Annotated in this window: 51 protein-coding genes and 1 tRNA gene (1 of these 52 only partly in view); 32 read left to right on the top strand and 20 right to left on the bottom strand. The window is 72.0% G+C overall.

From position 1 onward, the window contains the following. On the bottom strand, window positions 1-266 hold the 5' portion of the coding sequence (locus tag ACZ64A_RS30780; protein ID WP_469815035.1) for a B3/B4 domain-containing protein. 442 nt of this gene lie to the left of the window's left edge; 266 of the gene's 708 nt are visible here — the first part of the coding sequence; it begins with the start codon at window positions 264-266; its stop codon lies beyond the left edge, outside the window. An 83-nt stretch (window positions 267-349) separates the two neighbouring features. After that, a complete protein-coding gene (locus ACZ64A_RS30775) occupies window positions 350-1,186 on the bottom strand; it encodes an EamA family transporter (protein WP_469815033.1) in 837 nt (278 codons plus the stop codon). 113 nt (window positions 1,187-1,299) lie between these two features. Here ACZ64A_RS30775 and ACZ64A_RS30770 point away from each other — a divergent pair, with 113 nt between their 5' ends. The 3 genes from ACZ64A_RS30770 (at window position 1,300) to ACZ64A_RS30760 (ending at window position 3,756) form a co-directional block, all read left to right on the top strand. Continuing rightward, window positions 1,300-1,896, top strand: coding sequence for a helix-turn-helix domain-containing protein (locus ACZ64A_RS30770; RefSeq protein WP_469815032.1), 597 nt, complete (start codon window positions 1,300-1,302; stop codon window positions 1,894-1,896). A gap of 115 nt (window positions 1,897-2,011) precedes the next feature. After that, complete coding sequence (locus ACZ64A_RS30765; protein WP_469815031.1) at window positions 2,012-2,971, top strand: ATP-binding cassette domain-containing protein; 960 nt, start codon at window positions 2,012-2,014, stop codon at window positions 2,969-2,971. Continuing rightward, on the top strand, window positions 2,968-3,756 hold the full coding sequence (locus ACZ64A_RS30760) for an ABC transporter permease (protein WP_469815030.1): 789 nt from the start codon (window positions 2,968-2,970) through the stop codon (window positions 3,754-3,756). The genes ACZ64A_RS30765 and ACZ64A_RS30760 overlap by 4 nt, the downstream gene beginning before the upstream one ends. Before the next feature lie 55 nt (window positions 3,757-3,811). Here ACZ64A_RS30760 and ACZ64A_RS30755 read toward each other — a convergent pair whose 3' ends face one another. Both ACZ64A_RS30755 and ACZ64A_RS30750 read right to left on the bottom strand, forming a co-directional pair. After that, window positions 3,812-6,934 (bottom strand): ATP-binding protein, encoded by a 3,123-nt coding sequence (locus ACZ64A_RS30755; RefSeq protein ID WP_469815029.1) that lies wholly within the window; start codon window positions 6,932-6,934, stop codon window positions 3,812-3,814. A gap of 111 nt (window positions 6,935-7,045) precedes the next feature. Continuing rightward, on the bottom strand, window positions 7,046-9,979 hold the full coding sequence (locus ACZ64A_RS30750) for a S53 family peptidase (RefSeq protein WP_469815027.1): 2,934 nt from the start codon (window positions 9,977-9,979) through the stop codon (window positions 7,046-7,048). 475 nt (window positions 9,980-10,454) lie between these two features. On the opposite strand from ACZ64A_RS30750, the gene ACZ64A_RS30745 reads away from it, so the two are divergent. Beyond that, complete coding sequence (locus ACZ64A_RS30745; protein ID WP_469815026.1) at window positions 10,455-13,853, top strand: hypothetical protein; 3,399 nt, start codon at window positions 10,455-10,457, stop codon at window positions 13,851-13,853. A 216-nt stretch (window positions 13,854-14,069) separates the two neighbouring features. Here the strand turns inward: ACZ64A_RS30745 and ACZ64A_RS30740 are convergent, their stop codons facing one another. The 3 genes from ACZ64A_RS30740 to ACZ64A_RS30730 form a co-directional block, all read right to left on the bottom strand. Continuing rightward, window positions 14,070-14,405 (bottom strand): SCO5918 family protein, encoded by a 336-nt coding sequence (locus tag ACZ64A_RS30740; protein ID WP_469815024.1) that lies wholly within the window; start codon window positions 14,403-14,405, stop codon window positions 14,070-14,072. Window positions 14,406-14,471: 66 nt separating this feature from the next. Beyond that, window positions 14,472-15,968, bottom strand: a complete 1,497-nt coding sequence (locus ACZ64A_RS30735; RefSeq protein WP_469815023.1) for a DEAD/DEAH box helicase — start codon at window positions 15,966-15,968, stop codon at window positions 14,472-14,474. A 204-nt stretch (window positions 15,969-16,172) separates the two neighbouring features. Further along, window positions 16,173-16,376 carry a cold-shock protein gene (locus ACZ64A_RS30730; RefSeq protein ID WP_469815022.1) on the bottom strand — a complete coding sequence of 68 codons (204 nt, stop codon included), beginning with the start codon at window positions 16,374-16,376 and terminating at the stop codon, window positions 16,173-16,175. 445 nt (window positions 16,377-16,821) lie between these two features. On the opposite strand from ACZ64A_RS30730, the gene ACZ64A_RS30725 reads away from it, so the two are divergent. Both ACZ64A_RS30725 and infA read left to right on the top strand, forming a co-directional pair. Next, a complete protein-coding gene (locus ACZ64A_RS30725; protein WP_469815021.1) occupies window positions 16,822-17,586 on the top strand; it encodes a GNAT family N-acetyltransferase in 765 nt (254 codons plus the stop codon). After that, window positions 17,583-17,804: a translation initiation factor IF-1 gene (gene infA / locus ACZ64A_RS30720; protein WP_469815020.1), complete on the top strand. Its 222-nt coding sequence runs from the start codon at window positions 17,583-17,585 to the stop codon at window positions 17,802-17,804. Before ACZ64A_RS30725 ends, infA begins: the two co-directional genes overlap by 4 nt. A gap of 30 nt (window positions 17,805-17,834) precedes the next feature. Here infA and ACZ64A_RS30715 read toward each other — a convergent pair whose 3' ends face one another. From ACZ64A_RS30715 to ACZ64A_RS30705, 3 genes are all read right to left on the bottom strand, one after another. Beyond that, a complete protein-coding gene (locus tag ACZ64A_RS30715; RefSeq protein WP_469815019.1) occupies window positions 17,835-18,179 on the bottom strand; it encodes a MerR family transcriptional regulator in 345 nt (114 codons plus the stop codon). A gap of 410 nt (window positions 18,180-18,589) precedes the next feature. Then, window positions 18,590-18,796, bottom strand: coding sequence for a cold-shock protein (locus ACZ64A_RS30710; RefSeq protein WP_469815017.1), 207 nt, complete (start codon window positions 18,794-18,796; stop codon window positions 18,590-18,592). A gap of 214 nt (window positions 18,797-19,010) precedes the next feature. Then, window positions 19,011-19,463 carry a hypothetical protein gene (locus ACZ64A_RS30705; RefSeq protein ID WP_469815016.1) on the bottom strand — a complete coding sequence of 151 codons (453 nt, stop codon included), beginning with the start codon at window positions 19,461-19,463 and terminating at the stop codon, window positions 19,011-19,013. A gap of 170 nt (window positions 19,464-19,633) precedes the next feature. Between ACZ64A_RS30705 and ACZ64A_RS30700 the strand changes: the two genes are divergently transcribed. Both ACZ64A_RS30700 and ACZ64A_RS30695 read left to right on the top strand, forming a co-directional pair. Continuing rightward, window positions 19,634-20,884 carry a sensor histidine kinase gene (locus tag ACZ64A_RS30700; protein WP_469815015.1) on the top strand — a complete coding sequence of 417 codons (1,251 nt, stop codon included), beginning with the start codon at window positions 19,634-19,636 and terminating at the stop codon, window positions 20,882-20,884. After that, entirely contained in the window at window positions 20,872-21,516 is a 645-nt protein-coding gene (locus ACZ64A_RS30695; protein ID WP_469815013.1) for a response regulator transcription factor, read from the top strand. The genes ACZ64A_RS30700 and ACZ64A_RS30695 overlap by 13 nt, the downstream gene beginning before the upstream one ends. A 339-nt stretch (window positions 21,517-21,855) precedes the next feature. Here the strand turns inward: ACZ64A_RS30695 and ACZ64A_RS30690 are convergent, their stop codons facing one another. Continuing rightward, window positions 21,856-22,266 carry a TerD family protein gene (locus tag ACZ64A_RS30690; protein ID WP_469815011.1) on the bottom strand — a complete coding sequence of 137 codons (411 nt, stop codon included), beginning with the start codon at window positions 22,264-22,266 and terminating at the stop codon, window positions 21,856-21,858. Between the two features lie 669 nt (window positions 22,267-22,935). After that, entirely contained in the window at window positions 22,936-23,244 is a 309-nt protein-coding gene (locus ACZ64A_RS30685; protein ID WP_469815009.1) for a hypothetical protein, read from the bottom strand. Between the two features lie 360 nt (window positions 23,245-23,604). On the opposite strand from ACZ64A_RS30685, the gene ACZ64A_RS30680 reads away from it, so the two are divergent. Further along, the gene (locus tag ACZ64A_RS30680) at window positions 23,605-23,871 is read left to right on the top strand and encodes a ribbon-helix-helix domain-containing protein (protein ID WP_030734427.1); all 267 of its coding nucleotides are present in this window, start codon (window positions 23,605-23,607) and stop codon (window positions 23,869-23,871) included. Continuing rightward, entirely contained in the window at window positions 23,868-24,311 is a 444-nt protein-coding gene (locus tag ACZ64A_RS30675; protein ID WP_450827575.1) for a PIN domain-containing protein, read from the top strand. The genes ACZ64A_RS30680 and ACZ64A_RS30675 overlap by 4 nt, the downstream gene beginning before the upstream one ends. Window positions 24,312-24,421: 110 nt before the next feature. Here ACZ64A_RS30675 and ACZ64A_RS30670 read toward each other — a convergent pair. Continuing rightward, window positions 24,422-24,495 (bottom strand) — tRNA-Gly (locus ACZ64A_RS30670). Between the two features lie 563 nt (window positions 24,496-25,058). Between ACZ64A_RS30670 and dcd the strand changes: the two genes are divergently transcribed. Together dcd and ACZ64A_RS30660 are read left to right on the top strand one after the other, a co-directional pair. Next, window positions 25,059-25,634 carry a dCTP deaminase gene (gene dcd, locus ACZ64A_RS30665; protein ID WP_469815007.1) on the top strand — a complete coding sequence of 192 codons (576 nt, stop codon included), beginning with the start codon at window positions 25,059-25,061 and terminating at the stop codon, window positions 25,632-25,634. Window positions 25,635-25,642: 8 nt separating this feature from the next. After that, window positions 25,643-26,140 carry a phosphoribosyltransferase gene (locus ACZ64A_RS30660; RefSeq protein WP_469815005.1) on the top strand — a complete coding sequence of 166 codons (498 nt, stop codon included), beginning with the start codon at window positions 25,643-25,645 and terminating at the stop codon, window positions 26,138-26,140. A 95-nt stretch (window positions 26,141-26,235) separates the two neighbouring features. Here the strand turns inward: ACZ64A_RS30660 and ACZ64A_RS30655 are convergent, their stop codons facing one another. Next, window positions 26,236-27,228 (bottom strand): Yip1 family protein, encoded by a 993-nt coding sequence (locus tag ACZ64A_RS30655; protein ID WP_469815003.1) that lies wholly within the window; start codon window positions 27,226-27,228, stop codon window positions 26,236-26,238. Window positions 27,229-27,307: 79 nt separating this feature from the next. Beyond that, complete coding sequence (locus ACZ64A_RS30650) at window positions 27,308-28,588, bottom strand: FG-GAP repeat domain-containing protein (protein WP_469815002.1); 1,281 nt, start codon at window positions 28,586-28,588, stop codon at window positions 27,308-27,310. 152 nt (window positions 28,589-28,740) lie between these two features. On the opposite strand from ACZ64A_RS30650, the gene ACZ64A_RS30645 reads away from it, so the two are divergent. Next, a complete protein-coding gene (locus ACZ64A_RS30645; protein ID WP_469815001.1) occupies window positions 28,741-29,064 on the top strand; it encodes an antibiotic biosynthesis monooxygenase family protein in 324 nt (107 codons plus the stop codon). A gap of 74 nt (window positions 29,065-29,138) precedes the next feature. Here ACZ64A_RS30645 and ACZ64A_RS30640 read toward each other — a convergent pair whose 3' ends face one another. After that, window positions 29,139-31,421 carry a (Fe-S)-binding protein gene (locus tag ACZ64A_RS30640; protein ID WP_469814999.1) on the bottom strand — a complete coding sequence of 761 codons (2,283 nt, stop codon included), beginning with the start codon at window positions 31,419-31,421 and terminating at the stop codon, window positions 29,139-29,141. A gap of 234 nt (window positions 31,422-31,655) precedes the next feature. Here ACZ64A_RS30640 and ACZ64A_RS30635 point away from each other — a divergent pair, with 234 nt between their 5' ends. The 6 genes from ACZ64A_RS30635 (at window position 31,656) to ACZ64A_RS30610 (ending at window position 38,547) form a co-directional block, all read left to right on the top strand. After that, window positions 31,656-32,789: an MraY family glycosyltransferase gene (locus tag ACZ64A_RS30635; RefSeq protein ID WP_469814997.1), complete on the top strand. Its 1,134-nt coding sequence runs from the start codon at window positions 31,656-31,658 to the stop codon at window positions 32,787-32,789. A 93-nt stretch (window positions 32,790-32,882) separates the two neighbouring features. Further along, entirely contained in the window at window positions 32,883-34,733 is a 1,851-nt protein-coding gene (gene dnaK / locus ACZ64A_RS30630; protein WP_469814996.1) for a molecular chaperone DnaK, read from the top strand. Continuing rightward, on the top strand, window positions 34,733-35,386 hold the full coding sequence (gene grpE / locus ACZ64A_RS30625; RefSeq protein WP_469814994.1) for a nucleotide exchange factor GrpE: 654 nt from the start codon (window positions 34,733-34,735) through the stop codon (window positions 35,384-35,386). The genes dnaK and grpE overlap by 1 nt, the downstream gene beginning before the upstream one ends. A gap of 45 nt (window positions 35,387-35,431) precedes the next feature. Then, window positions 35,432-36,601, top strand: coding sequence for a molecular chaperone DnaJ (dnaJ, locus tag ACZ64A_RS30620; RefSeq protein WP_469814992.1), 1,170 nt, complete (start codon window positions 35,432-35,434; stop codon window positions 36,599-36,601). A 5-nt stretch (window positions 36,602-36,606) separates the two neighbouring features. After that, window positions 36,607-37,053 carry a heat shock protein transcriptional repressor HspR gene (locus ACZ64A_RS30615; protein ID WP_469814990.1) on the top strand — a complete coding sequence of 149 codons (447 nt, stop codon included), beginning with the start codon at window positions 36,607-36,609 and terminating at the stop codon, window positions 37,051-37,053. Between the two features lie 387 nt (window positions 37,054-37,440). Then, window positions 37,441-38,547 (top strand): sugar ABC transporter substrate-binding protein, encoded by a 1,107-nt coding sequence (locus ACZ64A_RS30610; protein WP_469814989.1) that lies wholly within the window; start codon window positions 37,441-37,443, stop codon window positions 38,545-38,547. A 106-nt stretch (window positions 38,548-38,653) separates the two neighbouring features. Here ACZ64A_RS30610 and ACZ64A_RS30605 read toward each other — a convergent pair whose 3' ends face one another. After that, a complete protein-coding gene (locus ACZ64A_RS30605) occupies window positions 38,654-39,238 on the bottom strand; it encodes a DUF4352 domain-containing protein (protein WP_469814988.1) in 585 nt (194 codons plus the stop codon). A gap of 203 nt (window positions 39,239-39,441) precedes the next feature. On the opposite strand from ACZ64A_RS30605, the gene ACZ64A_RS30600 reads away from it, so the two are divergent. After that, the gene (locus ACZ64A_RS30600; RefSeq protein ID WP_469814986.1) at window positions 39,442-40,470 is read left to right on the top strand and encodes a helix-turn-helix transcriptional regulator; all 1,029 of its coding nucleotides are present in this window, start codon (window positions 39,442-39,444) and stop codon (window positions 40,468-40,470) included. Window positions 40,471-40,490: 20 nt separating this feature from the next. Here the strand turns inward: ACZ64A_RS30600 and ACZ64A_RS30595 are convergent, their stop codons facing one another. Next, window positions 40,491-41,501: a helix-turn-helix transcriptional regulator gene (locus tag ACZ64A_RS30595; RefSeq protein WP_469814984.1), complete on the bottom strand. Its 1,011-nt coding sequence runs from the start codon at window positions 41,499-41,501 to the stop codon at window positions 40,491-40,493. Between the two features lie 280 nt (window positions 41,502-41,781). On the opposite strand from ACZ64A_RS30595, the gene ACZ64A_RS30590 reads away from it, so the two are divergent. After that, complete coding sequence (locus tag ACZ64A_RS30590) at window positions 41,782-42,117, top strand: hypothetical protein (protein ID WP_361634932.1); 336 nt, start codon at window positions 41,782-41,784, stop codon at window positions 42,115-42,117. Window positions 42,118-42,223: 106 nt separating this feature from the next. Here ACZ64A_RS30590 and ACZ64A_RS30585 read toward each other — a convergent pair whose 3' ends face one another. After that, the gene (locus ACZ64A_RS30585; protein WP_469814982.1) at window positions 42,224-42,637 is read right to left on the bottom strand and encodes a pyridoxamine 5'-phosphate oxidase family protein; all 414 of its coding nucleotides are present in this window, start codon (window positions 42,635-42,637) and stop codon (window positions 42,224-42,226) included. A gap of 151 nt (window positions 42,638-42,788) precedes the next feature. Here ACZ64A_RS30585 and clpB point away from each other — a divergent pair, with 151 nt between their 5' ends. The 4 genes from clpB (at window position 42,789) to ACZ64A_RS30565 (ending at window position 47,541) form a co-directional block, all read left to right on the top strand. Then, window positions 42,789-45,386 (top strand): ATP-dependent chaperone ClpB, encoded by a 2,598-nt coding sequence (gene clpB, locus ACZ64A_RS30580; RefSeq protein WP_469814980.1) that lies wholly within the window; start codon window positions 42,789-42,791, stop codon window positions 45,384-45,386. A gap of 540 nt (window positions 45,387-45,926) precedes the next feature. Continuing rightward, on the top strand, window positions 45,927-46,457 hold the full coding sequence (locus tag ACZ64A_RS30575; RefSeq protein ID WP_469814979.1) for a YbjN domain-containing protein: 531 nt from the start codon (window positions 45,927-45,929) through the stop codon (window positions 46,455-46,457). Window positions 46,458-46,768: 311 nt separating this feature from the next. After that, on the top strand, window positions 46,769-47,218 hold the full coding sequence (locus tag ACZ64A_RS30570) for a hypothetical protein (RefSeq protein WP_469814978.1): 450 nt from the start codon (window positions 46,769-46,771) through the stop codon (window positions 47,216-47,218). Continuing rightward, complete coding sequence (locus tag ACZ64A_RS30565) at window positions 47,215-47,541, top strand: winged helix-turn-helix domain-containing protein (RefSeq protein ID WP_469814976.1); 327 nt, start codon at window positions 47,215-47,217, stop codon at window positions 47,539-47,541. Before ACZ64A_RS30570 ends, ACZ64A_RS30565 begins: the two co-directional genes overlap by 4 nt. Before the next feature lie 64 nt (window positions 47,542-47,605). Here the strand turns inward: ACZ64A_RS30565 and ACZ64A_RS30560 are convergent, their stop codons facing one another. Further along, window positions 47,606-48,802, bottom strand: coding sequence for a pyridoxal phosphate-dependent aminotransferase (locus ACZ64A_RS30560; RefSeq protein ID WP_469814975.1), 1,197 nt, complete (start codon window positions 48,800-48,802; stop codon window positions 47,606-47,608). Between the two features lie 170 nt (window positions 48,803-48,972). Between ACZ64A_RS30560 and ACZ64A_RS30555 the strand changes: the two genes are divergently transcribed. From ACZ64A_RS30555 to fbaA, 7 genes are all read left to right on the top strand, one after another. After that, window positions 48,973-49,350, top strand: coding sequence for a hypothetical protein (locus ACZ64A_RS30555; RefSeq protein ID WP_469814973.1), 378 nt, complete (start codon window positions 48,973-48,975; stop codon window positions 49,348-49,350). Between the two features lie 365 nt (window positions 49,351-49,715). Then, a complete protein-coding gene (locus ACZ64A_RS30550; protein WP_469814971.1) occupies window positions 49,716-50,234 on the top strand; it encodes a DUF2617 family protein in 519 nt (172 codons plus the stop codon). Window positions 50,235-50,478: 244 nt separating this feature from the next. Continuing rightward, a complete protein-coding gene (locus ACZ64A_RS30545; protein WP_469814970.1) occupies window positions 50,479-52,125 on the top strand; it encodes a polyamine aminopropyltransferase in 1,647 nt (548 codons plus the stop codon). Between the two features lie 343 nt (window positions 52,126-52,468). Beyond that, the gene (locus tag ACZ64A_RS30540) at window positions 52,469-53,377 is read left to right on the top strand and encodes an SRPBCC family protein (protein ID WP_469814969.1); all 909 of its coding nucleotides are present in this window, start codon (window positions 52,469-52,471) and stop codon (window positions 53,375-53,377) included. A 392-nt stretch (window positions 53,378-53,769) separates the two neighbouring features. After that, entirely contained in the window at window positions 53,770-54,558 is a 789-nt protein-coding gene (locus tag ACZ64A_RS30535; protein WP_469814968.1) for an aldose epimerase family protein, read from the top strand. A 20-nt stretch (window positions 54,559-54,578) separates the two neighbouring features. After that, window positions 54,579-55,127 carry an orotate phosphoribosyltransferase gene (gene pyrE / locus ACZ64A_RS30530; protein WP_469814966.1) on the top strand — a complete coding sequence of 183 codons (549 nt, stop codon included), beginning with the start codon at window positions 54,579-54,581 and terminating at the stop codon, window positions 55,125-55,127. Between the two features lie 132 nt (window positions 55,128-55,259). Then, window positions 55,260-56,282: a class II fructose-bisphosphate aldolase gene (fbaA, locus tag ACZ64A_RS30525; protein ID WP_469814964.1), complete on the top strand. Its 1,023-nt coding sequence runs from the start codon at window positions 55,260-55,262 to the stop codon at window positions 56,280-56,282. Window positions 56,283-56,410 lie beyond the last annotated feature (128 nt).

Here is a 56,410-nt window from a genome sequence, read left to right as displayed (position 1 = left end):
CGGCGGCCGAGGGCGTCGACGCTGGGGCGGACGCGGCGCGGGTTGGTGCCGAAGGAACGGTAGGCGGTGTGCCAGGCCTCGATACGGGGGTCGCTCTCGTCGGCGGGGCGCCAGGTGCCGTGGGCGAGCTGTTGCTCCAGCTCGGTGAGGGCGGTGGCGGTGTGCGGCCAGGGCTCGTGGCCGCGCAGACCGGTGGCGGTGACCAGGGCGACGAGGGTGCCGGGGAAGGCGTCGGCGACGGCGGGGGCGATACGGAAGGCGGGCATGCGGTTCTTTCCGTTTCCTGGGCGGGGCAGTGGCGGCGGCCGTGTTCCCGGGCGGAGCCGGCTCGCGGGACGGGCCGCTTCGGTCAGGTCAGGGCGAGCAGGCCGACGGCGACGGCGGCGGTGCCGAGGCCGACGAGCTGGCCGCGGTGGACGCGTTCGGCGAGCACACCGCGGGCGAGCAGGACCGTGCCGGCCGGGTAGAGCGCGGTGATCACGGCGACGACGGTGAGGTCACCGCTGCGGGCGGCGAGCAGGAACAGCAGATTGGCCAGCGAGTCCAGGACGCCCGCGGCCGCCGACAGCGCGTACGCGGGCCGCTCCGGGCCCAGCCTGCGGCGCAGCACGGCCGCCGCGGCCAGGGTGACGGCCGAGGACACGGCCCGGCCGACGATCAGCGGGGCCACGCCGCTGCCGGACGGCGCCTGGTGCAGGAAGACCAGTTGCAGGGCGATGGCGGCGCCCGCGCCGAAGGCCAGCGTCAGCGCCGTACGGGAGGGGCGGGCCGCGCCCGCGCCGTGCCCGGCGCTGACCAGGACCACCGCCACCAGGGCGAGCGGCAGGCCGATCAGGCCGGCGGCGCCGAGGTGTTCGCCCTGGGCCAGTCCGACGGCGACCGGCAGCGCCGCGGAGACCAGGGCGGTCACCGGTGACAGCACGTTCATCGGGCCGATCGCGAGGGTCTGGTAGAGCAGGGCGAACGCGGCGGCCGAGGCGACTCCGGAGGCGGCACCCCAGCCGAGGGCCGAGGGCGAGAAGGCGGCGCCGAGCACGGGCCACAGCAGCAGTTCGACCGCGAGGCTGGCGGGGGCGGCGACCAGCACCGTCCGCAGCACGTGGGCCTTGCGGGCGCCGAGGCCGCCGAGGAAGTCGGCGCAGCCGTAGGCGAGTGAGCTGCCCAGGGCCAGCAGCAGAGCGAGCACAGCACATCCCTTACCATTTAACAGAACGACCGCACCGTACAACGAAACGACCGTCGTGTGTCAACCAAACGACCGGGCGGTCCATCGAAGTGGTCCAGCGAGGATGGTGATCCGTGGCCGAGACAGCCGCCGCCCTGCGGACGGTCGCCCACAACGTCAAGGCGGCCCGCGCCCGAGCGGGACTGTCCCTGGACGAGCTGAGCCGGCGCGCGCAGGTCAGCAAGGGCGCCCTGGTGGCGCTGGAGAAGGCGCAGGGCAACCCCAATCTGGCCACCCTGGTCCGGCTCGCCGACACCCTCGGCATCTCGGTGTCCGCGCTGATGCAGGGCCCGCCCCAGGGCCGGGTGCGCGTGGTGGACGCCGGTGCCGTCGCCCCGCTGTGGACCGGCGAGCACGGCGGCGAGGCCCGGCTGATGCTGACGACGTCGGGAGCGGCGCCGGTGGAGGTGTGGCGCTGGCGGCTGGAGCCGGGCGAGGAGTACCCGAGCCATCCGCACCAGGCCGGGGTCGTGGAGACGGTCAGCGTCACCTCCGGCCGTATGACCCTGGTCGTCGACGGCACCGAGCACGTCGTCGAGTCGGGCCAGACCGCCACCTTCGACGGCGACACGTCCCACACCTACCGCGGCGCGGGCACCGGGCCCTGCCACCTGATCATGACGGTCCACCTCCCGCCGGGCCCCGCCGACCCACGGCTCCCGGCCCGCTGACGGCGACCGCCTCGCCCTTTGCGGCCGGCCCCGGTTTCAGCCCCCGCCTCCCGGCCCCGGACGCTGAAACCGCGCTGAAGCCGTCCTGAATGCCGGCCCCCGCACGCTACGGGGCATGACGACGAGCGAGTACGAGCCGGCCATCGCGGCCAGGGGACTGCGCAAGGCCTACGGGGACAAGACCGTCCTCGACGGTGTGGACATCGAGGTGCCCGCGGGCACCGTCTTCTCCCTGCTCGGCCCGAACGGGGCCGGCAAGACCACGGTGGTCAGCATCCTGTCCACCCTCATCTCCGCCGACGCCGGCCAGGCCCGCATCGGCGGGCACGACCTGGCCGCCGAGGCGCAGGCGGTGCGGGCCGCCATCGGGGTCACCGGCCAGTTCTCCGCCGTGGACGGGCTGATCACCGGCGAGGAGAACATGCTCCTGATGGCCGACCTCCACCACCTGCCCCGCAAGGAGGGCCGGCGGGTCGCCGCGGAACTGCTGGAGCGGTTCGACCTCACCGAGGCCGCCGGGAAGCCCGCCTCCACCTACTCCGGCGGCATGAAGCGCCGCCTCGACATCGCCATGACCCTGGTCGGCAGCCCGCGGATCATCTTCCTCGACGAACCCACCACCGGCCTCGACCCGCGCTCCCGCCACACCATGTGGCAGATCGTGCGCGAACTGGTCTCCGACGGCACGACGGTCTTCCTCACCACGCAGTACCTCCAGGAGGCCGACCAGCTCGCCGACCGCATCGCGGTCCTCGACGGCGGCCGGATCGTCGCCGAAGGCAGCGCCGAGCAGCTCAAGCGCCTCGTGCCCGGCGGCCACGTACGCCTGCGCTTCGCCGACCCGCAGACCTACGAGCGCGCCGCCACCGCCCTGCGCGAGGCCCAGCGCGACGACGAGTCCCTCACCCTGCAGATCCCCAGCGACGGCAGCCAGCGCGAACTGCGCGCCATCCTCGACTGGCTGGACGGCGCCGGCGTCCAGGCCGACGAACTGTCCGTGCACACCCCCGACCTGGACGACGTGTTCTTCGCCCTCACCGCCCCCGCATCCTCCGAGAAGGAGACCGTCCGATGACGAGCACCGCCGTCCGCGACAACGTCACCATGCTGCGCCGCAGCCTCCTGCACGCCCGCCGCTACCCCTCCCTCACCCTGAACCTGCTGCTCACCCCGGTGATGCTGCTGCTGCTGTTCGTGTACGTCTTCGGCAACGTGATGAGCGCCGGCCTCGCCGGCGGCCACGCGGACCGCGCCGAGTACGTCGCCTATCTCGTCCCCGGCATCCTGCTGATGACCGTCGGCATGACCTCGCTCGGCACCGCGGTGTCCGTGGCCACCGACATGACCGAGGGCATCATCGCCAGGTTCCGCACCATGGCCATCTCCCGCGCCTCCGTGCTGACCGGCCATGTGATCGGCAGCGTCATCCAGACCCTGCTGGCGCTGGCGGTGATCCTCGGCCTCGGCGTGGCCATCGGCTTCCGCCCCGACGCGAGCCCGGTGGAGTGGCTCGCGGCGATCGGCCTGATGGCCCTGGTCAGCCTCGCCCTGACCTGGATCGCGGTCGGCATCGGCCTGGTCAGCCCCAACGCCGAGGGGGCCAGCAACCTCGGCATGCCGCTGACCATGCTGCCGCTGCTGTCCAGCGCGTTCGTACCGGTGGACGCGATGCCGGCCGGCTTCCGCTGGTTCGCCGAGTACCAGCCCTTCTCCCCGATCATCGAGACCCTGCGCGGCCTGCTGCTCGGCACCGGCATCGGCACGAAGAACGCGGTGCTGGCCCTTGGCTGGTGCGTGGCCCTCACCGTGCTGGGCCACCTGTGGTCCAAGGCGTCGTTCAACCGTGAGCCGCGGCGCTGACCTGCGGACCGCCGGCGCCCACCGATGGACCACGCACCCCGCGTCCGCCCGCGCGTCAAGCAAGCTCCCGCAGCGCCTGGACCCGCAAGTCCTCCCGCCCCAGGGCGGCGTACCGCGACCTCGCGTCGGTGTACGCCGCCCTGTCGGCTTTCTCGGCGGCCGCGTCGGCGCGCGCGGAGGACAGCGTCGGCAGGTCCCGGATCACCGGCATCCGTTCCGCCAGCGCCACCAGCCGGACCGCCGCCGTCTCGCCCGCCGCCAGACCGGCGTGCCCGAGCGCCAGCAACACCGTTCCGTACACCGGCAGTTCCACCGGCGCGGTGCCCCTCGGCGCGGCGGTCAGCATGCCCAGCAGCCGCTCCCGCAGTTGCCCGGCGAGCGCGGCCACCGGCTCCAGCCGGCCGTGCTGCGCGTGCGCGGCCAGCGCCGCCGACTGCACCTGGAGGGACCACGGGTCCACGAACGGGTCACCGGCGTGGCGCCGGCCGTCCTCCCGCACCTGTTCCACCGCCCGGCGCCACAGCCCGAGCCCGACCTCGGTCAGGCCCCGGGCCAGCGCGATCTCGGCGCGGGCCGGCAGATCGGGTGCGAAGACGCGGGCGGTCTCCGACTGCCGGTCCAGGGAGGTCAGTCCCAGCCAGTACTCCGCCTCGTCGACATCCCCGCGCTGCAGACAGGCCAGCACCAGCCCCCAGTACACGCCGATCGAGTCCGACCAGTCGCCGTACTCCTCGAGCGCGCCGAGCGCGGCCCGCAGATGCTCGTACGCCTCGGTGCCCCGCTCGGACTGCAGGCACAGTTCGCTGACCCGCCCGTGGCCGAGCAGCCGCATGGCCGGGTTGCCGAGCGGTCCGAGGGCGTCCAGGAGGCGCCGGGCGTGATGCAGCGCCCGCTCGGCGTCGTGCTCGGCCTCCCACACATAGCTGGCGATGCACGCGGCGACCCCGGCGAGCAGCGGCTCGGCGGCGTCGCACAGCTCCTGCAGCCGTGCGTAGTGCGGCGGCCGTATCTCCGGTACGTCGCACAGGACCTGGGCCAGCGCCCGCAGCAGTGTGTCCGGCGGCGCGGGCGGCAGCCGGCGCAGGACGACCAACTGACGCAGGGCGTGCGGGCCGTGGCCCATGAACAGGGCGCCCGTGATGACCGCGGCGGCGCTGCGGGTCGTCTCGACGTCGTCGGGGCCGGGCCGGAAGTGCGACAGCGGGCCCGCGGTGTCGGCGGCGAGCGCGGCGAGCCGGGTGTAGTGGGTGTCGATGGCCCACAGGGAGGCCAGTACGGCGGTGAGGGCGGCGGTGGCCGGGCCGTCGCCGCGGGCCAGCGCGTACCGCAGCGCCAGGACCAGGTTGTCCTGCTCGGCGCGCACCCGCACCAGGTCGCCCACCGGTCTGCCGCTGAACAGGGCGTCGTGACGTTCGCGGCCGAACTCCCGCGCCCAGCCGAGGAAACGGTCCGTCACCTGCTCTTCCTCGCCCGCCTCCGCGCGCCGGGCGGCGCTGAACTCCCGCAGTGTCTCCAGCATGTGGAAGCGCACCCCGGGCGGGCCGTCCCCGACCTTGACCAGGGACTGGCCGGCGAGCTGTTCCAGCACGGTCAGCGCGTCCACGTGGTCGCCGAGCACGTGCTGGGCGGCGTCCTCGGCGAAGCCGCCGGGGAACACCGACAGGGCCCGCAGCGCGGCCCGGCCGTCCTCCTCCAGCAGCTGCCAGCTCCACTCGACGACGGCCTGGAGCGTGCGGTGGCGTTCGGGTGCGTCGCGGGCGCCTCCGCGCAGCAGCCGGAAGCGGTCCCGCAGCCGCCGGTTGATGTCGGCCACGGACAGCACCCGCACCCGGGCCGCGGCGAGTTCGACGGCGAGCGGCAGCCCGTCGAGATGCCGGCAGATCTCGGTGACCTCGTCGGCGGGCAGCTCCGCGCCGGGCCGTACGGCCCGCGCCCGCTGGACGAACAGCTCCACGGACGTGTTCAGTGCCAGCTCCGGCAGGGCGTACACGGATTCCGAGGTCAGTCCCAGCGGGGCCCGGCTGGTGGCGAGCACCCGCAGCCGTCCGGAGCGGGTTATCAGCGCCTGCACCAGGTCGGCGACACCGCCGAGCACCTGCTCGCAGTTGTCCAGCACCAGCAGCGCCGGGCCGCCGCCCAGGGCGCCGAGGATGGCGCCGGTCTCGTCGGCGCCGCCGGCGAACGCCCGGCCGGCACCGGCGCCCACGGCCGCGGCGACCTCGGCGGCGACGTCGTCGTCGGCGACGACACCGGCGAGCGGCACGAAGTGCACGACGGCCTGCTCGGCGGCCCGGCTCACCGCGTGGGACAGCCGGGTCTTGCCCAGCCCGCCGGGGCCGACGACGGTGACGACCCGCGCCTCGCGCAGCAGCCGCCCCACGGCGGCCACGTCGGCGTCCCGGCCGAGCAGCGGGTTCGGCTCGTGCGGCACGCCGTGGCGGACCGGCGCGGCGCCCGAGGCGAGTAGCTCCTGGTACACGGCGGTCACGCCGCGGCCCGGGTCGGTGCCCAGCTCCTCGCGCAGGGCGCGCCGGTAGCCGTCGTACCGGGTGAGCGCCGCGGCCCGGCCGGCGGTGGCGGCCTCGCAGCGCAGCAGCTCCGCCAGCACCTCCTCGTCGCGGGGAAGGTCGCGGGCGAGGTCGAGGAGCGGTGCGAGGGCCTCCTGGCGGCGCTCCAGGCGGGCCAGGGCGAGCGCGCGGGAGCGCACCAGCGAGCGGTGCGCGGGCAGAAGGCCGGTGCGCAGGGCGGCCACCGGGTCGTGCAGGTCCTCGCCGGCCGCGGCGTCCACGCCGCCGTCCCACAGCGCGAGTCCCGCCTCGGCCTGCGCCAGCGCGGCCGCGTGGTCCCCGGCGCGGGCGCGTCCGGCGCTCGCCTCGGCGTGCCGGGACAGCGCGCAGGCGTCGACGCGGGACTCCTCCAGCGCCAGCCGGTATCCGGTCGGGGTGCTCACCACCAGGTCGGCGCCGAGCTGCGCACGCAGCCGGGACACGAGGACCTGGACGGCCTTCGCGGGCCGTTCGGGCAGCTCGTCGGGCCACAGCCCCTCCACCAGCCGGCCGGTGCTGCACCCGGCGCGCAGATCGCCGGCCAGGAGGGCGAGCAGACCGCGCAGCCGGGGCGCGGTGATCTCCCGCCCCCGGAAGGCGACGGTGGACAGGAGCGTCAACTCGGTGGTCACGCCTGCAGAGTAGTCAGTGAGCGGCCGCGCGGTGCCGGACACGGAAAGGGCCCTGCCCCCACCGCTCATGGCGGCGGGGGCAGGGCCCGTGTCCGTGAGGCGCTGGGCGCCTTACATGTAGTAGCCGAACAGGTCGGCGATCACGTGCACGCTGCCGGCGTTCGGACGGAAGTCGATCTTTCCGTTGACGACCGGCACGGTCACCAGGTTGGCCACGGTCTGGCCCTTGACCCAGTTGACGCTGGAGGCGTTGGGCAGGGTGGTCCCGTCGGGCCAGACGGTCAGGAAGCCGTTGGACGTCGGGGCGGTGACGGTGACGTTGAGGACCACGGCCTTGGCGTTCGCCAGGGTGTGGCCGTCGTTGACGTTCAGCACCAGCGTGGCGCCGCCGGGGACCGCGGTGTTGCGCGCGGTGCCGAGGGCGTAGCGGGTGTCGAGCAGGCGGCTCGGGCCGGCGGTGTGGAACGACGACCCGGTCGCGTCGGCCGTGAAGTAACCGGCGACGTCCGCGATGAAGTGCACGGTGCCGGTACCGGCGTTGTACAGGTTCACCTTGCCGTCGTTGCCGATCGGCAGGACGACCATGTTCGGACGGGTCTGGCCCGCGAGCCAGTTGATGTTCGACGACTCGGTGCGGGGCGCGCCGTTCGGGTAGGCGATGAGGTGACCGGTCGAGGTCGGCGCGGTGGCGGTGACGTTCATGACCACGGCGGTGGCGCCCGTGGCGGGCACCCCGCCGCGTCCGGCGACCTGCAGGGACACGGTGCCCTTGCCGGCGACCGGCGTCTTCGTGGTCACGCCGTTGGCGGCGCGGGTGTCGAGGATGCGGGACGGGCCGATGGGCAGGTAGGTGCTGCCGCCGGCCGCGGTGGTGTAGTAGCCGGCGACGTCCGCGACGAAGTGGACGGTGCCGCTGGAGGCGTTGAACAGGTTGACCGAGCCGTCCTGGCCGACCGGGACGGTCACCAGGTTCGGGATGATCTCGCCCTTGAGCCAGTTGCTGTTGGACGACTCCGGGCGGGTGGTGCCGCTCGGGTAGGCGATGAGGTGACCGGTCGCGGTGGGCGAGACGGCGGTGACGTTGATGACGACCGCCGTGACACCGGTGGCCGGGACGCCTCCGGCGCCCGCGACCTTCAGCTTGACCGTGCCGTTCGCGGCGACCGGGGAGGTACCCGGGCGGCCGGTGCCGTAGCGGGTGTCCAGGACGCGGGCCGGGGTCAGCGCGTTGAACGTGCCGGCCGGGGAGCGCGGGACGGAGGCGCACAGGCCCTTGACGATCTCGCGGCCGTTCGGGGTGCCCAGACCGGTGGCGAGGTCGTAACCGGCGGCGGCCTGGTACTGGCCGCTGTAGTTGCCGGAGCCGGTCAGGTTGTTGTTGCCGGTGGTGACGTCACGGAACGCGGCGGCCGGCAGGCGGTACAGCGCGTTGTGCGCGTAGCCGACGGTGCCGTTGGCCTGGCAGGCGAGGTCCTGGTCGGCCTGCCCGATCAGCGCGGCCCACACCGGGGCGGCGCCGCTGGTGCCGCCGATGATGTTCCAGTACTGGCCGCCGGTGGACGTGTGACCGAAGGCGACCGGGTAGCCGGTGGCCGGGTCGCCGACCGCGGAGACGTCCGGCACCTGGCGGCAGACCTGGCCGGTGGCGGCGGCGCAGGCGTCGTTGTAGCCGGCGCCGGTGCGGTTCTGGAAGCCGTTCGCGGCGACGCTGAAGCGGTGCGAGACACCGCCGCCGGAGCCGGTCCAGGTGGTCTGGTTGGCGACCGCGGTCCGCATCGAGGTACCGCCGACACCGAGGACGTACGGCGAGCCGGCCGGGAAGTCGGTGACGAGCTGGTCCTGGCCGGGGATGGTCTCGCCCGGCTGGTAGCAGCCGGTGGAGCCGCTGTCGCCGGAGGCGGCGACGACGGTCTGGCCCTGCGCGGCGGCCTGCTGGAACAGCAGGTTCTCGGCGTCCATCACCTCGGCCGGGGTGTACGTCTCACAGCTGCCCCAGCTGATGGAGACGACCTTCGCGCGGTTGTCGGTGACGATCCGGCGCAGCGTGGCCGTGCCGTCGTCCCAGGTGTTCTTACCCTGGTAGACGAGGATCTTGGACTGCGGGGCGAGACCGGCGATGGTCTCGACGTCCAGCGCGGTCTCCATGCCGGTGCCGTTGACGGGGTCGACCGGGTCGGTGGGACCGCCGTTGACGCGCACGGAGCTGACCGAGGCCTTGGTGCCGTGGCAGGCCTGGTAGCTGTTGATGTCGCGCAGGTCGTAGTTCTCCAGCGAGTAGACCGCGATGGTGGTGCTGGTCTGCACGTTGGGCTGGTCCGCCATGTTGTAGGCGGCCGCGAGCGACCGGGCGCTCCAGTAGTCCGTCTTGTCGTACGCGGCCGGGTAGCCGTCGCCTGGCGTCGCGTACAGGTTCTTGATGCTGGTGCACATGGTGCCGGTGGTGCCGGTCAGCCGGGACTGACGGGCGCCGTCCGTGGCCTGCTGCAGGCGGGCCGGACCCTTGGCGCCGGTGTTGCGGGGGGCGCGGGCGGCGAGGGTGTTCAGGCCGACCACCGCGCGCACGTCGCCGGCGATGCGGCCGTCGAGCTGCGGCGCACGGGTGTTGGTGAACCCGGTGCTGCCGTCCTTCAGCTTGTAGCCGTCGAAGTCGGTGGCGAAGGCCTTGGCGGCCTTGCCGACCGTCGCGTGCACGGGCAGCGTGAGTCCGTCGGACTCCAGCGCCCCGACCTCGAGGCCCTGGGCGGCGAGCCGCGCGCGGACCCGCTCGACGGCCTGCGGCGTCGCGCCGAAGCGGTCGGCGAACTCGCCGGAGCCGAGGTACTTGCGGTAGTTCGGCGACGCCGGGTCGGAGACCTCGGCGACGAAACGGTTCAGCGCCGCGGTGTCGCGCGGCTCCAGAACGACGCTCAGGTCGAGCGCCTCCCCGGCCGCCGGGTCCGCCGCGCGCACGGCGCCCGCCGGCACCTTCGGCGCGCCGCCGACCCGCTGCGGGGCCGGCTCGCCGGATGTGGCCGCGTACGACACCGGTGTCACGGTGGCGGTCACGGCCAGGGCGGCTATGGTCGCCGCTCCCCATCGATACGCCTTTTCACGGGCGGTTCGGCCCATGCACACTCCCTCTTCGTCATCTGCGTCACCCAGGTGCGTGGGCAGGTGAGACCGCGGAAGGGTGCGCCGGTGCGGGCACGCGGGCACATGGCATGCGGCATGCGGGCACGGCGAGAGCGCGAAGAGTACGTGTCGGAGATCCGGCCGCAGCCGGACCACGTAGAGCCCCCCCGGCGGTGTCACCGCTCCCACGCGGTGGACGACGGCCAGAAACGAATCTCTATCAGCCCCGGGATCGGGCCGCCAAGGCGGGGGTGGGTACTTTGCGAGACCGTGATCATGACAAGCGGATGGTTTACCGGACATAGCGGCCGGAGCTCCGCCGTCCGGCACGGAAAGCGTTGTCTGCGGCCCTTGTTATGCTCCGGCTCACCTGCGGTGGGGGGCACGGCAGGGACAGGGGGAGGGACTCGTGCTGAAGCGTCATGGCCTGATCCGGGGAGTACTGGCCACCGCGGTGGCGGCCGGCGGACTCCTGCCGCTCGCATCGAGCGCCGTCGCGGACGACCCTGCCCCGCCACCGGAGGTGGTGATCCCGGCGGCACCGCGGCCGGCACCGGTCGGCGCGTCGCTGTACCAGTCGGGCATGTCACGCTTCGGCTGGGCGGACGCCGCCGGACCGGACGGTGTGTTCTACGCCGACGGAAAGCCGGGCGGCGTCGTCTGGACCCGGTACGCCGACGGTCGGACCACCAGGGTCTCCGTGCCCGCCGGGAACATCCGGTCCACCGGCTCCGACACCCTGGCCGTCCTGCGCGACGGCGAGGTGGAGTTCCGCGGTGCCGACGGCAGCGTCCGCCACCTGGCCCTGCCCGGCGACATCAGGACGGCCGCCATGGTCTTCGGCTCAACGGCGGTCGCGTACCGGATGGTCACGCAGCCGGACGGGACACGGACGCCGGAGTCGACGCACCTGCTGTCGCTGCGGCCCGACGGAACGACGAGAGATCTGACCCTGACCGGCCCGGACGGCGTGGCGTTCGACCGGGTCATCGGCGGTGACGCGTCGAGCGTCGTGGTGTCGACGACGGCCCGGGACGGCCAGCGGCGCATCGGCATCGCCTCGACGCAGACCGGACGCGTCGAGGCACTGACCCCGCCGGTCCCGGAGTCGTACGAGAACGTGAAGCTGTCCCCGGCACACCTGGTGGTGTACAGCGGGAAGAACGGCGTTCACGACATCCTGGCGTTCTCCCGCAAGGACCTCTCCGCCCCGGCCACCGTGGTCCCGGGGGACCGGATCGACCCGGTCGACTACACCAAGACCCACGGGTTCGCGATCGTCGGCGACTGGTTGGTCTACCCGTACGCCCGGACCCTCGAAGGGGTGCCGATCTCCGGCGGTCCGGCCGTCACGCTGCTTCCCCGGACCTTCTCCGGACCAGCCGCCGGACCCGACGGCACCGCCGCCGCCATGGGCGGCAGCGACCCGGTCCGGTGGGGGGTGCAGCACATCACCCCCGATGACTCCGGCAGGCCCGTCGCGCGGCTGGTGAAGCCGCTGCCCAACCCCGCGCGCATCCAGGGCGTCGCGCTCGCCCAGGGACGCCTGTCCGTGGTCGACGACAGCGACGACACCCCCTACGAGTACGTCCGCACCCTCGGCGCCTCCGGCACCCCCGCTGCCGGCGAACGCTCCAGGCTCACCGACGTCCCGCTACAGGGCTGCGCCGAGGACGACGTCGACTGCGCCGAGTACCGTGCGCTCGGCGACGGCCGCTTCGAGCGCCGCATCGGCGGCTACTACGTCGTCAACGGCCCCGAGCGCGGCGACTTCCGGTCCGCTTGGCTCGGTGCCGGCCGGCTCGTCGACATCGACGGCGAGTACCTCGTGCACGACACCGCGGACGCCAAGAACAAGCAACAGGTGTACTCGCTCACCGAGGAACGCGTCGTCAAGGAGCGCGCGGCCACCGCCGCCGCCCTGTGGGGCTCGTGGCTCTGGACCCCCGGCGCCACCGCCGGCACGCTGACCGCCGAGGACCTGACGACCGGCAAGCAGGTCGAGACCGCGGACGCCGCCACTCCGTGTGTGCCGCAGGAACTCCAGGCCGTCGGCCGCTGGCTGTACTGGAGCTGCGGCGCGAACGGACCGGCCGGAGTGTACGACCGGGACACCAAGGCCACGCAGCCCGTCCCGGCCGGTGCGGCCCTGCTCGGCGACGGCTACGTCGTCACGCACGACACCGCCGCCGCGCAGCTCGTGCTCACCGGCGCCGACCGCGCCCACCCGGTCGGCCGGGTCATCGGCGCCCTGCCCGCCACCGGCGTCTCCCAGCGGCACATCCGCTGGAGCGTCGACCGCTTCGGCGGCCACGTGGCGTACGTCGACGCCGACGAGCAGGTCCACGTCGTGCCCACCGGCATCGCCACCCAGCCGCTGACCGTGCTGCACCGCACGGCCGCCACCTCCCTCGCGGCCGGCGAGCCCGGCGCGGACCTGGTGTCCCTCCTGCTCAGCAAGCCCGCGGGCGCGTGGACGGTCACCGCGCGGCACACCACCACCGGCCGCACCTTCGACGTGGGCTCCGGCACCGACGCCCGCGGCCGGCTGCGCGTGCGGTGGACCGGCAAGGACACGGCCGGCCGGCTCATGCCCAACGGCCAGTACGCCTGGACGCTGACCGCCGCACCGGCGGACGGCACCGGGCCGGCCCTCCGGCAGAGCGGCTCCGTCGTCCTGACCGGCGGCCTCTCCCCGGCGACGACGCGGTTCACGCCGGTCGAGCCCGAGCGGCGGATGGACACCCGCACCGGAGCCGGCGTCCGCAAGGGCAAGGTCGGATCCGGCGGCACCGTGACCGTGAAGGTCACCGACTCCGCCGACGTGACGGCCGTGGCCATGAACGTGACGGCGACCAACGCGACGGCGTCGACGTACGTCTCGGCGTACCCGGCGGGCACGCCCCGCTCCAGCGCGTCCAACCTGAACGTGCCGGCCGGCCGGACGGTGCCGAACATGGTCGTGGTGCCGGTCAAGGACGGCAAGGTCAGCTTCTACAACCACGCCGGCACGGTGGACCTGATCGCCGACGTCACCGGCCTCTACACAAAGGCGGCAGGTTCCCTGTACGAGCCGGTGGGGCCCGCGCGCCTGCTCGACACCCGCAGCGGCCTGGGCGCGCGCAAGGCCAAGGTGGCCGCCCGCACCACGGTGCCGCTGACCGTCGTGGGCCGTGGCGGACTGCCGGCCAAGGGCGTGACCGCGGTCGTCCTGAACGTGACCGCGACCAACCCGACTGCCTCGACCGTGGTCTCCGTCGTCCCGAACGCCACGACGACGGCGTGGTCGGGCCCTTCGGTCCTGAACGTCCCGGCCGGGGGGACCGTGTCCAACCTCGTCGTCGCGCAGGTACGCGACGGCCGGGTCTTCCTCTACCACCACGCCGGTTCGACCGACCTGGTCGCCGATGTCGCCGGGTACTTCACCGACGGCGACATCGGTTCCCTGTACCAGCCGCTGGCCCCGGCCCGCGCCATGGACACCCGTGACGGCACGGGCGTACGCAAGGGCACGGTCGGCCCCGGCGGCACGGTCACCCTCCAGGTCACGGGGCGCGGCGGCGTCCCCGCCACCGGCGCCACCGCGGTCGTCCTGAACGTGACGGCGACCGGTCCGACGGCTTCCACGTACATCTCGGCGTACCCGTCGGGCACGGCCCGCACCAGCGCGTCCAACCTGAACCCCCGCCCCGGCGACACGGTGGCCGGCCTGGTGGTGGTCCCGGTGATCGACGGCAAGGTCACGTTCTACAACCACGCGGGCACGGTGCACCTGATCGCGGACGTGGAGGGCTTCTACGCGCCGTAGCGACGACGGGCCCCGAGCCGACCCGCCCTCAACACGGTGACGTGCCATGGTGGTTCCTCCACCCGATCAAGGGGGAGCCACCGTCTTCGACACCTCCGTCGGCCGCATCAAGGAGGAGAACCTCCGCCACGACTCCACGGCGTACGGTGCGGCGTCCTGGACGAACGCCGCCGCGCCGCCGTGTGAGCCGGCCGACGGGTGCTGGGGACCCCGGGATCACGCCTCCCGGGGGACCACCGGAGCCGGGTCGTCGAGCAGGTTCTGCGGGGTGGGCAGTGCGGGCGACGGCCCGCCGAACGCGGACTCGGGCTCGGCGTCGGGATGCGGGTGGCAGGTGAAGCCGAGGCGGGTCATCGCCAGGGTGACCTCCCGGCCGGTGAAGTCCCGCCGGTCCTGCCGGGTGACGACCTCACCCACCTGCTTCACGGGGTAGCGGCGCCGCCCGATCGTCACGGACTCACCCGTGACGGGTTCGGGCGTGACGCCCTCCATGGAGGCCAGCACTCCGGCCTTGGTCAGCTCGAACGGATAGCGGGCGATGACACAGCGCATGATGCCTCCCAGGAGGGGTGAACGGGCTGTCGGACAGGGGGCGTTCAGCCGGCGGCCGGGTGCGCGCTAGGCCGCCCGGCCCAGGGCGGAGCCGCGTCCCGTGCCACGCCGCGCCGCTTCACCGGAGGACCGGCCGCGCCCCGAACGTCCCCGGCGGGAACGGGACGACGACGAGGAGCCGGGCGCGGCGGCACGGCGGCTGGGTTCGGGCGCGGGTGCGGCGATGACCACGGGGACACCGGAGGGCGCCTGGGCGCCGGTGATGCGGTTCAGCTCCTCCTCGCCCGGACGCACGGCCGTGACGCGTGCCGTGACACCGGCCGTCGAGATCAGCCGCTTGAACTCACCGCGCTGCTCGGGGGTCACCAGGGTGACGACGGTGCCGGACTCGCCGGCCCGGGCGGTGCGGCCGCCGCGGTGCAGATAGTCCTTGGGGTCGGTGGGCGGGTCCACGTTGACGACGAGGTCGAGGTCGTCGACGTGGATGCCGCGGGCGGCGACGTTGGTCGCCACCAGCACGGTGACCTGGCCGTCCTTGAACTGGGCGAGGGTGCGCGTGCGCTGCGGCTGGGAGCGGCCGCCGTGCAGGGCCGCGGCCCGCACACCGCTGCTCAGCAGGTGCTTGGTGAGCCGGTCCACGGCGCGCTTGGTGTCCAGGAACATGATCACCCGGCCGTCCCGGGCGGCGATCTCGGTGGTCGCCTGCCGCTTGTCCGCGTCGTCGACGTGGAGGACGTGGTGTTCCATCGTGGTGACGGCACCGGCCGACGGGTCGACGGAGTGGACCACCGGGTCGGTCAGGTAGCGGCGGACCAGCAGGTCGACGTTGCGGTCGAGGGTGGCCGAGAACAGCAGCCGCTGGCCGTCGGGGCGCACCTGGTCGAGCAGGGCGGTGACCTGGGGCATGAAGCCCATGTCGGTCATCTGGTCGGCCTCGTCGAGGACGGTGATGGCGACGTCGTCGAGCTGGCAGTCGCCGCGGTCGATGAGGTCCTTGAGCCGGCCGGGCGTCGCGACGAGCACCTCGGCACCGGCGCGCAGCGCACCGGCCTGCCGGCCGATGGACATGCCGCCGACGACGGTGGCCAGGCGCAGCCGCACGGCCCGGGCGTAGGGCGTGAGCGCGTCGGTGACCTGCTGGGCCAGCTCACGGGTGGGCACCAGGACGAGGGCCAGCGGGCGGCGTGGTTCGGCGCGCAGCCCGGTGGTGCGGGCGAGTACGGCGAGGCCGAAGGCGAGGGTCTTGCCCGAGCCGGTGCGGCCGCGGCCGAGGACGTCACGGCCGGCCAGCGAGTTCGGCAGGGTCGCCGCCTGGATCGGGAACGGCACGCTCACGCCCTCCTGGCGGAGCGCGGCCGGCAGGGCCGGCGGCAGGCCCAGCTCGTCGAACGACTCCACGGGCGGCAACGCGGGCGTGATCGTCTTCGGCAGGGCGAATTCACCCGAGGGGCGGGACGCGCCCTGTGCCGAGGACGGCCGACGGCCGCGGCGGCTCTGGGAACCACCGGCGGAACCGGATCCGCCGGATCGGTTGTATGTACGAGCGGAACGGGCACGGCTCATGCGAAATCTTCACGCTTTCCTGGACGCGGCACGTATCCGTCAAGGAAATCGCGCGGCAGGAAAACCGCCGCGCGGAAAACCGCAGAACGAGCCGGAATTGAAGGGGGCGGACCGGATCGGTCGACGACGCCCCGAACGACGCGAGCTGGGGCCCGCACCCCAAGGTGCGGGCCCCAGCTGCTGTGTGACGCGATGGTGCGCAGGTCAGGCGGGGACGATGTTCTCGGCCGTCGGGCCCTTCTGGCCCTGACCGATGTCGAAGGTCACCTTCTGGCCCTCCTGCAGCTCGCGGAAGCCCTGGGCGTTGATGTTCGAGTAGTGGGCGAAGACGTCGGCGCCGCCGCCGTCCTGCTCGATGAAACCGAAGCCCTTTTCCGCGTTGAACCACTTGACAGTACCGGTCGCCATTTTTTTCTCCTTCGGGACGGTGTTCGAAGCCGCTCTGTGCGGCTCCGGTCGCCGCGATGATCACCCCGCAGGAAAAAAACTCCCGGCAACCACAACTGCAACTGACGTCGACACTACCATGCCGCAATCGCTCCCGCACGGAAAAAAATAATTCCCCTCCGCTTGCCGGGACGGGAATATTTCGCGTCTTCCAATGGCACGGCACCCATCTCAACAGCTGGTCGCCTCCGCCCGCCCCGGCGACCCGGGGGGCCGGCCCGAAAAAGAGCGGGCGGCGCGGCGGGAAGAGCTGCTAGCTTGCGGTCGACCGTGACCGAGCCGGAGGAGGTGACACCCGTGAACGCTGTATCGAGGTGGGTGCTCCCCCTTTCCGTCACGGTGTGCGACTGACCCAGGTGTCGTCGGGAGCGCCCCTTTCCCAAGGCACTCCTGGAAGGCGAACACCATGAACACTGTGACGATCACCCGGGTCGACCAGGCCCGATGGCAGGCGGTGGCGGACGACCGGATCGTCGGCCACGGCGATGTCGCGCACCGCCCCGACGGGCGGCTCTTCGTCAGCGTCGACGTATGGCAGGACCCGGTCTTCGACCAGCTCGCCGCGGCGATGCTGGCGGACCTCCCCGCGCCGCTCCACACCGTGGTCGGCGAGGACGACCACGAGCTGACCTCGCGCTGGCAGCGGCTCGGCTTCACCGTCGGACGCCGTGAGCGGGAGTACGTCCTGCCCACCGGCGTGCGCGACACCCCGCTCGGCGCGCCACGGCCGGCCCCGGATGTGACGATCCTGCCCGCCGGCGAGGCCGACATGAGCCGGCTGCGCGCACTGGACCGCGTGATCCGCGAGGAGGTCGGAGCCACCGTCGGCTGGCACACCATGCCGGCCGAGGTACTGCCCGGCCCGGCCGGCTGCCTGCCGCTGGACCCGTCGAAGCACGCCGTGGCGGTCCGCGACGGTGAGTACGCCGGACTGGTCCGCGTCGTGCGGGTGCGCCACCGGGCACGGATCGGGCTGATCGCCGTCCGGGCGGATCAGCGCGGGCGCGGCATCGGACGAACGCTGCTGGCCCACGCCCTGGACGCGTTGCGCCGGGACGGGGCCGACGCCGCCTGGGCCGAGGTGGACGAGTCCAACACTGTGGCGATCGCGCTGGCCGAGGGCGCCGGGGCCCGGCGTTCGGGCGGCTGCCTGGAGCTGGTGCGCCGATGAGCCAGGCCAAGGGCGTGGAGGCCGAGGGCACCGTCCTCGAATGCCTGCGCAACGCCACCTTCACGGTGGAGCTGGAGAACGGGCATCGCGTGCTCGCTCACATCAGCGGGAAGATCCGGAAGCACCGCATCAAGATCCTCCCGTTCGACCGCGTGCTCCTGGACCTCAGCCCGTACGACCTGAGCCGCGGCCGCATCGTCTACCGCTACCGGAGCTGACCGGCGCCGCCCCCGGACGACGGGCGGTGCTCAGCCGGAGCCGGAGCCGCCCGCGGCTTCGGCGGCGGCACGGCGGTACTCGGCGTTGATGCGCTGCGCGTCCTCGAGCTGGTCCTCGAGGATGACGATGCGGCACGCGGCCTCGATCGGGGTGCCCCGGTCGACGAGCTCCCGGGCGCGGGCGGCGATCCGCAACTGGTAGCGGGAGTACCGGCGATGTCCCCCCTCCGAGCGGAGCGGAGTGATCAGACGAGCCTCCCCGATGGCCCGGAGGAAAGCCGGGGTGGTACCGAGCATCTCGGCTGCCCGGCCCATCGTGTACGCGGGGTAGTCGTCGTCGTCCAGACGATCGTTCAGTGGGTTGTCCGCGGTCATGTCACCTCGCTGTGCAACGCGTCGAGGGGCCCCGGTGCCGTACGGCACCAGGGCCCCGAGGGAATTCAACACCATGCGTCGCCACTGCCGCTGTGAGCCGTCCGTCCGTCCCGGCCGGGGTGCGCTGCAGCGGGGGGCCCGCCGACGCGCGCGGCCGGAGCCGCCCGTCGGGGCCGGAGCCGTGCGTCGGGGCCGTACGAAATTCGTCGTACATCCCGGCAATATTCCTGGAACATATTCCTGGAACCTGTCAGGAATATTCCCCGAATTCATCGCCGGGTCATTGCCGGAATCGGCAGAAACGGCAGAATCGGCCCGGAATTATCTGCTAAACAAAGCGAGCCGGGGCCCGCACCTCATGGTGCGGGCCCCGGCTGCGACGTGTGACGTGATGCGTCCGCGCCTGTGCGTCAGGCGACGGGAACGATGTTCTCGGCCGTCGGGCCCTTCTGGCCCTGCGCGATGTCGAACGACACCTTCTGGCCTTCCAGCAGCTCGCGGAAGCCCTGGGCGTTGATGTTCGAGTAGTGGGCGAAGACGTCGGGGCCGCCGCCGTCCTGCTCGATGAAGCCGAAGCCCTTTTCCGCGTTGAACCACTTCACGGTACCGGTAGCCATGATGTTTCTCCTTCGGGAACGGTGTCAGGAACGCACCCTGTGCGCATTCCATGTCGCCGTGATGATCAGCCGTCGGAAAAACCGTCTGGCAACCACACCTGCAACTGATGACGACAGTAGCACGGAGACGTCGGCCGTGCGGGGCGGAAAATCCGGCCCACTTCGTGGCGGCAGGAATATTTCCGGTGCCCCGCAGCGAATTCTCCTGCCGCGACTACAGATATGGATCCGCCCGCGGCACCAGCCGGGCGAGGCCGCGGGCCGCCAGGACGACGCAGGTCACCGCCAGCGGCACCTCCGCAACGACAGCCATGGCCACCGCGGAGACCTGATCCGCGCCCGGCGCCGCCGTCAGGGTGTCGAACCAGGCGTCGGCCCCCAGCAGGGTCGCGGTGGCGGTGGCCGTGAGCGGGTGCAGACGGTGACCGCGACGGGCCAGCAACCCGGTGGTGATCAGCCCCACCGCCTCCAGGGCGTCCAGGCCGATCCAGATGACGGGCCGGTGCCCCGTGCCCCCGGGCAGGCCGTACGCGAGGACGACCAGCCAGGGCAGCAGGCCCAGCCCGCAGACGACCAGGACGTGTTCCGCCCGGCACCGGCGGCGCGTCCGGCCGCCGGCCGACCGGCGCACGGCGTCCTGCGGCCGGCACTCACCAAGCGCGCTCATCGGATCGGCCCCCCTCACGTTCGCGGCTCCTGCTCACGGTCTCCAGCCTGCGCCGCACGGCGATCGCGGTCAGTAACGCGGGGGCCCGTTCCGTGGTGGCACCAGTTGCACCCCCGGAGCGGATCCCTGTGCCATCGATTTCCCCCGACCGCCGCACATACCGTCTCCCCATGCCTACAACTGCCCGTCTCCGGCGCGTGATCCTGCGACCGTTGCAAGGAGCCGGACGCCCGGTCGCGTTTCTCGCCACGGGCGTCCTGATCCAGCTCGGTGTGCTCTTCGTGCTGGCGCTGCCCTGGATGCTGTTCGTGCCGGTCGCGATGTGGGCGGTTCTGCTCGCGGTCTTCGTCCCCCTGGCCGCCGTCGCGCTGGCCGGGCCGCTCCTGACCGCGGCGCAGCACGGCCGCTTCCGCACCCGGCTCGGCGTGGACATCCCCCCGCCCCGCCCTGGGCGCCGGCCCGCGCCGCTCGCGTGGATCCGCAGCCCGGCGGGACGGCGGCAGCTGATGTACCACCTGCTGGACGGGCCGCTGCTGGCGCTCGCGGCGGCCCTCGTCCTCCTGCTGTGGACCGCGGCCGGCACGGCGGTCTCGGTCTACGCGTGGCTCTGGCTGGTGCCGCTCGACTGGCGCGTCGGCCACCCCGGGTACACCACCTGGGCGGCCTTTCTCACCGCGGCGGGCCTGGCCCTGCTGTACGCGGCGGCGTGGACGTCACGGGCCCTCGCCCGGCTCGACACCCGCGTCGCGAGCGTCCTGCTCGGCCCCAGCCGTGAGGAGCAGCTGGCACGCCGGGTCGACGACCTGACCGAGAGCAGGGCCGGCCTGGTGGACGCCGTCGACGCCGAACGGCGCCGCATCGAGCGCGACCTGCACGACGGCGCTCAGCAGCGGCTGGTCTCCCTGGCGGTCAACCTGGGACTGGCCAGGGCGACGCTCGGCGACCTGCCCGAGGACGCCCGCCGTGTGATCGAGGAGGCGCACCGGGAGGCGAAGGAGGCGATCGACGAGCTGGGCGGTCTGGTGCGCGGACTGCATCCCGCCGTGCTGGAGGACCGCGGCCTCGACGCCGCGATCTCGGGCGTCGCGGGCCGGGCACCGATTCCGGTACGGGTGTCGGTGACGCTGCCGTCGCGGCCCTCGCCCACGATCGAGGCCGTGGCCTACTTCGTGGTCTCCGAAGCGCTGACGAACGTGGTGAAGCACGCCGAGGCGTCCAGGGCCGAGGTCATCGTGGAGCGTTTCGGGCCGACGCTGCTGGTCGTCGTCAGCGACGACGGTGTGGGCGGCGCCGATCCGGCCGGCGGAACCGGCCTTGCGGGGCTGGCGAAGCGGGTCGCCGCGGTGGATGGCACCCTGTCGGTCGACAGCCCTGTCGGGGGGCCGACCGTGATGACCGTGGAGCTGCCGTGCGTGCCGTGATCGCCGAGGATTCCGTCCTGCTGCGGATCGGCGTGGTCAAGGTCCTGGAGATGGCCGGGTTCGAGGTGGTCGCCGAAGCCGGTGACGCCGAGGCGCTGTTGTCGGCGGTCGAGGAACACCGGCCGGACATCGCGGTGGTGGACGTCCGCATGCCCCCCGGCTTCACGGACGAGGGCGTGCGCGCGGCGCTGGTCGTCAAACAGCAGTGGCCGGACACGGCGGTCCTGCTGCTCTCGCAGTACGTCGAGGAGCGGTACGCGGCCGACCTGCTGTCCCTGCACACCTCGGGAATCGGCTATCTCCTCAAACAACGCGTGGCCGACGTCGAGGAGTTCGCCGACGCGCTACGGCGGGTCGCGGCCGGCGGCACCGTCCTGGACCCCCAGGTCGTCTCCCAGCTGCTGGTGCGCCGCCACAGCGATCCGCTGGACCGGCTCACCCCCCGGGAACGCGAGGTCCTGGAGCTGATGGCGGGCGGCCGCTCCAACGCCGGAACAGCCGAGGCCCTCGTGATCAGCGAGAGCGCGGTCGCCAAACACATCAACAGCATCTTCACCAAGCTCGACCTGCCGAAGGCGGACGCGGACCACCGCAGAGTCCTCGCCGTACTCCGCTTCCTGGGAGTCTCCTGACACGGGCCCGGGCAGCACAGAACCCCGGACCGACGGCCCGGGGTTCGTATGGAGCGGGCGACGAGAATCGAACTCGCGCTCTCAGCTTGGGAAGCGCCGGCGCCTGGGCGGGTTCATGGGCCCTGACCAGCGCAGATACCTGTCCTTGAGGTGGTCGTGTGGGCCGGATTGCACCGCTGTTGACCGTGATTTTCCCCCTTACGGGCACGCTATGGGCACGCCTCCGGAGCCATTGGTCTGGGGGACGGGGCGACGGACATTCGGAGGATCCTGCGTCCAGGTGCCTCTTGCCCAGGAGATGCGTGGTTGCGGGTGCGCAGGTGGTTCGGCTTCCGGCTGTCATTCGACGTCGACTCCGTAGGCGCGGGCGAGGCCGTCGAGGCCGTCCGCCCATCCCTGACCGAGGGCCCGTAGCTTCCATGCGGGTAGGCCGTCGACGGTGTGCTGATACAACTCGGCGACCACCATGGCTCGGATATCCGGGTTTGCGGACGGCTGGAAAGCCCATGTCGCCCCCCTCACGCAGTCCATGTGCAAGGCGGTGTGGGTGAGAGAGCCGCAGTTCAGGCCCGTGTTGACGTCCATGTTGATGGCGATGGCGACGCGGCGCACTCGCTCGGGCAGGGCAGCCAGGTGAATGGTGGCGCGTTCGACGGAGTACGGACCCTCCTGCTGCTTGCCCAGGAGCCGTGCGGCGCCGTCGGCAGAGAAGGGCTGGTTGTAGAAGACGAAGTCCTCGTTAGCCGCCACCCGGCCGTCCCCTCCCCGGTCAGGAAGAGGGTGAGGTCCGCGTCCGCCCCGGCGAAGCTGAAGGCGACGTGCAGCCCCTGCCAGGCGTCCTCGGGCAGGACGAGGGTCTGGCCGGGGATGAGCGAGGCAGGCAGCGCGGGCGGCGTGGCGGGTAGAGGAGGCGGTCCTGCCGACCTCCCTTGCTTCCATTCGGCGAACGGCTTGATCCGGTAGGGATCGGTGAGTGGCGCCCGGTCGTCGGGCGGGGTGCCGGCGCCGAGGGTGACGTCGATGTCGGCGAGCGACGGTTCGTCGGCACCGGGTTCCTCCTGAGCGTGGTCGAGCAGGTCCTGGAGGCCGGGCACACGGCTGCGGTGGCGAAGCCCTCGTTCAGTGTGGCGACGATGTTGGAACCCATGGACGTCAGCCACCACAGAACGTGGTCCCGCTTCGTGAGGTTCTTCAGCGTCGGGCGTCCGCCGGGCGTGAGCCCAGGCGTCTGACCGGGCATGGAGTCGAGGTCCTGTTGTCTCACAACGACGCACAGCACCGAGCCGTCCACGCCTACGGCACAGCCGGCGGCAGGGTTGTCCGAGAAGGCGGTGTTCACCGCTTCGCAGACGGTGTCCTCGTCATTGGCGAGGCGTGCCACCAGTGTTCGGCCTCGTCCGCCAACTGATGGTGGATCGCTCACAGTCGCGCTGTCTCGGCGGCCAGGTAGGCAGGTGCGTCCTGTTCCGCCCGTTGCCTGGCCGCAGCCCTCTCCGCGCGGGCCAGCCGCCCCACGCCCAGAAGATGGAACGTCCGGGCTTCGGCGAGCGCCCATGACAGGCTCAGTTGGGGAGCGTCCGGGATGACTTGCGGATGCGCCGCGGGGAAGGACCCCAGGTGAACGCTGGTCATCTGACGCCTCAGCTCGCGCAACTGAGTGATGGCGGCATCGCGCTCCGCCTCCTGCTGAGCCCGCTCCGCCTGACGGCGCGCCCGGTCCAGTTGCACGGCTGAGGGGGCGACCGCACGAGAGCGTGTCGTACGCCGTGTACTGGTGCGCCGTCGATTGCCGCCGAGGGAACTCGAGGCGTAGAAGGGGCCGAACCCGGTCGACATCCTGGCGCCGCCGCTGCCCATGCTGAGCCTCGCCGCACGTGGCCCGACCGAGGTGCGCACTCCACGAGTCGAGACCCGCACACTCATCCCAGGTACACCGACACGGAAACCGAACCCATGACACACACCTCTCCCCAGGACCAGTCCGGCACCCGGACGGGGCCTGTGAGGTCGGCTCGGCCGGACCTCGACAACGGGACGAGAGGTAGCTGCGCGGATACATCAATCCGGTACATGGACTAGTATTGGTACATGTCCATGAAGCGCACGAACGTCTACGCGGACCCCGAGGACCTGGCGATCATCAAGGAGGCTGCCAAGCGCCGGGGTATAAGCGAGGCCGAGATCATCCGCCAGGGCATCCACCTTGCAGCCATGGCGAACCGGGTCTGGGACGAGCCGCTGTTCTCGCGCACCTTCGAGGGGCCGGGGCGCACGCTGCCCAAGTCGGAAGTCCGCGACACGGTCGCCGAAGCGGTCCGGCGTGAGACCGGCTCGGGCTCCGGATCCGCGGCGTGATCATTGTCATCGCCGATACGTCCGGCCTTCTGGCAGCGCTGGATTCGGCTCACCCGGAACACCGGGCGGCGAACGAGGCCATCATGGCGGCGGGCCTGCTGGTCATGTCCCCGCTCCTGCTGGCCGAACTGGATCACGTGGCGACGCGCGAGCTCGGCAGGGAGGCTGCCGTCAGCGCGGTCGACGACCTTCGGCGCTGGATGAGCCGGGGTCGTGTCGTCCTGCCGGAGATCACGGAAGACCACCTGGGCGCCGCACAGTCTGTTCGTGTCCGCTACCGCGCGCTGGACCTCGACCTCGCCGACGCGGTGAACGTGGCGCTTGCCGCCGACTACGACACGGACGCGATTCTTACCCTCGACCGACGAGACTTCCGGGCCGTACGCCCGTTGGGCCGTTACAAGGCGTTCCGGGTACTCCCCGACGACCTCCCGCTCTGACGCAGGGACCCGGCGGTCAAGAGCCCGCTTCTACAAGGGGCTTGTGCCCGCCCACGCGGCATCGGCCCCTCAATGAACAAGGCCCAGGTCTCTGACCTGGGCCTTCAGTATGGAGCGGGTGACGAGAATCGAACTCGCGCTCTCAGCTTGGGAAGCTGATGTTCTACCATTAAACTACACCCGCGTAAGTTTCCGACGGCCTCCCGAGTCGGGTGGTGCCGGAACCGTCGCCCACTGTACCTCATCCCAGGCCCCCGGTGTTCATGGACGGGGGTCTGCGTGTGTTCGCGGGGACGGGGTATGCGGCTGCGCGGGGCCGGAGTTGGGGCGTACGGTGGGGGCGTGCCGGAGGGGCTCCGCGAGGTCGGAGTGCCGCCTGGAGAGCCGTCCCTTTCATCCCGTAATGTGTGGCCTCGTCGCCAGGGCAGTCCAGCCCGGCGCGGCTCTTTGGGGAAGGGACTTCAGGACTTGATGGAGCGCACCCTCGTCCGTTGTGCCGACGGGCACGTGTTCACCGCCGCTTCGTTCCCGATGCAGCAGGCCGAGCGACTCGGTCCCGGACGCCTCGTCCGGTGTCCCCGGTGTGCCCGGCTGCGCAGCGTGGTGCCGGTCACCCTCGTGGACAAGCGGTAGCGGAGACAAGCGACGTCGCGGACAAGCCGCGGCGTGATGCGTGGGAGAGATCGTCCCCGGCGTGCGGGACCCTCACGATTGGGGGGCTCCGCACGCCTTGCGTATCCTCGCTACGTGCTTCTCTCAGACAAGGACATCCGGGCCGAGATCGATGCCGGGCGGGTCCGCATCGATCCCTACGACACAGACATGGTGCAGCCGTCGAGCATCGACGTCCGGCTGGACCGTTATTTCCGGGTGTTCGAGAACCACCGGTACCCGCACATCGACCCCTCCGTCGAGCAGGCCGACCTCACCCGGCTGGTCGAGCCGGAGGGCGACGAGCCGTTCATCCTGCACCCTGGTGAGTTCGTGCTGGCCAGCACGTACGAGGTGATCACCCTCCCGGACGACATCGCCTCCCGGCTCGAGGGGAAGAGCTCGCTCGGGCGGCTCGGGCTCGTCACCCACTCCACCGCCGGGTTCATCGACCCCGGCTTCTCCGGGCACGTCACGCTGGAGCTGTCGAACCTCGCCACCCTGCCGATCAAGCTGTGGCCGGGGATGAAGATCGGCCAGCTGTGCATGTTCCGGCTCAGCTCGCCCGCCGAGTTCCCCTACGGGGCCGAGCGGTACGGATCGCGCTACCAGGGGCAGCGCGGCCCCACCGCCTCCCGGTCCTTCATCAACTTCCATCGGACGCAGGTGTGAGCGCGAGCATGAGTGACGTGCGTGAGAATCTGACCTACGAACTCTTCGGCAAGGCCGTGCGCGAGCTCGCGCAGACCATCGCCGACGACGGCTACCGGCCCGACGTGGTGCTGAGCATCGCCCGGGGCGGCGTGTTCGTCGCCGGCGGTCTCGCCTACGCCCTCGACTGCAAGAACATCCACCTGGTCAACGTGGAGTTCTACACCGGCGTCGGCACCACCCTCGAGATGCCCGTCATGCTCGCCCCGGTGCCGAACGCGATCGACTTCACCGACAAGAAGGTGCTGATCGCGGACGACGTCGCCGACACCGGTAAGACGCTCAAGCTCGTCCACGACTTCTGCCTCGACCACGTCGCCGAGGTCCGCTCCGCCGTCATCTACGAGAAGCCGCAGTCCCTCGTGAAGTGCGAGTACGTCTGGAAGCGCACCGACGACTGGATCAACTTCCCGTGGAGCGTCTTGCCTCCCGTCGTGAAGCGTGAGGGTCAGGTTCTCGACGCCTGAGACCCCGCGCCCCATACCCACGCACGTGTGCGGGCACCGCATGCGAAAGGCCCCCGGCTGTGTGACGCCGGGGGCCTTTCGCGTGCCGGGAGTGCCTAGAACGTGCCCAGCTTCACGATCGACAGCAGTGCGATCAGCTGGATCGCCGACGCGCCCAGTGCCTTCGGCCACGGCAGGTCGTGCGAGCGGCTGACCATCAGGGTGAGCAGCGCGCCGCCCGCGACCCAGGTCGCCCAGCCCAGGACCTGCACGAACGGTGCGTCGCCGCCCGCGAACATCGCGACGACCAGGCGTGGCGCGTCCGTCAGGGCCATGATCAGCATGGACAGCCCGACCGTGGGCTGCCACGCCCCGTCGCCGCCGAGCTGGCGGGCCAGCGTGTGGGTGACCGCGCCCAGGACGAAGGAGGAGATCACCATCGCCACGGCCGTCGTCAGCACGATCGGGATGGCGTTGGAGAGCGTGGCCTTGATCGCGTCCTGCCGGGCGCCGTCGAAGCCGAAGACGGCCAGCAGGCCGTAGAGGAACGTCACGACGAGGGCCGGGCCCCACATCGCGTAGTCCCGCATCCGCAGGAACGTCTGGTTCGGGGCCAGCACGATCCCCTTCAGCAGGTCCTTCCAGTGCAGCCGCGGCCCGATCGGGCCGGCCGGGGCCGCCGCGCCGGCCTGGTAGGTGCCGCCCTGCGTGTAGCCCTCGTCGTAGCGGGCCTGGTCGTCGATGGAGAACGCCTGGGTGTGCCCGGGCTGGTTCGCCGCGTACGGGTCCGCCGGGCCGGGGCCGTAGCCGCCGCCCGGGCCGCCGAAGTACTCCGGCTCGCCCTGCGGCGGGTGACCGCCGGCCTGCGGCCACGGCGACGCCGGGCCGCCGGCGCCGCCCGGTGGGGGCGACTGCGGGTAGCCGTACGACGGTCCCTGCGGTGCCTGCTGTCCGTACGGGGGGTGTTGCGGTCGCGATTGCGGGGCACGGCCGTCCCGGCCGCCGCGTCCGATCCTGAATCCAGCCACGTCAACGAACGTACCTGGTTCCGCTGAGTGACGTGCCCACGGCCGAGTCCCCGGCGGGGGTTTGCGGCCGAGCTGTGACATCCCCTAAGGGGCCAACGCCGGGCACTTCGGGGTCGTTTCAGGGACGCTTCCGGGACCGGGGACTCAACCCCGCCACCGCTCACGCCCGCGGCAGGAACGCCCGGGTGGAGAACGTCACCGCCGGTTTCGCCGACACCAGTCCCTGCCGTGCCCCCGGGTACACCGTCACCGTGTCCTGCGTCTCGCTCCGGTACGTCCGTACGACCAGGTCCGCCCGGCCGTCGCCGTCGAAGTCGGCGGCGGCGACCACCCGGGCCGTGCCGTGCGCCGCCGATGGCACGGTGACCGTCTCCCGTGCCGACAGGCCCGCCGGGCCGCCCCGGAAGATCTTCAGCCGGGAGCCGCTGGAGACCAGCTCGCTCAGGCCGTCGCCGTCGAAGTCGGCGGCGTCGAGCACCGTGCCGGGGGAGTCGAGGGCGGCGCGGTGGGCGCCGGGCAGGTCGTAGAGCAGGGTGGTGCCGCCCATGGCGCCGACCGCCGCGTCCAGGGCCTTGCCCCGGCCGAAGCGGCCCAGGGTCACGTCGATGCCGGCCGGCAGTACCGCGCCGGTGCGGGTGGGGCCGTCGGGGCCGCCGAGGACCACCGCGAAGGTGCCGGACCGTTCCGCCGTACGGACGACGAGGTCGTCGTAGCCGTCGTGGTCGACGTCGGCGGCGGGGCCGGTGGGCAGGTTGCCGGGGGCCGGGATCGGTGCGGCGGCGGCGCGCGGGGCGCCCGTCCGGGTGAACGGGCCGCGCAGGAAGCTCAGCTTCCCGCCCGTGGCGTGCAGCGTGAGGTCGGTGTGGCCGTCGCCGTCGAAGTCGCCGCACACCGGCTGGTCGGGCCAGTCGTCGCCGGCCCGGGCGCGCGCCGGCACGGTGAGGACGACGCCGCGCCCGGTCAGGCCGCCGGGCGAGCCGAAGAGCAGTTGCAGCGGCACCGGTGGCTGCCCCTGGCCGTCGTAGGGCGGGTCGGTGGAGACGACGAGGTCGGTGAAGCCGTCGCCGTCCAGGTCGCAGGACGCCTCCGCCTCGAACAGCGCGGGCAGCTCGCCGCCGGCCCGGGCGGCGTGGGTGCGCGGGGCGAGCAGCTGCCGGGTGCCCGGTACGAGGCCGTGCGCGCTGCCGTAGACGATGCCGATGCCGGGGTCGTCGGTGTGCGGCTGGTTCTTGGCGAGGTCGTCGAGGACGAGGTCGCGGTGGCCGTCGCCGTTGAAGTCGTCGGGGACCTTGCTGCCGGTGCCGCGCGGGACCGGCAGGGGCGCCGTGGCGGGGGCCGCCCGGACGGGCGCGGGGTCTTCCCCGGCGGCGGAGCTGCACCCGGCGAGCAGAAGGAGACAGCCGGCGGCCGCCGCGGACAGGGCCCCTCTTCGCACGCGCACCGATTCCACCTCACCCGCCCCACCGGCAACGACCCGGCAATCATGCACGCGTTCGAGGCGGGGGGACAGCCCCGGGGGCGCCGCGGGGTGGCGGGCACGCGGGGTCGGCCCCGGCGGCGTCCTTGCCGGTGCCCGTGGGCGAGGATGGGGGCATGAGCGTCGTGAAGATCAATGTGCTGACCGTTCCCGCCGAGCAGCGGGAGGTCCTGGAGAAGCGGTTCGCCTCGCGGGCCCACGCCGTGGAGAACTCCGACGGCTTCGAGTGGTTCGAGCTGCTGCGCCCCGTCGAGGGCACGGACCAGTACCTGGTGTACACGCGCTGGCGGGACGAGGAGTCCTTCCAGGCCTGGATGGAGGGCCCGATGAAGGCCGCCCACCAGGGCGGCGCCGAGGGCGAGCGGCCGAAGCCCGCGGCCTCCGGCTCGACCCTGTGGTCCTTCGAGGTGGTCCAGCAGGCGGCCCCCAAGGGCGTCTGACCGGCCCGGACACACGGACGACGGCGCCCCCTGCCTGTGCGGGTCAGGGGGCGCCGTCGGTTTCGGGGGAGCCGTTACTTCACCGGCTCCGGCTCCGGGGTGCTCTCGGACTCGGTCTCGCCCGCCGGGTCGACCGGCGTCCTGACGGAGTCGAGGAGCAGCTGGGCGACGTCCACGACCTGGATGGACTCCTTGGCCTTGCCCTCGTTCTTCTTGCCGTTGACCGAGTCGGTCAGCATGACGAGGCAGAACGGGCAGGCGGTGGAGACGATGTCCGGGTTGACGGAGAGGGCTTCGTCGACGCGCTCGTTGTTGATGCGCTTGCCGATCCGCTCCTCCATCCACATCCGCGCGCCGCCGGCGCCGCAGCAGAAGCCGCGCTCCTTGTGGCGGTGCATCTCCTCGTTGCGGACGCCGGGGACGGCGGCGATGATCTCGCGCGGCGGCGTGTAGATCTTGTTGTGGCGGCCCAGGTAGCACGGGTCGTGGTAGGTGATGATGCCCTCGACCGGCGTGACCGGGGTCAGCTTGCCCTCGTCCACCAGGTGCTGGAGCAGCTGGGTGTGGTGGATGACCTCGTAGTCGCCGCCGAGCTGCGGGTACTCGTTGCCGAGCGTGTTGAGGCAGTGCGGGCAGGTGGCGACGATCTTCTTGGCCGACTTCGGCTTCGCGGACTCGGCGACGACCTTGCCCTCGTCGTCCAGCTCCTCGCCGAACGCCGTGTTCAGGGCCATCACGTTCTCCATGCCGAGCTCCTGGAACAGGGGCTCGTTGCCCAGGCGGCGGGCGGAGTCACCGGTGCACTTCTCGTCGCCGCCCATGATCGCGAACTTGACGCCCGCGATGTGCAGCAGCTCGGCGAAGGCCTTGGTCGTTTTCTTGGCGCGGTCTTCGAGGGCGCCGGCGCAGCCGACCCAGTACAGGTACTCGACCTCGGTCAGGTCCTCGATGTCCTTGCCGACGACCGGGACCTCGAAGTCGACCTCCTTGAGCCATTCCAGGCGCTGCTTCTTCGCCAGGCCCCAGGGGTTGCCCTTCTTCTCCAGGTTCTTGAGCATCGTGCCCGCCTCGGACGGGAACGCGGACTCGATCATCACCTGGTAGCGGCGCATGTCGACGATGTGGTCGACGTGCTCGATGTCCACCGGGCACTGCTCGACGCAGGCGCCGCAGGTGGTGCAGGACCACAGGACGTCCGGGTCGATGACGCCGTTCTCCTCGGCGGTGCCGATGAGCGGACGCTCGGCCTCGGCCAGCGCGGCCGCCGGGACGTCCTTGAGCTGCTCCTCGGACGCCTTCTCCGCGCCCTCCATCGTCTTGCCGCCGCCCGCGAGCAGGTACGGCGCCTTGGCGTGGGCGTGGTCCCGCAGGCTCATGATCAGCAGCTTCGGGGAGAGCGGCTTGCCCGTGTTCCAGGCGGGGCACTGCGACTGGCAGCGGCCGCACTCGGTGCAGGTGGAGAAGTCCAGCAGGCCCTTCCACGAGAACTGCTCGACCTGGGAGACGCCGAAGACGTCGTCCTCGCCCGGGTCCTCGAAGTTGATCGGCTTGCCGCCGCTCGTCATCGGCTGCAGGGCGCCCAGCGCGGTCTCACCCGTCGCGTTGCGCTTGAACCAGATGTTCGGGAACGCCAGGAAGCGGTGCCAGGCCACACCCATGTTGGTGTTGAGGCTGACCGTGATCATCCAGATCATGGTCGTGCCCAGCTTGATCATGGCGAACAGGTAGACCAGGTTCTGCAGCGTGGAGACGCTCAGGCCCTTCAGCGCCAGGATCACCGGGTAGGAGGCGAAGTAGCCGGCCTCGTAGTGGTCCACGTGGTGCAGGGCGCCTTCGAGGGCGCGCAGCACGTAGATCGCGAGGCCGATGACGAGGATGACGTACTCGACGAAGTACGCCTGGCCCATCTTGGAGCCCGCGAAGCGGGACTTGCGGCCGGGGCGCGAGGGCAGGCTGAGCAGGCGGATGACGATCAGCGTCGCGATGCCGAGCGTGGTCATCGCGCCGATGAACTCGATGTACATCTCGTACGGCAGGAAGCCGCCGAGCACGGGCAGCGTCCAGTCGGCCTGGAACAGCTGGCCGTAGGCGTTGATGATCGTGGGCGGCAGCGTCAGGAAGCCGATGGCCACGAACCAGTGGGCGATGCCGATGATCCCCCAGCGGTTCATGCGCGTGTGGCCGAGGAACTCCCGCACCAGGGTCACGCTGCGCGCGTAGGGGTTGTCGGTCCGGCTGCCCGCCGGGACCGGCTGGCCCAGCTTGAAGTACCGGACGAACTGGCCGATGGCGCGGGCGAGCAGGGCGACGCCGACCACGGTCAGGGCCAGCGACACGATGATCGCGGCGAGTTGCATGGGGGCTCCTCGGGCCTGCGAGGGGTGAATCGAGGGAGATTACTAAGCGGTAACTTATTCAGTTCGTCTGAGACTACCCCTATCTTCCGATGCAATGTAGCCAGCCGTTCGGTGATCTGTGTCGCTGAGGCTTGCCTTAAAGGATCACAGCAAACCGGGGGCCCCGGCGAAGCCGGCCGCAATCCGAACGTGTTATTCGTACCAAATTGGTACATTCACCTCTAACTTATATCCGTGCTCTACGGGATCGCCGCCGCCACCGCCGCCCTGCTGCTCACCGCCCTGCTCGCGGGAGCGCTCCGGACGCCTGCCCTGCGCCTGGGGCTCGTCGACCGGCGCCGGCGCACGCGGCCGGTGCCGCTGCTCGGCGGGGCGGCCATGGTGCTCGCCACCTGCCTGGTCGCCGCGGCCGGCAACTGGACCCGCCTCGCGCCGCTCGGCCACGGCAACGACCAGCTGCTCGTCGCGGGCGCCGCGGTCGCCGCGCTGGGCCTGGCCGCCGACGTCTGGCGGCTGAAGACCCGGTTCCTGCTGGTGGGTACGGCCGTGGCAGCCGCCTTCGTCGTGCCGTACGACGAGACGGGCGTGCTCGGCGGGATGCTGGGCGTCGCCTTCATCGCCGCCGCCTCTCTCGCCTTCCGCTCGCTGGACCACGCCGACGGCGTCGCCGGGACCGTGGGGGTGCTCACCGCCTTCGGGGTGGCGGCGTGTGCCGCAGCGGAGGTGATGGACGGGCTCGCGGTGCTGCTGAGCGTGCTCGCCGCCGCGCTGACCGGCTTCCTCATGCACGGCTGGCCGGCCGCCCGGATCGGCCTCGGCTCCTGCGGCTCGCTGTTCACCGGCTTCCTGCCGGCCTCGGCGGCCGTGGTCACCCGGTCGGGCTACGACCTGACCGGCACCGCCGCCGTCCTCGGGCCGCTGGTCGCGCTCGGCGCCGCCGACGTCGTCCTCGTCGCCTTCTCGCGCCGGCTGGCCGGACGGGCGCTCGCGCGCGGCGGACCCGACCATCTCGGCCACCGGCTGCGGCGGCTCGGACTCACCGCGCAGGGCACCGCCGTACTCCTGGGCGTGGCCTCGGCCGCCGGGGTACTCGTGGGAGTGCTGGTGCACGCCGGATGGGCGCGGCCGAGCGCCGCCCTGTGGGTGGCGGGCGGCGCGCTGGTCGTCGTCCTCGCACTGCTGCGGGTGCCGGTGTACCGGGTGCCGCGCCGGCGGGGACCCGGCCCCGGGGCGGGGCCGCAGACCATGGCGCGGGCGCCCCGGCAGCATGATCCGGCGACCGCCCGGCCGACTTTTTCCCGGGTGCAGCCACCTCGACGTCCGCCATCGTCGCAGGTCAGAGCGCCGTTGCGTGTAAGGAACGGATAAGAGTTGAGTCCCAGTGACTCAGGTCTGTTGACCGAGCCGTGAGCCTCATGCACACTTGAGCCTGTTCCACTCAAGTCAGTTGGAGGAATCGCAATGGCACGTGCGGTCGGCATCGACCTGGGCACGACGAACTCGGTGGTCTCGGTCCTCGAGGGCGGCGAGCCCACCGTCATCACCAACGCCGAGGGCGCCAGGACCACGCCGTCCGTCGTCGCCTTCGCCAAGAACGGCGAGGTGCTGGTCGGCGAGGTGGCCAAGCGCCAGGCCGTCACCAACGTGGACCGGACCATCCGTTCGGTCAAGCGTCACATGGGCACGGACTGGAAGATCGAGCTGGACGGCAAGCCGTTCAACCCGCAGCAGATCTCCGCGTTCATCCTGCAGAAGCTGAAGCGCGACGCCGAGGCCTACCTGGGCGAGAAGGTGACCGACGCGGTCATCACCGTCCCGGCCTACTTCAACGACTCCGAGCGTCAGGCGACGAAGGAGGCCGGTGAGATCGCCGGTCTGAACGTCCTGCGCATCGTCAACGAGCCGACCGCCGCCGCGCTGGCCTACGGCCTCGACAAGGACGACCAGACGATCCTCGTCTTCGACCTCGGTGGCGGCACCTTCGACGTATCCCTGCTGGAGATCGGCGACGGCGTCGTCGAGGTGAAGGCCACCAACGGTGACAACCACCTCGGTGGTGACGACTGGGACCAGCGCGTCGTCGACTACCTGGTCAAGCAGTTCCAGTCCGGCCACGGCGTGGACCTGTCCAAGGACAAGATGGCCCTGCAGCGCCTCCGTGAGGCCGCCGAGAAGGCCAAGATCGAGCTGTCCTCCTCCACCGAGACCTCGATCAACCTGCCCTACATCACCGCGTCCGCCGAGGGCCCGCTGCACCTGGACGAGAAGCTCACGCGCGCCCAGTTCCAGCAGCTGACGGCCGACCTGCTGGAGCGCTGCAAGACGCCGTTCCACAACGTCATCAAGGACGCCGGCATCTCCATCAACGAGATCGACCACGTCGTCCTCGTCGGTGGCTCCACCCGTATGCCCGCCGTCGCCGAGCTCGTCAAGGAGCTGACCGGCGGCAAGGAGGCCAACAAGGGTGTGAACCCGGACGAGGTCGTCGCCATCGGCGCCTCGCTCCAGGCCGGTGTCCTCAAGGGCGAGGTCAAGGACGTCCTGCTGCTCGACGTCACCCCGCTGTCCCTCGGCATCGAGACCAAGGGCGGCATCATGACCAAGCTCATCGAGCGCAACACCACGATCCCGACCAAGCGCTCGGAGATCTTCACCACGGCCGAGGACAACCAGCCGTCGGTGCAGATCCAGGTCTACCAGGGCGAGCGCGAGATCGCGGCCTACAACAAGAAGCTCGGCATGTTCGAGCTGACCGGTCTGCCGCCGGCGCCGCGTGGCGTCCCGCAGATCGAGGTCTCCTTCGACATCGACGCCAACGGCATCATGCACGTCACGGCGAAGGACCTCGGCACCGGCAAGGAGCAGAAGATGACCGTCACCGGCGGCTCCTCGCTGCCGAAGGACGAGGTCGACCGCATGCGTGAGGAGGCCGAGCGCTACGCGGAGGAGGACCACAAGCGTCGCGAGGCCGCCGAGGCCCGCAACCAGGGCGAGCAGCTGGTCTACCAGACGGAGAAGTTCCTCAAGGACAACGAGGACAAGGTCCCCGGCGAGGTCAAGACCGAGGTCGAGGAGGCCGTCGCCGAGCTGAAGGAGAAGCTCAAGGGCGAGGACACCGCCGAGATCCGCTCCGCCACGGAGAAGGTCGCGGCCGTCTCGCAGAAGCTCGGCCAGGCGCTGTACGCCGACGCCCAGGGCGCCCAGGCCGCCGGTGGCCCCGAGGACGGTGCCGCCGGTGGTGCCAAGGCCGCCGACGACGACGTCGTGGACGCCGAGATCGTGGACGACGAGCGCAAGGACGGGGCCGCGTAATGACGGAGGAGACCCCGGGTTTTGAAGAGAAGCCCGACGTCCCCTCCGGCGCCACCCCTGACGACGCCGAGCCGAAGGCCGCCTCCTCCGAGGAGGGGGCGGCCCCGGCCGGGGACGGGAACGAGGACGCGGGTCTGCTGGCCCAGCTGGACCAGGCACGCAAGGCGCTCGACGAGCGCACGGCGGACCTCCAGCGCCTCCAGGCCGAGTTCCAGAACTACCGCCGCCGGGTCGAGCGGGACCGCATCGCGGTCAAGGAGGTCGCCATCGCGAACCTCCTGACCGAACTGCTGCCCGTGCTCGACGACATCGGGCGCGCGCGGGAGCACGGCGAGCTGGTCGGCGGCTTCAAGTCGGTCGCCGAGTCGCTGGAGACCGTCGCGGCCAAGATGGGCCTGCAGCAGTTCGGCAAGGAGGGCGAGCCCTTCGACCCGACGATCCACGAGGCCCTGATGCACTCCTACGCGCCGGACGTCACCGAGACGACCTGCGTGGCGATCCTGCAGCCCGGGTACCGCATCGGCGAGCGCACCATCCGCCCCGCGCGGGTGGCCGTCGCCGAGCCGCAGCCCGGCGCGCAGGGCGCGAAGACGGAGGGCGCCGAGGACAAGGCGGCCGACGACAAGGAGAACGGTGGCCCGGACGAGGGCTGACGTCGCACACACCATGGGGATCACCGGAAAGGGGGCACGTCGGGGATGAGCACCAAGGACTTCATCGAGAAGGACTACTACAAGGTCCTCGGCGTCCCCAAGGACGCCACCGAGGCCGAGATCAAGAAGGCGTACCGGAAGCTCGCCCGCGAGTTCCACCCGGACGCCAACAAGGGCAACGCCAAGGCCGAGGAGCGCTTCAAGGAGATCTCCGAGGCCAACGACGTGCTCGGCGACCCCAAGAAGCGCAAGGAGTACGACGAGGCCCGCACCCTGTTCGGCAACGGCGGCTTCCGGCCGGGGCCGGGCGCGGGCGGCGGCTCCTTCAACTTCGACCTGGGCGATCTCTTCGGAGGCGGCGCCCAGGGCGGAGGCAGCTTCGGCGGAGGACTCGGTGACGTCTTCGGGGGCCTGTTCAACCGGGGCGGTGCCGCGGGGACGCGGACCCAGCCCCGGCGCGGCCAGGACATCGAGTCCGAGGTCACGCTGAGCTTCACCGAGGCCATCGAGGGCGCCACGGTCCCGCTGCGGATGTCCTCCCAGGCGCCGTGCAAGGCCTGTTCCGGCACCGGCGACAAGAACGGCACACCGCGCGTGTGCCCGACCTGCGTCGGCACGGGACAGGTGGCGCGCGGCTCCGGCGGCGGCTTCTCGCTGACGGACCCCTGCCCGGACTGCAAGGGCCGGGGCCTGATCGCGGAGCACCCCTGCGAGGTCTGCCACGGCAGCGGCCGGGCGAAGTCCTCCCGCACCATGCAGGTCCGCATCCCGGCCGGCGTCTCGGACGGGCAGCGGATCCGGCTGCGCGGCAAGGGCGCCCCCGGCGAGCGCGGCGGTCCGGCCGGTGACCTCTATGTCGTCGTCCACGTCGGCGCCCACCCGGTGTTCGGCCGCAAGGACGACAACCTCACGGTCACCGTGCCGGTGACGTTCGCGGAGGCGGCGCTCGGCGGGGAGGTCAGGGTCCCGACCCTGGGCGGCCCGCCGGTCACGCTGAAGCTGCCGCCCGGCACGCCCAACGGCCGCACGATGCGCGCCCGCGGCAAGGGCGCGGTCCGCAAGGACGGCAGCCGCGGCGACCTCCTGGTCACGGTGGAGGTGAGTGTTCCCAAGGACCTGTCGGGGAAGGCTCGTGACGCGCTCGAGGCGTATCGCGAGGCGACCGCGGACCAGGATCCGCGGGCGGAGCTGTTCGAGGCCGCGAAGGGAGCTTGAGTGGGATGGACGGCCGTCGACGTAATCCGTATGAACTGACGGAGGACACCCCGGTCTACGTCATCTCGGTGGCGGCCCAGCTCTCCGGCCTCCACCCGCAGACGCTGCGCCAGTACGACCGCCTGGGCCTGGTCTCCCCGGACCGCACCGCGGGCCGGGGGCGGCGCTACTCGGCCCGTGACATCGAACTGCTCCGCCAGGTGCAGCAGTTGTCGCAGGACGAGGGCATCAACCTGGCCGGCATCAAGCGCATCATCGAACTGGAGAACCAGGTCGCCGCGTTGCAGTCCCGCGTCGCGGAGATGCAGGCGGCCCTGGAGGGCGCGGCGGCGGCGATGCAGCAGCGCGAGGCAGCCGTCCACGCCTCCTACCGCCGCGACCTGGTCCCCTACCAGGAGGTCCAGCAGACCAGCGCACTGGTCGTGTGGCGGCCCAAGAAGGCCAAGGACTAGCGGACGTTCAGCGCACCGCGCGAAGGGCCCGGAGGCGATCCGCCTCCGGGCCCTTCGCGTGCGTCGTGCCGGGTGCCGGCCGCGCGCGGTGGGGCGACGGCGGGCCCCGGGAAGACGGCGGAGGTGCCCTCACGCTGGCCGATATCGTTCGGTCATCTGTGCTGATCCGGGGAAGGTGAACACCCGCTCGTGAAGAGTCGGTAAAGGGTGTTTGGTGGTGAATGGGCGGGTGTTCTCCCCGTCTTCACGCACCAAGCGGAGGGTGATGTTGCTATCTCGTTAGGTGGCCGGTCTTGACGCAAGGTGGCGGTCCCGCGTTGGCTTTTCAGTCACGTGGGTCGTGCCGCTGCACCCGCGTTTCGTACCGCACCCGAAGTGAGCCCCCGCATGCGCCGTACCGCCCTGTCCGTGGCCGCATCCACGCTGATCCTCCCGCTCGCCGGCTGCAGCATGCTGAACTCGACGGGCGGCGGCGGCACCGCGAGCCCCACCAAGGGCGACGACGTCACGGTGGGCCTGCTCCTGCCGGAGAAGGTCAACTCCCGGTACGAGAAGTTCGACCACCCCATCATCGCCGCGAAGGTCGCCTCCCTCACCCGCAACCAGGGCAAGGTGGAGTACGCCAACGCCGAGCAGGACGCGGCCCGGCAGGCGACCCAGATGCAGCAGATGATCGACGACAAGGTCGACGTCATCCTGCTGGACGCGGTCGACTCGCACGCGATCGCCGACGAGGTGAAGAAGGCGAAGGACGCGGGCATCCCCGTCATCGCCTACGACCGTCTCGCCGAGGGCCCGATCGACGCCTACGTCTCCTTCGACAACGAACTGGTCGGCGAGGTGCAGGGCCGCACCCTGCTGGACGCCCTCGGCGAGGGCGCCGGCACCGCCGACCGGATCGTCATGATGAACGGCTCGCCGACCGACCCGAACGCGGCCCAGTTCAAGCGGGGCGCGCTGAGCGAGCTGAGCGGCAAGGTGACGATCGCCAAGTCCTACGACACCAAGGACTGGGACCCGAAGAACGCCCAGACCAACATGGCCGAGGCCATCGCCGCGATCGGCGCCAAGAAGATCGCCGGTGTCTACTCCGCCAACGACGCCATGGTCGGCGGCATCATCAAGGCCCTCAAGGCGGCCGGTGTCTCCACCCTGCCGCCGATCACCGGGCAGGACGCCGAACTGGACGCGGTGCAGCGGATCGTGGCCGGCGACCAGTACATGAGCGTGTACAAGCCCTACCCGACGGAGGCGGAGGCCGCCGCGGAGATGGCCGTGGCCAAGGTGCAGGGCAGGGACATCCAGTTCGACGCGCTCGCCGGCGACAGCGTCGACAGCCCCACGCAGAAGAACGTTCCGGCCCAGCTGGTCAGCGTGGTCGCGCTGACCAAGAGCAACATCAAGAGCACGGTCGTCAAGGACGGCATCTACAAGGCGTCGGAGATCTGCACCTCGAAGTACGCGTCGGCGTGCGCCTCGATCGGGCTGAAGTAGCGCCCCACGAGGCGGCCCCAGCGAATTAGCCCCAGCGAATCGGCCGCCGCGAATCGGCCCCGGCGAATCGGCCGGACACGTCGGCGGACCGGCCGTGGCGCAGCGCTCACGGTCCGGTGACCGGGGTCATGGGCACGAACACGCCGTCCGGGGCGTGCGGGACCGTCGCACCGCTGAGGTAGCCGTCCGGGTCCCGGTCGCCGGCCACCCGCAGCCCCGTGACCCGCGCCCGCTTCGGGACGTCGTACCAGACCTCGATCTCGATGAGGTCGTGGCCGCCGATCTCGACCCGCTCGTGCTGGCGGCGCACCGCCATCGCGAAGGAGTCGGGCCGAGTGCGGGCCCCGTCCGCGCTCACCAGCCGCTGCCCGGCGGCGACGTAGGTGTGGAAGGCGGGGTCGGCATTGCGCACCCGCAGCCGCGCGGTGCAGAACTGCCCGTCCGGCTGGGCCTCGCTGTGCGTGCCGGCCACCGCGGTCAGCCCGCACCGCAGGGAGAGCACCGTGAAGACCAGGTGTCCGTCGCGGTGCTCGCCCGAAACGCGCGAGGAGGGGCGGGCGGAGGCACTCGGCGGCGCACCCGTGGACGCGTCGCATCCGCTCGCGGCCACGATGGCGGCCAGGACGAGCGCTGCCGCCCGGACGGCTGCGATCAGCGGGCACGCCGGTGTCGTACGCCCTGCACGGACCATGTCCGGCATTGTCGGGCCGCATCGCGCCGAAGGGGAGAGGCCCGGCCGGCGCGGTCCGGTGGACCGAGGACGCGGAGGGCGGGAGATAGCGGTACGAACCGGTGGTTTCCCGCGGTCACGCGCGTTCGAGCCGTGTTGCACCGCACGCTCCGTCCGCGCATAGTTGCGCTGCGAAGAGGCGTGAACCGGGGGTGGAGTGGGCGATGACCGGGCACGGGACGGATGAGCACCCGCACGGTGCCGGCCGACTGTGCGCGGCCGGGGACCGGGTGTACTCCCGGGCGGTGCGGCGCGGCCGGGTGCCCCGCCGGGACGCCGAGCAGGTGCCCTGCCTGCTCGACCTGGCGCTGCTGCACCCCGACCCGGACGACATGGACTGGCTGGTGCCGACGGCGCCGCAGGAGGTCATGACCCGGCTGCTGCGCGGCGTGTACGACGAGGTCGCCGAGAGCCAGCGCCGGGTGGGCGCGGCGGTGGCGGCCGTCGAGTGGTACGCCGGTCTCGGCGGCCGTACGCCCGCGGCGGGGGCCGGAGCGGGTGAGGGCAGCGCGATCCGGGTGCTGGACGGCCTCGCGCGCATCCAGGCGGCGATGGACGAGGCGACGCAGGCGTGCACGACCGAGGTGCTGACCGTGCAGCCGGGCGGCATCCGCCGCGAGCACGAGCTGTCCGAGGGGCTGCACCGGGCGCTGGCGCTGCGCGGCCGGGGTGTGCGCATGCGGGACCTGTACAACCATGTGGCGCGGCACGGGCAGGGGCTGCTGACGTATCTGGAGCTGATGGGCGACGCTGTGCAGGCGCGCACGCTCGACGAGGTCGTGGACCGGCTGATCCTCTTCGACCGCACGGTGGCGTTCATCCCGGCGAACGCCGAGCGCACGATGGCCCTCGAACTGCGCCACCCGGCCCTGATCTCCTACCTGGTCACGGTCTTCGAGCGGCTGTGGCGCCTGGGCGTCCCGCTGAACGCGCCCATCCCCGACAGCGGTATCGAGGGCATCTCGCACCGCGAGAAGTCCATCGCGGCGCTGCTCGCGGAGGGGCATCAGGACGCGGTGATCGCCGAGCGCCTCGGCATCAGCGTCCGCACGTGCCGGGCCCACATCGCCCGCCTGTCGGAGACGCTCGGCGCGGCCAGCCGTACCCAACTCGGCGTGCGCATCGCCCAGGTGGGCCTGGACACCCCGGCGCACCTGACCTTTCCGTGCCAGGAATCCCCGACGGCCCGGTGAGCCGGCCGGTCCGCGCCGCCTCACTCGTCCTTGTTCAGGATCCCGGACTGCGCGATCAGATAGCCGAGTTGGGCGCGGCTGCCGCTGCCGAGGGCGGCGGCCAGCTTGGCGATGTGCGCCCGGCAGGTGCGCACGTTCATGCCGAGGCGGCGGGCGATGGCCTCGTCGACGTGACCCTCCACGAGCAGTTTGGCGATGGAGTGCTGGATCTCCGTGATCCCGTCGGGGGCCGTCTCGTAGGGCGCGCCGGCGCTCAGCGCGACGGCACGGTTCCACATGAACTCGAAGACCTTGATCAGGTAGCGGACGAGTGCCGGGTTGCGTAGTTCCAGGGCCACTTGCTGGTCGTCCCGGGCCGGGATGAACGCGACGGACTCGTCGCAGATGATGAGGCGCTCGACCAGCTCGTCGATCGTGCGGTACTCCACCTTGCCGTTGGCGAGCTGCCCCACGTAGGCGAGCTGCTCCAGGTTGAAGCGCACCGTGTGCTGGTAGAGGGTCCGGATCCGCACGCCGCGGTCGACCAGGGCGGTGTCACGGTCCAGCCCCTGGCGGATGGTGCGCTCGGTGAAGCGGTTGCTGGGCTGCACCGTGAGCATTTCGGCCTGGCACTGGGCGGTGGCCAGGTCGAGCGCCGCGTTGATCCGGTCGCTGCCTTCCAGCACGGTGATGGAGTGGGTGGCCGAGGCCATCTGCCCGTTCAGGGCCATGAACGGCTCAAAAGCATCGGACAGTTCGATTGCCCACCGCCGGCGCTCCGCGATCTCCCGCTCGATGGGCAGCAGACGCTGCGCGAGCGCAAGCGCCGGGGGGACCGGACGGAGCCAGTCCGGGTCGTCGGGATCGGGGTGGAGCAGGGCGAACTCCATCAGGCAAGGGGCGGGTTCCGCCTCCGAGCGGGAGATACGGCCTTCGCGCAGGGCACCGGCGTAAAGGCGGCTACCCTCCTCGCAGAGCTCGTTCGCCGCATGGGGATGTGCCGTATTGGACCGATTCGACATCAAATCTCCACCCCCCAGGGTCCTGAACATGCAGGAACATGATGCACCGATTGTGTGGCCATGACGTGCCTGAATGAGCCATCGTCGTACTCGACGGGGGAAGAGGGGACCTTCAAGTGAGGACGAAGCCGACTATGGGGAAAAGAGTGCTTCGCTCGATACTTGTCGCCACCTTCTCCGCCGTTGTGGCCCTCGGAGCTCTGGGTGGCCACGCCGGTACGAAGGGCGACGATCGAGCGGACAGTAAGTGGCCGGCGGTGGCGGTGTCCTCCGAGTCCGTGGCTACGGCAGACGGTGCTGGGGGCAGATGATGGCGACTCCACCTGACGACCGTTCCTTCCGACGGGAAATGGCCACCGCGTACCGATCCGGCTGGCACTTCATCGATCTGGTCACCGCCATCCCCCACAACGGGGATTCGCTGATGGTGACCGTGTTCGGTGAGCCGGTGGTCGTCACGCGCGACGACGAGGGCGACGTGCGGGCGTACCGGTGTCTGCGGCGGCCTCGGGGGGCGCCGCAGCCTGTGCGCTGTGCCATCCGGTACGGAATGATCTTTGTGAATCTCGACCAGCGCGACCACCGGCTGTCGGAGCCGGACATCTCCGACGTGCGGACCATCTCGGCCACCCCCCGCAGTGCCTGACGCGATTCCCCCGTCGTAACAGATCGCTCAGGTGCTTCCCCCCGCAGCGGCGTCACCGTGACCTGAACACGGTGACCCCGCTGCAGTTTGTGCGCGTACGCGCCGTTCATCCCCGGCCCATGGCCCGGTCCAGCTCGATCTCGATCACCACGCGTGAGGGGTTCGGCGACGGCACGCGCTCGTAGCGTTCCGCGTAGCGCCGCTCCGCCTCCGCGACACGGTCGGCCTCCGAGCGGACGAACGCCCGCCCCTCCAGCGTGGCCCAGCGCCGCCCCGCGACCTGGCAGACGGCGACCCGTGCGCCCTCCGGGCCGGCGGCCCGCACATGCCCCGCCTTCGCGCTCGCCTTGTTCGTGATCACCCGGGCCAGCCGCGCCTCGGGGTCGTAGGTCACTCCGACGGGAACGACGTGCGGGGTGCCGTCGGGGCGCAGCGTCGTCAGGGTGCACAGGTGCCGCTCCCGCCAGAAGGCGAGATACGGCTCGTCCGGTGCGCCCGGGTCCTGGGGGTACGCGGTCATGGGACGGAACCTACCCGCAGTGCCGCCGGGCCGCCGACTGTCACCCCTCCCCTCCCAAGCTTGAGTGGAATAGACTCAACTTTGTGCACGTTGACCGAGTCAGTACGGGGAGACGGCTGACCCCAGCACGCCCAGGAGGAGAGAAGCGAACGTGGACGCCGAGCTGACCAACCGGAGCCGGGACGCGATCAACGCCGCCGGCAACCGGGCCGTGACCGAGGGACACCCGGACCTCACCCCTGCCCACCTGCTCCTCGCGCTGCTCCAGGGGCAGGAGAACGAGAACATCGTCGATCTGCTGGCCGCCGTCGACGCCGACCAGGCCGCCGTGCGCTCGGGGACCGAGAAGGTGCTCGCGTCCCTGCCCAGCGTGACCGGCTCCACCGTCGCGCCGCCGCAGCCCAACCGCGAGCTGCTCGCCGTCATCGCCGACGCCCAGGCCAGGGCCGAGGAGCTGGGCGACGAGTACCTGTCCACCGAGCACCTGCTCATCGGCATCGCCGCGAAGGGCGGCCGGGCCGGCGAGGTGCTCACACGGCAGGGCGCCACGGCCGGCAAGCTTCAGGAAGCGTTCCGCAAGGCGAGGGGAGGGCGTCGCGTGACCACCGCGGACCCCGAGGGGTCGTACAAGGCGCTGGAGAAGTTCGGCACGGACTTCACCGCGGCCGCCCGCGAGGGCAAGCTCGACCCGGTCATCGGGCGGGACACCGAGATCCGGCGGGTGGTGCAGGTGCTCAGCCGCCGCACCAAGAACAACCCCGTCCTCATCGGCGAACCCGGCGTCGGCAAGACCGCCGTCGTCGAGGGGCTCGCCCAGCGGATCGTGAAGGGCGACGTGCCGGAGTCGCTCAAGGACAAGCGGCTCGTCGCGCTCGACCTGGGCGCGATGGTCGCGGGTGCGAAGTACCGGGGTGAGTTCGAGGAGCGGCTGAAGACCGTCCTGGCGGAGATCAAGGACTCCGACGGGCAGATCATCACCTTCATCGACGAGCTGCACACCGTCGTGGGCGCGGGCGCCGGCGGCGACTCCGCGATGGACGCCGGCAACATGCTCAAGCCGATGCTGGCCCGCGGTGAGCTGCGCATGGTCGGCGCGACCACGCTCGACGAGTACCGCGAGCGCATCGAGAAGGACCCCGCGCTCGAGCGCCGCTTCCAGCAGGTGCTGGTCGCCGAGCCGAGCGTCGAGGACACCATCGCCATCCTGCGCGGACTCAAGGGCCGCTACGAGGCGCACCACAAGGTGCAGATCGCCGACAGCGCGCTGGTGGCCGCGGCCACCCTGTCCGACCGGTACATCACCTCCCGCTTCCTGCCCGACAAGGCCATCGACCTGGTCGACGAGGCGGCCTCCCGGCTGCGCATGGAGATCGACTCCTCGCCGGTCGAGATCGACGAGCTCCAGCGCGCCGTCGACCGGCTGAAGATGGAGGAGCTGGCACTCGGCAAGGAGACGGACGTCGCCTCCCGTGAGCGCCTGGACAAGCTGCGCCGCGACCTCGCCGACAAGGAGGAGGAGCTGCGCGGGCTGACCGCCCGCTGGGAGAAGGAGAAGCAGTCCCTCAACCGGGTCGGTGAGCTGAAGGAGAAGCTGGACGACCTGCGCGGCCAGGCCGAACGCGCCCAGCGCGACGGCGACTTCGACACCGCCTCCAAGCTGCTGTACGGCGAGATCCCCGCCCTGGAGCGCGACCTGGAGGCCGCCTCCGAGGCCGAGGAGGAGGTGTCCCGGGACACCATGGTCAAGGAGGAGGTCGGCTCGGACGACATCGCCGACGTCGTCGCCTCCTGGACCGGCATCCCGGCCGGGCGGCTGCTGGAGGGCGAGACGCAGAAGCTGCTGCGCATGGAGGACGAGATCGGCAAGCGGCTGATCGGACAGGGCGAGGCGGTGCGCGCGGTGTCGGACGCGGTACGCCGCTCCCGGGCCGGCATCGCCGACCCCGACCGTCCGACCGGCTCCTTCCTCTTCCTCGGCCCGACCGGCGTCGGCAAGACCGAACTGGCCAAGGCACTCGCCGACTTCCTCTTCGACGACGAGCGGGCGATGGTCCGCATCGACATGTCGGAGTACGGCGAGAAGCACAGCGTCGCCCGGCTGGTCGGCGCGCCTCCCGGCTACGTCGGCTACGAGGAGGGCGGCCAGCTGACGGAGGCGGTGCGGCGGCGGCCGTACAGCGTGGTGCTGCTGGACGAGGTGGAGAAGGCGCACCCGGAGGTCTTCGACGTCCTGCTCCAGGTGCTGGACGACGGCCGGCTGACGGACGGCCAGGGCCGCACGGTCGACTTCCGCAACACCATCCTGGTGCTGACCTCCAACCTGGGCAGCCAGTTCCTGATGGACCCGGTGACCAGCGAGGAGGAGAAGAAGGAGCAGGTGCTGGAGGTCGTACGGGCGTCCTTCAAGCCGGAGTTCCTCAACCGCCTCGACGACCTCGTGGTCTTCTCCGCGCTGACGAAGCAGGAGCTGAGCCGGATCGCCGAGCTGCAGATCTCCCGGCTGGCCCGGCGGCTCGCCGAGCGGCGCCTCACGCTCGACGTCACCCCCGAGGCGCTGGCCTGGCTCGCCGACGAGGGCATGGACCCGGCCTACGGTGCGCGTCCGCTGCGCCGCCTGGTGCAGAGCGCGATCGGCGACCGGCTGGCGAAGGAGATCCTCTCCGGCGAGATCAAGGACGGCGACACGGTCCGCGTGGACCGCTTCGGCGAGGGCCTGCTGGTCGGCCCTGCGACAGGCAAGACGCTGTGACGGCTCAGGTGTCGGTGGTGTAGAGGAGGTACAGCGTCCAGAAGAACCACAGGGAGAACGCCAGGCAGCCCCACCACAGTGCCCACAACACCCACCGCACCGCTCTCGGTATGCGCATCCCGGCATCATCGCACCGGGGGCGGGCGGAACGCGGGGCGCGGGCCGGGAGCTGACCGGCGCCGTCGGGGACCGCGGTGGGCGGTCCCACGGTGGGTGATCCCACAGTGGGTGGTCCCACGTGGACGCCGCCGGTCCGGGCCCCCGGCGGACGCCGGTTCTGGTCACACGCGGGATGCCGGTTCTGGTCACGCACCGATGCCGGTTCTGGTCACGCGCCGGATGCCGGTTCGGGTCACACGGTGAACGCCGGGAGCCGCACCCGGGCCAGGTTCAGGCACAGATCCACGCCGTCGTGGCACAGCCGCTCTCGCCCGACCGGCCGGATCCTGTCAGCCCAGGGCTGACAGGCACCGCCGGGGCTTGCCACCCCCCTCCCCCTCTGGGGGAGGATGGCGGAATCCGTACGAAGGGAAATTCACGGTGACCATCGACCCGTCCTCGATTCCGAACTTCGGGGGCCAGCCCCAGCCGCAGCCGCAAGGACCGGCGGGCCCCGTCGTCCCGGATCAGGACCTCGTGAAGCAGCTCCTGGAGCAGATGGAGCTCAAGTACGTCGTCGACGACGAGGGTGACCTCGCGGCGCCGTGGGAGCAGTTCCGTACGTACTTCATGTTCCGCGGCGAGGACGACCAGCAGGTCTTCTCGGTGCGGACGTTCTACGACCGCCCCCACAAGATCGACGAGAAGCCCCAGCTGCTGGAGTCCGTCGACGACTGGAACCGCCGCACCCTGTGGCCCAAGGTCTACACCCACACCCACGACGACGGCACCGTCCGCCTCATCGGCGAGGCGCAGATGCTGATCGGCATGGGCGTCAGCCTGGAGCACTTCGTCTCCTCGACCGTCAGCTGGGTGCGGGCCGCGATCGAGTTCGACCGCTGGCTCGTCGAGCAGCTGGGCCTGGAGCAGGAGATCAACGACGCCGACGAGCCCGAGGAGGGCGAGGAGTAGTCCAGCCGAACCATCGGGGCGTACGGGCGATCACGACCAGGTGCGCGCCGTAGGGAAACGGCAGACGGAAACGACAGCCCGGCCAGGGCACCGGCCTCCACGGCCGCGTGCCGGGGCCGGGCTTCGCCGTGCCCGGGGGCCGTTTCACCGGCGGCGCGGCGCCGTCCACAGGCTGTGGAAACTCTTCGGCCGTGCGGTGGCCAGGTCGTGTGACCCGAAAGAGGGAAAGTACTTGCCGATGTGGAAAGTAGTTTCCTAGAGTGGCTGCACGGGGGCGGACCGACCACCGCCCCGGACACGGGGAGGACCACATGACGCACGGCACGGACCAGCCGTACGACTCGCACGCCGCCGAGGCGGCTCTGCACGCCGCGCGAGACGCCCAGGCGGCGGCCCGGGCAGCGCAGCGCACACCGCGCGGCTATGTGATCGCGCAGGGCGCCGCCTGCGTCGTCGAGTTCGGCGCCCTTGGGCTCGCCGGGGTGTCCGAGCAGTGGTCGGGGCCGCTGCTCGCGCTCGGCCTGGCCGGCTTCGTCGCCTTCATGGCCCTGATGTGGGCGGGCGTCCGGCACGGCGGGAGCGTGCCCTGGCCCCGGCGCGAGGGCCGCCCGGTCTGGCGGATCCTGCTGCCGCCGGCCGCGACGATCGCCGTCGGCGGCCTGGCCGCGGTCCCCTACGGCCTGCCCGGCGCGCTGGTGGTGTTCGGCGTCGTCTGCGCCCTCGACCTCGGGCGTCGCCTCATACGAACGGAGCACGCGTGACCGACACCCCGCCGCCCGCCCTGGACCGGGAGTTGCAGCACCCCACCCGGCTGGCGCTCGTCGCCTACCTCTCCTCCTGCGCGGAGGCAGAGTTCGGCGTCCTGCGGGACTACTGCGGCATCTCGGACTCGGTCACCAGCAAGACGGTCTCCGCGCTGGAGAAGCTGGGCCATGTGAGCGTCCGCAAGGGCTACGTCGGCAAACGGCCGCGCACCTGGGTCGCCCTCACACGTGAGGGGCGCCGGGCGCTTGAGGCACACCTCGCGGCGCTGGAGGAGATCGTCACCGCCGCCCGGCGCGCGGGCGCCGCGCAGCAGGGATGACGCCGGCGACCGGGCCGTATGGCGCGATGGCCCGGACCGCTTCCGCCGCGCCGGGGGCGAGGCGTCAGCCGGCCAGGGCCTTGAGCCGCTGGGCCGCTTCCTGGAGCACCTCCGTGCGCTTGCAGAACGCGAACCGCACGAAGGGCGCGCCCGCCTCGCGGTGGTCGTAGAAGACGGCGTTCGGGATGGCCACCACGCCCGCCCGCTCGGGCAGCGCGCGGCAGAAGGCGAACCCGTCGTCGAAGCCGAGCGGGCGGATGTCGGTGGTGAGGAAGTACGTGCCGGCCGTCCGGAACACCCCGAAGCCCGCCTCGGCCAGGCCCGCCGCGAGGAGGTCCCGCTTGGCGCGCAGATCCTCACGGAAGCCCGTGAAGTACGACTCCGGCAGGTTCAGCGCCTCGGCGATCGCGTACTGGAAGGGCCCGGCGGAGACGTACGTCAGGAACTGCTTGGCCGAGCGCACGGCCGCCACCAGGGCGGGCGCGGCGGTGATCCAGCCGACCTTCCAGCCGGTGAAGGAGAACGTCTTCCCGCTCGAGGAGATGGTGACGGTGCGCTCCCGCATCCCGGGCAGGGTGGCCAGCGGCACGTGGGCGGCGCCGTCGAACACCAGGTGTTCGTACACCTCGTCGGTCACCACCAGCAGGTCCCGCTCGACCGCCAGCTCGGCGATCGCGGTCAGCTCCTCGCGGGTGAGGACGGTGCCGGTGGGGTTGTGCGGGGTGTTGATCAGCAGCAGCCGGGTGCGGTCGGTGACGGCGTCCCGCAGCTCGTCGAGATCGAGGCGGAAGTCGCCCTCCTCGGGGCGCGGGCGCAGGGTGACCGGCACACGCGTGCCGCCCGCCATGGCGATGCAGGCCGCGTACGAGTCGTAGTACGGCTCCAGTGCGACGACCTCGTCGCCCGGTTCGACCAGGGCGAGCAGGGCGGCCGCGATGGCCTCGGTGGCGCCCGCGGTGACCAGCACCTCGGTGTCGGGGTCGAACGCCAGCCCGTAGTGGCGCCGCTGGTGCGCCGCGATGGCCGTGCGCAGCTCGGGGACGCCGGGGCCCGGCGGGTACTGGTTGCCGCGTCCGTCGCGCAGCGCCCGCACCGCGGCCTCGCGGACCTCCTCGGGTCCGTCGGTGTCGGGGAAGCCCTGACCGAGGTTGATGGCCCCGGTGCGCAGGGCGAGGGCGGACATCTCGGCGAAGATCGTCGTCCCGAACTCGGCGAGCCGGCGGTTCAGCAGGGGGCGGGCGCTGGAGGTCATGCGGGCCATCCTGCGCCGAAGCTCTGGAGTTCCTCAACTCTGCTTTGGGTCGTGAGGGGGTTGGGCATCTCCCGGTCACACCGAGAGCGGGGCGGCCGACGGGGGACGCCTCGCCGGGCCCGGCCCGGGCGGACGCCCGGGGCGGGTCCACGGGGGAGAAACGAAAGGAGGGTGACGCCGTGAGCGTGTTCTTCGGCTTCATCCTGGTGCTGATCGCCTTCGCGGTGATCGCGGCGGTCGTGTCCGGCGTGCGCCGCGGCCGGCGCACCGCCCGGCGGCCCGGTGGTCATCCCGGCCGTCGCACCGGCCGGCGCAGTGCCGCCGCCGGCACCGTCCACGGCGGCAGCGGCTCCCAGAACAGCTGGTGGGCCGGCGGGGGCGACTCCGGGGCGTCGTCGTGCGGCTCCTCCTCGGGTGGGCACCACGGCGGTGGCCACTCGGGGCACGGCGGACATTCCTGCGGGGGAGGCCACTCCTCGTGCGGCGGCGGCTCGTCCTGCGGAGGCGGGTCGTCGTGCGGGGGTGGCGGGGGCGGATGCGGGGGAGGCAGCGGCTGACACGGGGCAGCCGGGTCTCGAACGGGGGAACCGCATCCGATCCGCGGGGCCCGGTCCTGGGCCGGGCCCCGCGGCGATCCGTCCGACACACGTACGGCGCGCGGGCGTACGCCTCCCGCGGGTGGGCGTACGCCCTGGTTGAACAGTTGAGCGTTGCAGCCCTCTGAGGGATGGAAACCCTACGAAGTTGGGTAAAAACGCTGTGGCGGCCGCACTGTTCATGATTCCCTCTCCATCACCACCCCAGCCCCGAGGACGTCTCGCGCGGACGCCTGCCCGCCGGGCTGACCGGGCCGATCTCCCGGTGCCGACCGGGGTGTGACGGACCAACGCCCCTGTTCTTTGCGTGCTTGCGGAGCCGATCCATGCTCACGACCCTGAAGACCTCCTACACCGACACGCGCGCGGCCGACCTCGCCTGGGCCCTGGGACGCGAACCCCTCCCCGCACTGGCCACGCTCGATCTCGAACTGACCGGCGTCAAACTCCAGTTGAGACTGCTCGGCGCCTCCCACCAGGTACTTCTGGAAGAGGAACGGGGCGTGTGCTCGGAGACGGTGGCCTGCATCCCGGGCAGCAGCACACCGCTGCCGCTTGGCGTCGCCAAACGCGTCGGCGACTGGGAGTACGAGTTCGCCGCCCGTGTCGAGGTGCTCTCCCCGGGCTCCTTCGCGGGCCGCGCACAGGAACTGCTGGCCCTGGTCTCCGACCACCCCCACGGCCTCGCCGGTGTCTTCCCGGGCAGCCCGCACGCCTTCACGGCTCTGCTGGCGCAGGCCCACGAGGGCCATGTCCACTGGCGCACCTGGCACGCCTACCCGCAGGACGGCCAACTGGTGGCCACCCGCACGAGGGTCGGCACCCGGGTACCGGCCGTGGCCTAGGCGCGCCCGCTTCGGACCGGCCGCCGTTCGGGTGTTCTTCGCGTCGGACCGGCCGCCGTTCGGGTGTTCTTCGCTTCGGACCGGCCGCCGTTCGGGTGTCTTGGTGGCGGACCGAGGGCCGGTCCGGGTGCCATCGGGTCGGCCTTTGCCGGGTACCGCGCGTCGGCCGGGCAAACCCGTGAAGGGCCAACACCACACGTGTGGGTGACGAAGCGTGGCGGACCTCTGACGTAACGTCACAAGCGTGATCGAACAGCACGCCCCCGCCCCGCCCGGCGCGCCGCCGCCCTGGGGCTGCCCCGCGCGGCTGCCCGTCCGCCCGCGCACGGGCCGGTTCCTGGTCCTCGCCGGTGTGTTTGTGTGCGCCGCCTGCGGACTGGTGTACGAACTCGAACTGGTCGCCCTCGCCTCGTATCTGATCGGCGACTCGGTCACCCAGGCCTCGGTCGTGCTGTCGGTCATGGTGTTCGCCATGGGCGTCGGCTCGCTCGCCGCCAAGCGGCTGCGGCGGCACGCGGCGATCGGGTTCGCCGCGCTGGAGGCGGCGCTCGCGCTGGTGGGCGGATGCAGCGCGCTCGCCCTGTACGCCGTGTTCGCCTGGACGGGGGCCTGGGGCGGGGTGTGGGCGAGCGGCCCGCGCTGTCTGCTGGTCGCCTTCTCCCTCGCCATCGGGCTGCTGATCGGCGCCGAGGTGCCGCTGCTGATGGAGCTGATCCAGCGGGTGCGCCGGCAGGACGCGGGGGGCGCGGTGGCCGACCTGTTCGCCGCGGACTACGTCGGCGGCCTCGTCGGCGGCCTCGCCTTTCCGTTCCTGCTGCTGCCGTTGCTGGGCCAGCTGACCAGTTCTCTGCTCACCGGCGCGGTCAACGTCGTCGCCGGGGGCGCGCTCGTCCTCGGGCTGTTCCGCCGTGATCTGAGCCGGCGGGCCCGGCGGGTGCTGCTCGGCGTGGGTCTCGTCGTGCTCGGCGTGCTCGCCTTCGCCGCCGCCGAGGTCGACGACTTCGAGCGGGCCGCGCGGCAAGCCGTCTACGGCGGCGGGGTGCGGGTCGCCGTGCAGAGCGGCGTCCAGGAGATCGTGCTGACCGGCGGCACCGCGGGCCGTCCCCTCGACCTCTTCCTCGACGGTCGGCTGCGCGTCGGCGGCCGCGACGAGCGGCGCTATCACGAGGCGCTCGTCCAGCCCGCGATGGCCGGGCCGCACGCGCGCGTGCTGATCCTCGGCGGCGGCGACGGCCTGGCCGCCCGCGAGGTGCTGCGCCATCCGGACGTACGGCGGCTGCGGGTCGTCGAACTGGACCCCGAGGTGGTGCGTCTCGCCCGCACCGACCCGGCCCTGGCCCGGCTCAACGACCACGTCTACGGCGACCCGCGGCTCACGGTCACCACCGCCGACGCCTTCGGCTGGCTGCGCACGGTGCCCCACGGGTCGTACGACGTGGTGATCGCGGATCTGCCGGATCCGGGCATCACCGCCAGCACCAAGCTGTACTCGCAGGAGTTCTACGGGCTGGCCCGGCGGGTGCTCGCCCCGGGCGGGCGGCTCGTCGTGCACGCGGGGCCGGTCGCCGCACGGCCCCGCGTGTTCTGGACGGTGGAGTCGACGCTGCGGGCGGCGGGGCTGCGGACCGTGGCCTACCGGGTCGGTGGCCGGGACGCCGGGTTCGCGGCCGGACCGGACCGTACGGCCGGGGTGTCCCATCCGCCGGGGGACTGGGGTTTCGTGCTGGCCGCCACCGGCGCGCGGCCGCCCGCCCTGCGCCTGGAGTCCGGTGGGCCCCGTCCCGTCACGCTGACCCGGGACACGCTCGCCGCCGATGCGCGCGCCGCGGCGGCCACGCGGGTGCCGGGGCTGCCGCCGTCGACGCTGGTGCATCCGCGCTACCGGGGCTGAGCGGCCGCCGGGCGTTGCCTCGCCCGCACTTCCCGTCCTACGGACGTATGGCGGTCTGGTGCTTTGTGCCGCGGGGGTGCGTGGCGCTCCGACGCGGGCATGCGTGGCGGCCCGCCTCTCCCCCGGGGAGACGGGCCGCACCCTTCCCCCCGGTCGGGCCGCTCGCCACCGAAGGTACGGGCGGTGCGGCCGGGCCGAATCCGGCGCACGGCTGATCTTGGGCGCAACCCAGGGGGTAGCCGCGCGGTTCCTGCAACTTTCGCGGTAGTCCGCAAGGGGGAGGGCAGGGGGATCCAGGCGCGTGGGGGTGCAGTTCGCCGCCCGCTGGGTAGGCTCCGTCGACATGGAGCATGAGGTGTTCGTCCCGGTCCCCGCCGAGCGGCTTCGGGCGGCGCTCGCCGACCCCGCGCGGATCGCCCGGGCGGTGCCCGGACTCCAGCGGGACGCCGGCGCGGAGGACGGCACGGACATCGCCGGGCGGCTGAAGCTGCGGGTCGGCGGGCACTCCGTCACCTACCGCGGAACCCTGCGGGTCAGGGGCCGTGAGGACGGCTCCTGCGCGGTCGAGGGCGACGCGGGCGAGGCGCGCGGCAGCGGCACGGTGAAGCTGACGCTCACCGTGCGGGCCGCGGACGCCGAGGGCGGCGCCACGGTCACCTTCGAGGGCGGTGTGACGGCGGACGGCCGTATCACCGAGTTCCCCGCGGACGAGGTCGAGGCGGCGCTCACCCGCCTGCTGACCCGATTCGCGGAGCAGCTGGGGCGGGAGGAGACGCAGGAGCGGGGCGCCGAAGCCCCGGGCACCGCGCCCGAGTCGCCCGAGCAGCTGTCCACCGGGGACTTCGAGCCGGCCGTGACCACCGATTTCGAGACCGCGCCGGACGCCGACGACGCGCCGGCGCCGTCCGTCTTCGAGGCCGAGGTACCGCCGCCGTCCCTGGACCCGCGCGCCGACGAGCCCCCCGAGCCATCGGCCGACACCGGACAGCAGGCCGACATCGGGGAGGACGACGCCGGGGAGGACTACACCGAATCCGGCCGGCCGCCCGCCGAGGCCGCCCACGCCCGGCGCACGATGATCGGCCGCAGTGCCGAGGAGGTCGACCACGCGCCGCCCCGCGGCCGTTACGCACCGGTCCCGGCCCCGCAGACGGCCTCGGCGACGTCCACGCTGCGCTGGATGGCCCCGGCCGCGGTGGCGGTGGTCGCCTCGGCGATCGTGGTCGGCCGAGCCCTGCGCCGCCGCCACTGAGCCCACGCCCCCCACCCCGCCTCCGGCGGTTCCTCCCGCTGCCGCCCGGCCCTGCGCTGCCCCGAGGCTGCGCCGTGCGCGGCGTCCGGGTGGCGCCGGCGCTGAGCCCGCGCCCAGCGTCGGCCGGCCGCTCCCACTTCCCGCCGGCCCGCCTCCGGCTGCCGCCGGGCCCTGCGCTGCGCTGAGCCTGCGCCCCCCCCGTCGGCGCGGCGGCCGGCCCCCCGACTGCGCGCCGCCCAGGCTGCCGCCCGGGCTCGCGCCGCCGCTGACCGGCGCCCCCGACCTGCTCGCCCCCGGGCCGACGCCCGCCGCAGGACCGACCCGCCCCGGCCCGCCACCCCTCACGACCCCACCCAGCACCCCCATCCCCCCGCCCCCAGTACTGTCGTCCCGTGAGTAACGAAGACATCACGTTGAGCGCGGGGGACGCGCAGGTTGTCGTGCGGCCCGGTGGCGGTGGGCGGATCGGGTCGGTGCGGGTCGGCGGTGTGGAGCTGCTGCGGCAGGGGGACCGGTACGGCTGCTTCCCGATGGTGCCCTGGTGCGGGCGGATCCGGGACGGACGGTTCCGTGACGGTGCCACCGTGCACCAGATGCCGCTGAACTCCCCGCCGCACGCCATCCACGGCACCGCACGCGACGGCGCCTGGCGGACCGCCCGCGCGACGGCCGACGAGGCCGTTCTGACGTACGACCTGGTCGAGCCCTGGCCCTACCCCGGCCGCGTCACGCAGATCGTCGCCCTCGCCCCGGACTCCCTGACGCTGACGATGTCGATCGAGACGTACGACTCGTCGTTCCCGGCGCAGATCGGCTGGCACCCCTGGTTCCAGCGGAACCTGGGCGGCGCGGACGTCACGCTGGACTTCTCGCCCGCCTGGCAGGAGGAGCGCGGCGACGACCACCTGCCCACCGGCAACCGGACCGAGCCGAAGCCCGGCCCCTGGGACGACTGCTTCGGCATGCCCGGCGGAGTCGACGTCACCCTCACCTGGCCCGGCCAGCTGGAGCTGAAGGTGACCAGCAGGGAGGAGTGGGTGGTCATCTACGACGAGCAGCGCGAGGCCGTCTGCGTGGAGCCGCAGACCGGGCCGCCCAACGGGCTGAACACCGCCCCGCGCCTGGTCACGCCCCTGGAGCCGCTGGAGGCCACGACCACCTGGAGCTGGCGGCGCCTTTGAGCGCATTTAAGCTGGTCGGCATGACGGACGTTCGCGCGGCGCTGCTGCAGCAGATCAAGGACAAGGCCGTGGTGCACGGCAAGGTGACCCTCTCCTCGGGTCTGGAGGCCGACTACTACATCGACCTGCGCCGCATCACGCTCGACGGCGAGGCCGCCCCGCTGGTCGGCCAGGTCCTGCTGGACCTGACGGCCGACCTGGAGTTCGACGCGGTCGGCGGCCTGACCATGGGCGCCGACCCGGTCGCCGCCGCGATGCTGCACGCCGCCGCCGCGCGCGGGAAGAAGCTGGACGCGTTCGTCGTCCGCAAGGCCGCCAAGGCGCACGGCCTGCAGCGCCGCGTCGAGGGCCCGGACATCGCGGGCCGCCGGGTGCTCGTCGTCGAGGACACCTCCACGACCGGTGGCTCGCCGCTCACCGCCGTCGAGGCCGTGCGCGAGGCCGGTGCCGAGGTCGTCGCCGTGGCCACGATCGTCGACCGGGCGACCGGTGCCGCGGAGAAGATCCAGGACGGCGCGGGGGTGCCGTACCTGTACGCCTACGGCAAGGACGAGCTGGGCCTGGACTGACCGGCCCCCGGACCGCGCCTGGACCTTCCGGCCGAGTCTGGGAAGATGGGGCCGACGATGACGTCGCCCCCATGGTCTAGGTCAGGGCCGTAACGCACCACACGCCCACCCGCACATACAAGGAGCGGACAGATGCCCATCGCAACCCCCGAGGTCTACAACGAGATGCTCGACCGGGCGAAGGCAGGCAAGTTCGCCTACCCGGCCATCAACGTCACCTCCTCCCAGACCCTGCACGCGGCCCTGCGCGGCTTCGCGGAGGCGGAGAGCGACGGCATCGTCCAGATCTCCACGGGTGGTGCCGAGTTCCTGGGCGGCCAGCACAACAAGGACATGGTGACCGGCGCGGTCGCCCTGGCCGAGTTCGCGCACATCGTCGCCGAGAAGTACGACGTCAACATCGCCCTGCACACGGACCACTGCCCTAAGGACAAGCTCGACGGGTACGTACGTCCGCTGCTGGCGCTGTCGAAGAAGCGGGTCGAGGCCGGTCTGAACCCGCTGTTCCAGTCCCACATGTGGGACGGCTCCGCGGAGACCCTGGCCGACAACCTGGAGATCGCCCAGGAGCTGCTGGAGCAGGCCCGCGCCGCCAAGATCATCCTCGAGGTCGAGATCACTCCGACCGGTGGCGAGGAGGACGGCGTCTCCCACGAGATCAACGACTCCCTGTACACCACGGTCGACGACGCGATCCGTACGGCGGAGGCCCTCGGCCTGGGCGAGAAGGGCCGCTACCTGCTCGCCGCGTCCTTCGGCAACGTCCACGGCGTGTACAAGCCGGGCAATGTCGTCCTGCGTCCCGAGCTGCTGAAGGAGCTGAACGAGGGCGTCGCCGCGAAGTACGGCAAGGCCTCCCCGTTCGACTTCGTCTTCCACGGCGGCTCCGGCTCCTCCGAGGAGGAGATCCTGACCGCGCTGGACAACGGCGTGATCAAGATGAACCTCGACACGGACACCCAGTACGCGTTCACGCGTCCGGTCGCCGCGCACATGTTCACCAACTACGACGGTGTCCTGAAGGTCGACGGCGAGGTCGGCAACAAGAAGACCTACGACCCGCGCACCTGGGGCAAGCTCGCCGAGGCGGGCATGGCCGCCCGTGTCGTCGAGGCCTGCAACAACCTGCGCTCCACCGGCACCCGCATCAAGTAAGCGGTCCGGAAGCCCTCCGAAGGCCCGGCGTCCGTACTCCGGTACGGCGCCGGGCCTTCGGCGTGTCCGGGGTCGTGGAGGCCGGCGGGGGTGATACCCGCGCGCGCGATGTCAGGGACATGCTCTAC

Source organism: Streptomyces sp. NPDC104814, from assembly GCF_055583185.1.
Note: the sequence above shows the minus strand (reverse complement) of the source record. Positions and strands in the feature narration are given on the sequence as shown.

What these genes read in the sequence shown, in the direction of transcription:
- ACZ64A_RS30765 (WP_469815031.1), top strand. Translation starts at nt 2,012, where the DNA reads ATGACGACGAGCGAGTACGAGCCGGCCATCGCGGCCAGGGGACTGCGC.
- ACZ64A_RS30760 (WP_469815030.1), top strand. Translation starts at nt 2,968, where the DNA reads ATGACGAGCACCGCCGTCCGCGACAACGTCACCATGCTGCGCCGCAGC.
- ACZ64A_RS30740 (WP_469815024.1), bottom strand. Translation starts at nt 14,405, where the DNA reads ATGCGCTGTGTCATCGCCCGCTATCCGTTCGAGCTGACCAAGGCCGGA.
- ACZ64A_RS30735 (WP_469815023.1), bottom strand. Translation starts at nt 15,968, where the DNA reads ATGAGCCGTGCCCGTTCCGCTCGTACATACAACCGATCCGGCGGATCC.
- ACZ64A_RS30730 (WP_469815022.1), bottom strand. Translation starts at nt 16,376, where the DNA reads ATGGCGACCGGTACTGTCAAGTGGTTCAACGCGGAAAAGGGCTTCGGT.
- ACZ64A_RS30725 (WP_469815021.1), top strand. Translation starts at nt 16,822, where the DNA reads ATGAACACTGTGACGATCACCCGGGTCGACCAGGCCCGATGGCAGGCG.
- infA (WP_469815020.1), top strand. Translation starts at nt 17,583, where the DNA reads ATGAGCCAGGCCAAGGGCGTGGAGGCCGAGGGCACCGTCCTCGAATGC.
- ACZ64A_RS30715 (WP_469815019.1), bottom strand. Translation starts at nt 18,179, where the DNA reads ATGACCGCGGACAACCCACTGAACGATCGTCTGGACGACGACGACTAC.
- ACZ64A_RS30710 (WP_469815017.1), bottom strand. Translation starts at nt 18,796, where the DNA reads ATGGCTACCGGTACCGTGAAGTGGTTCAACGCGGAAAAGGGCTTCGGC.
- ACZ64A_RS30705 (WP_469815016.1), bottom strand. Translation starts at nt 19,463, where the DNA reads ATGAGCGCGCTTGGTGAGTGCCGGCCGCAGGACGCCGTGCGCCGGTCG.
- ACZ64A_RS30700 (WP_469815015.1), top strand. Translation starts at nt 19,634, where the DNA reads ATGCCTACAACTGCCCGTCTCCGGCGCGTGATCCTGCGACCGTTGCAA.
- ACZ64A_RS30680 (WP_030734427.1), top strand. Translation starts at nt 23,605, where the DNA reads ATGTCCATGAAGCGCACGAACGTCTACGCGGACCCCGAGGACCTGGCG.
- ACZ64A_RS30660 (WP_469815005.1), top strand. Translation starts at nt 25,643, where the DNA reads ATGAGTGACGTGCGTGAGAATCTGACCTACGAACTCTTCGGCAAGGCC.
- ACZ64A_RS30655 (WP_469815003.1), bottom strand. Translation starts at nt 27,228, where the DNA reads ATGTCACAGCTCGGCCGCAAACCCCCGCCGGGGACTCGGCCGTGGGCA.
- ACZ64A_RS30645 (WP_469815001.1), top strand. Translation starts at nt 28,741, where the DNA reads ATGAGCGTCGTGAAGATCAATGTGCTGACCGTTCCCGCCGAGCAGCGG.
- ACZ64A_RS30640 (WP_469814999.1), bottom strand. Translation starts at nt 31,421, where the DNA reads ATGCAACTCGCCGCGATCATCGTGTCGCTGGCCCTGACCGTGGTCGGC.
- dnaK (WP_469814996.1), top strand. Translation starts at nt 32,883, where the DNA reads ATGGCACGTGCGGTCGGCATCGACCTGGGCACGACGAACTCGGTGGTC.
- grpE (WP_469814994.1), top strand. Translation starts at nt 34,733, where the DNA reads ATGACGGAGGAGACCCCGGGTTTTGAAGAGAAGCCCGACGTCCCCTCC.
- dnaJ (WP_469814992.1), top strand. Translation starts at nt 35,432, where the DNA reads ATGAGCACCAAGGACTTCATCGAGAAGGACTACTACAAGGTCCTCGGC.
- ACZ64A_RS30615 (WP_469814990.1), top strand. Translation starts at nt 36,607, where the DNA reads ATGGACGGCCGTCGACGTAATCCGTATGAACTGACGGAGGACACCCCG.
- ACZ64A_RS30610 (WP_469814989.1), top strand. Translation starts at nt 37,441, where the DNA reads ATGCGCCGTACCGCCCTGTCCGTGGCCGCATCCACGCTGATCCTCCCG.
- ACZ64A_RS30605 (WP_469814988.1), bottom strand. Translation starts at nt 39,238, where the DNA reads ATGGTCCGTGCAGGGCGTACGACACCGGCGTGCCCGCTGATCGCAGCC.
- ACZ64A_RS30600 (WP_469814986.1), top strand. Translation starts at nt 39,442, where the DNA reads ATGACCGGGCACGGGACGGATGAGCACCCGCACGGTGCCGGCCGACTG.
- ACZ64A_RS30595 (WP_469814984.1), bottom strand. Translation starts at nt 41,501, where the DNA reads ATGTTCAGGACCCTGGGGGGTGGAGATTTGATGTCGAATCGGTCCAAT.
- ACZ64A_RS30590 (WP_361634932.1), top strand. Translation starts at nt 41,782, where the DNA reads ATGGCGACTCCACCTGACGACCGTTCCTTCCGACGGGAAATGGCCACC.
- ACZ64A_RS30585 (WP_469814982.1), bottom strand. Translation starts at nt 42,637, where the DNA reads ATGACCGCGTACCCCCAGGACCCGGGCGCACCGGACGAGCCGTATCTC.
- ACZ64A_RS30570 (WP_469814978.1), top strand. Translation starts at nt 46,769, where the DNA reads ATGACGCACGGCACGGACCAGCCGTACGACTCGCACGCCGCCGAGGCG.
- ACZ64A_RS30560 (WP_469814975.1), bottom strand. Translation starts at nt 48,802, where the DNA reads ATGGCCCGCATGACCTCCAGCGCCCGCCCCCTGCTGAACCGCCGGCTC.
- ACZ64A_RS30550 (WP_469814971.1), top strand. Translation starts at nt 49,716, where the DNA reads ATGCTCACGACCCTGAAGACCTCCTACACCGACACGCGCGCGGCCGAC.
- ACZ64A_RS30540 (WP_469814969.1), top strand. Translation starts at nt 52,469, where the DNA reads ATGGAGCATGAGGTGTTCGTCCCGGTCCCCGCCGAGCGGCTTCGGGCG.
- pyrE (WP_469814966.1), top strand. Translation starts at nt 54,579, where the DNA reads ATGACGGACGTTCGCGCGGCGCTGCTGCAGCAGATCAAGGACAAGGCC.
- fbaA (WP_469814964.1), top strand. Translation starts at nt 55,260, where the DNA reads ATGCCCATCGCAACCCCCGAGGTCTACAACGAGATGCTCGACCGGGCG.